Source organism: Bacillus sp. DNRA2, from assembly GCF_012843265.1.
GTDB lineage: Bacteria > Bacillota > Bacilli > Bacillales > Cytobacillaceae > Bacillus_BU.
Genome location: NZ_JABAIT010000002.1, coordinates 173,015 through 230,685 on the forward strand (window position 1 = coordinate 173,015; position 57,671 = coordinate 230,685).

48 protein-coding genes (1 of these 48 cut by a window edge) are annotated in these 57,671 nt (G+C 38.9%); 13 read left to right on the forward strand and 35 right to left on the reverse strand.

The window, feature by feature from the left end:
- Positions 1-110 precede the first annotated feature (110 nt).
- The 3 genes from HHO41_RS03290 (at position 111) to HHO41_RS03300 (ending at position 3,248) form a co-directional block, all read left to right on the forward strand.
- Entirely contained in the window at positions 111-851 is a 741-nt protein-coding gene (locus HHO41_RS03290) for a YqjF family protein (protein ID WP_169095430.1), read from the forward strand.
- 198 nt (positions 852-1,049) lie between these two features.
- Positions 1,050-2,768, forward strand: coding sequence for a sigma 54-interacting transcriptional regulator (locus HHO41_RS03295; RefSeq protein WP_169095432.1), 1,719 nt, complete (start codon positions 1,050-1,052; stop codon positions 2,766-2,768).
- 141 nt (positions 2,769-2,909) lie between these two features.
- Positions 2,910-3,248: a DUF5661 family protein gene (locus HHO41_RS03300; RefSeq protein WP_211171020.1), complete on the forward strand. Its 339-nt coding sequence runs from the start codon at positions 2,910-2,912 to the stop codon at positions 3,246-3,248.
- Between the two features lie 21 nt (positions 3,249-3,269).
- Here HHO41_RS03300 and HHO41_RS03305 read toward each other — a convergent pair whose 3' ends face one another.
- The 4 genes from HHO41_RS03305 to HHO41_RS03320 are packed head-to-tail and all read right to left on the reverse strand — an operon-like array spanning position 3,270 to position 6,569.
- The gene (locus HHO41_RS03305) at positions 3,270-4,178 is read right to left on the reverse strand and encodes a sensor histidine kinase (RefSeq protein ID WP_169095434.1); all 909 of its coding nucleotides are present in this window, start codon (positions 4,176-4,178) and stop codon (positions 3,270-3,272) included.
- A 16-nt stretch (positions 4,179-4,194) separates the two neighbouring features.
- Positions 4,195-4,869: a response regulator transcription factor gene (locus HHO41_RS03310; protein ID WP_169095436.1), complete on the reverse strand. Its 675-nt coding sequence runs from the start codon at positions 4,867-4,869 to the stop codon at positions 4,195-4,197.
- A 10-nt stretch (positions 4,870-4,879) separates the two neighbouring features.
- A complete protein-coding gene (locus tag HHO41_RS03315) occupies positions 4,880-5,659 on the reverse strand; it encodes an ABC transporter permease (protein ID WP_169095438.1) in 780 nt (259 codons plus the stop codon).
- Positions 5,652-6,569 (reverse strand): ATP-binding cassette domain-containing protein, encoded by a 918-nt coding sequence (locus HHO41_RS03320; protein WP_169095440.1) that lies wholly within the window; start codon positions 6,567-6,569, stop codon positions 5,652-5,654. The genes HHO41_RS03315 and HHO41_RS03320 overlap by 8 nt, the downstream gene beginning before the upstream one ends.
- A 209-nt stretch (positions 6,570-6,778) precedes the next feature.
- Between HHO41_RS03320 and HHO41_RS03325 the strand changes: the two genes are divergently transcribed.
- A complete protein-coding gene (locus tag HHO41_RS03325) occupies positions 6,779-7,387 on the forward strand; it encodes a DUF421 domain-containing protein (RefSeq protein WP_169095442.1) in 609 nt (202 codons plus the stop codon).
- 54 nt (positions 7,388-7,441) lie between these two features.
- On the opposite strand, the gene HHO41_RS03330 is transcribed toward HHO41_RS03325, so the two are convergent.
- On the reverse strand, positions 7,442-8,008 hold the full coding sequence (locus tag HHO41_RS03330; RefSeq protein WP_169095444.1) for a DUF4256 domain-containing protein: 567 nt from the start codon (positions 8,006-8,008) through the stop codon (positions 7,442-7,444).
- Between the two features lie 203 nt (positions 8,009-8,211).
- On the opposite strand from HHO41_RS03330, the gene HHO41_RS03335 reads away from it, so the two are divergent.
- The gene (locus HHO41_RS03335) at positions 8,212-8,679 is read left to right on the forward strand and encodes a hypothetical protein (protein WP_169095446.1); all 468 of its coding nucleotides are present in this window, start codon (positions 8,212-8,214) and stop codon (positions 8,677-8,679) included.
- 53 nt (positions 8,680-8,732) lie between these two features.
- On the opposite strand, the gene HHO41_RS03340 is transcribed toward HHO41_RS03335, so the two are convergent.
- From HHO41_RS03340 to HHO41_RS03385, 10 genes are all read right to left on the reverse strand, one after another.
- Positions 8,733-9,647: a VOC family protein gene (locus HHO41_RS03340; protein ID WP_169095448.1), complete on the reverse strand. Its 915-nt coding sequence runs from the start codon at positions 9,645-9,647 to the stop codon at positions 8,733-8,735.
- Between the two features lie 120 nt (positions 9,648-9,767).
- Positions 9,768-10,442 (reverse strand): fructose-6-phosphate aldolase, encoded by a 675-nt coding sequence (gene fsa / locus HHO41_RS03345; protein WP_169095450.1) that lies wholly within the window; start codon positions 10,440-10,442, stop codon positions 9,768-9,770.
- A 60-nt stretch (positions 10,443-10,502) separates the two neighbouring features.
- Entirely contained in the window at positions 10,503-12,524 is a 2,022-nt protein-coding gene (gene tkt, locus HHO41_RS03350; RefSeq protein ID WP_169095452.1) for a transketolase, read from the reverse strand.
- Between the two features lie 298 nt (positions 12,525-12,822).
- Positions 12,823-13,587 (reverse strand): DeoR/GlpR family DNA-binding transcription regulator, encoded by a 765-nt coding sequence (locus HHO41_RS03355; RefSeq protein ID WP_169095454.1) that lies wholly within the window; start codon positions 13,585-13,587, stop codon positions 12,823-12,825.
- Positions 13,588-13,907: 320 nt separating this feature from the next.
- Positions 13,908-14,603, reverse strand: a complete 696-nt coding sequence (araD, locus tag HHO41_RS03360; RefSeq protein ID WP_169095456.1) for an L-ribulose-5-phosphate 4-epimerase — start codon at positions 14,601-14,603, stop codon at positions 13,908-13,910.
- Positions 14,604-14,667: 64 nt separating this feature from the next.
- Entirely contained in the window at positions 14,668-15,726 is a 1,059-nt protein-coding gene (locus HHO41_RS03365) for a galactitol-1-phosphate 5-dehydrogenase (protein WP_169095458.1), read from the reverse strand.
- An 89-nt stretch (positions 15,727-15,815) separates the two neighbouring features.
- Positions 15,816-16,811, reverse strand: coding sequence for an ABC transporter permease (locus HHO41_RS03370; protein ID WP_169095459.1), 996 nt, complete (start codon positions 16,809-16,811; stop codon positions 15,816-15,818).
- A gap of 2 nt (positions 16,812-16,813) precedes the next feature.
- Positions 16,814-18,310: a sugar ABC transporter ATP-binding protein gene (locus tag HHO41_RS03375; RefSeq protein ID WP_169095460.1), complete on the reverse strand. Its 1,497-nt coding sequence runs from the start codon at positions 18,308-18,310 to the stop codon at positions 16,814-16,816.
- A gap of 77 nt (positions 18,311-18,387) precedes the next feature.
- Positions 18,388-19,359, reverse strand: a complete 972-nt coding sequence (locus tag HHO41_RS03380) for an ABC transporter substrate-binding protein (protein ID WP_169095461.1) — start codon at positions 19,357-19,359, stop codon at positions 18,388-18,390.
- Positions 19,360-19,732: 373 nt separating this feature from the next.
- Positions 19,733-20,320, reverse strand: a complete 588-nt coding sequence (locus HHO41_RS03385) for an ANTAR domain-containing response regulator (protein WP_169095462.1) — start codon at positions 20,318-20,320, stop codon at positions 19,733-19,735.
- Positions 20,321-20,679: 359 nt separating this feature from the next.
- On the opposite strand from HHO41_RS03385, the gene HHO41_RS03390 reads away from it, so the two are divergent.
- Positions 20,680-22,533, forward strand: coding sequence for a histidine kinase dimerization/phosphoacceptor domain -containing protein (locus HHO41_RS03390; RefSeq protein WP_169095463.1), 1,854 nt, complete (start codon positions 20,680-20,682; stop codon positions 22,531-22,533).
- An 82-nt stretch (positions 22,534-22,615) separates the two neighbouring features.
- Here the strand turns inward: HHO41_RS03390 and HHO41_RS03395 are convergent, their stop codons facing one another.
- A complete protein-coding gene (locus tag HHO41_RS03395; protein ID WP_169095464.1) occupies positions 22,616-23,713 on the reverse strand; it encodes a zinc-binding dehydrogenase in 1,098 nt (365 codons plus the stop codon).
- 370 nt (positions 23,714-24,083) lie between these two features.
- Between HHO41_RS03395 and HHO41_RS03400 the strand changes: the two genes are divergently transcribed.
- Positions 24,084-25,787, forward strand: coding sequence for a ribulokinase (locus HHO41_RS03400; protein ID WP_248278350.1), 1,704 nt, complete (start codon positions 24,084-24,086; stop codon positions 25,785-25,787).
- Between the two features lie 78 nt (positions 25,788-25,865).
- Here the strand turns inward: HHO41_RS03400 and HHO41_RS03405 are convergent, their stop codons facing one another.
- From HHO41_RS03405 to HHO41_RS03415, 3 genes are all read right to left on the reverse strand, one after another.
- Positions 25,866-28,091, reverse strand: a complete 2,226-nt coding sequence (locus tag HHO41_RS03405; RefSeq protein ID WP_169095465.1) for an AAA domain-containing protein — start codon at positions 28,089-28,091, stop codon at positions 25,866-25,868.
- Positions 28,092-28,247: 156 nt separating this feature from the next.
- On the reverse strand, positions 28,248-30,446 hold the full coding sequence (gene katG, locus HHO41_RS03410) for a catalase/peroxidase HPI (RefSeq protein ID WP_169095467.1): 2,199 nt from the start codon (positions 30,444-30,446) through the stop codon (positions 28,248-28,250).
- A gap of 243 nt (positions 30,447-30,689) precedes the next feature.
- A complete protein-coding gene (locus tag HHO41_RS03415; protein ID WP_248278351.1) occupies positions 30,690-31,181 on the reverse strand; it encodes a CBO0543 family protein in 492 nt (163 codons plus the stop codon).
- Positions 31,182-31,525: 344 nt separating this feature from the next.
- On the opposite strand from HHO41_RS03415, the gene HHO41_RS03420 reads away from it, so the two are divergent.
- The gene (locus tag HHO41_RS03420) at positions 31,526-31,756 is read left to right on the forward strand and encodes a hypothetical protein (RefSeq protein ID WP_169095469.1); all 231 of its coding nucleotides are present in this window, start codon (positions 31,526-31,528) and stop codon (positions 31,754-31,756) included.
- A gap of 223 nt (positions 31,757-31,979) precedes the next feature.
- On the opposite strand, the gene yppF (HHO41_RS03425) is transcribed toward HHO41_RS03420, so the two are convergent.
- On the reverse strand, positions 31,980-32,153 hold the full coding sequence (gene yppF, locus HHO41_RS03425; protein ID WP_169095471.1) for a YppF family protein: 174 nt from the start codon (positions 32,151-32,153) through the stop codon (positions 31,980-31,982).
- A 239-nt stretch (positions 32,154-32,392) separates the two neighbouring features.
- The gene (gene yppF, locus HHO41_RS03430; RefSeq protein WP_169095473.1) at positions 32,393-32,569 is read right to left on the reverse strand and encodes a YppF family protein; all 177 of its coding nucleotides are present in this window, start codon (positions 32,567-32,569) and stop codon (positions 32,393-32,395) included.
- A 555-nt stretch (positions 32,570-33,124) separates the two neighbouring features.
- On the opposite strand from yppF (HHO41_RS03430), the gene HHO41_RS03435 reads away from it, so the two are divergent.
- The 4 genes from HHO41_RS03435 (at position 33,125) to HHO41_RS03450 (ending at position 35,848) form a co-directional block, all read left to right on the forward strand.
- Entirely contained in the window at positions 33,125-33,814 is a 690-nt protein-coding gene (locus HHO41_RS03435) for an Rv1352/Rv1906c domain-containing protein (RefSeq protein WP_169095475.1), read from the forward strand.
- A 352-nt stretch (positions 33,815-34,166) separates the two neighbouring features.
- A complete protein-coding gene (locus HHO41_RS03440) occupies positions 34,167-34,694 on the forward strand; it encodes a CotY/CotZ family spore coat protein (RefSeq protein WP_169095477.1) in 528 nt (175 codons plus the stop codon).
- A 291-nt stretch (positions 34,695-34,985) separates the two neighbouring features.
- On the forward strand, positions 34,986-35,123 hold the full coding sequence (locus HHO41_RS03445; protein WP_169095479.1) for a hypothetical protein: 138 nt from the start codon (positions 34,986-34,988) through the stop codon (positions 35,121-35,123).
- A 65-nt stretch (positions 35,124-35,188) separates the two neighbouring features.
- Positions 35,189-35,848 (forward strand): hypothetical protein, encoded by a 660-nt coding sequence (locus HHO41_RS03450; RefSeq protein ID WP_169095481.1) that lies wholly within the window; start codon positions 35,189-35,191, stop codon positions 35,846-35,848.
- 79 nt (positions 35,849-35,927) lie between these two features.
- Here the strand turns inward: HHO41_RS03450 and HHO41_RS03455 are convergent, their stop codons facing one another.
- The 12 genes from HHO41_RS03455 to HHO41_RS03515 all read right to left on the reverse strand — a co-directional run bounded on the left by HHO41_RS03455 (position 35,928) and on the right by HHO41_RS03515 (position 51,320).
- A complete protein-coding gene (locus HHO41_RS03455; protein ID WP_169095483.1) occupies positions 35,928-36,419 on the reverse strand; it encodes a carbonic anhydrase in 492 nt (163 codons plus the stop codon).
- A gap of 19 nt (positions 36,420-36,438) precedes the next feature.
- On the reverse strand, positions 36,439-36,819 hold the full coding sequence (locus HHO41_RS03460) for a Na-translocating system protein MpsC family protein (protein ID WP_211171021.1): 381 nt from the start codon (positions 36,817-36,819) through the stop codon (positions 36,439-36,441).
- Positions 36,791-36,937 (reverse strand): hypothetical protein, encoded by a 147-nt coding sequence (locus HHO41_RS03465; RefSeq protein ID WP_169095267.1) that lies wholly within the window; start codon positions 36,935-36,937, stop codon positions 36,791-36,793. The genes HHO41_RS03460 and HHO41_RS03465 overlap by 29 nt, the downstream gene beginning before the upstream one ends.
- Before the next feature lie 99 nt (positions 36,938-37,036).
- Complete coding sequence (locus HHO41_RS03470) at positions 37,037-39,655, reverse strand: DUF2309 domain-containing protein (protein ID WP_169095485.1); 2,619 nt, start codon at positions 39,653-39,655, stop codon at positions 37,037-37,039.
- A 2-nt stretch (positions 39,656-39,657) separates the two neighbouring features.
- Positions 39,658-41,175, reverse strand: a complete 1,518-nt coding sequence (locus tag HHO41_RS03475; RefSeq protein ID WP_169095487.1) for an NADH dehydrogenase subunit 5 — start codon at positions 41,173-41,175, stop codon at positions 39,658-39,660.
- A 735-nt stretch (positions 41,176-41,910) separates the two neighbouring features.
- Complete coding sequence (locus HHO41_RS03480) at positions 41,911-42,297, reverse strand: DUF488 domain-containing protein (RefSeq protein ID WP_169095490.1); 387 nt, start codon at positions 42,295-42,297, stop codon at positions 41,911-41,913.
- Positions 42,298-42,421: 124 nt separating this feature from the next.
- Positions 42,422-42,982 (reverse strand): peroxiredoxin, encoded by a 561-nt coding sequence (locus HHO41_RS03485; RefSeq protein ID WP_248278352.1) that lies wholly within the window; start codon positions 42,980-42,982, stop codon positions 42,422-42,424.
- 120 nt (positions 42,983-43,102) lie between these two features.
- Positions 43,103-43,492 (reverse strand): globin domain-containing protein, encoded by a 390-nt coding sequence (locus HHO41_RS03495; protein WP_169095496.1) that lies wholly within the window; start codon positions 43,490-43,492, stop codon positions 43,103-43,105.
- A 180-nt stretch (positions 43,493-43,672) separates the two neighbouring features.
- Positions 43,673-48,085, reverse strand: a complete 4,413-nt coding sequence (locus HHO41_RS03500; protein ID WP_169095498.1) for a coiled-coil domain-containing protein — start codon at positions 48,083-48,085, stop codon at positions 43,673-43,675.
- Positions 48,069-48,812: a DUF6063 family protein gene (locus HHO41_RS03505; RefSeq protein ID WP_169095500.1), complete on the reverse strand. Its 744-nt coding sequence runs from the start codon at positions 48,810-48,812 to the stop codon at positions 48,069-48,071. Before HHO41_RS03505 ends, HHO41_RS03500 begins: the two co-directional genes overlap by 17 nt.
- Positions 48,799-50,313 (reverse strand): replicative DNA helicase, encoded by a 1,515-nt coding sequence (locus HHO41_RS03510; RefSeq protein WP_169095502.1) that lies wholly within the window; start codon positions 50,311-50,313, stop codon positions 48,799-48,801. Before HHO41_RS03510 ends, HHO41_RS03505 begins: the two co-directional genes overlap by 14 nt.
- The gene (locus tag HHO41_RS03515) at positions 50,286-51,320 is read right to left on the reverse strand and encodes a Wadjet anti-phage system protein JetD domain-containing protein (RefSeq protein ID WP_169095504.1); all 1,035 of its coding nucleotides are present in this window, start codon (positions 51,318-51,320) and stop codon (positions 50,286-50,288) included. The genes HHO41_RS03510 and HHO41_RS03515 overlap by 28 nt, the downstream gene beginning before the upstream one ends.
- Before the next feature lie 365 nt (positions 51,321-51,685).
- On the opposite strand from HHO41_RS03515, the gene HHO41_RS03520 reads away from it, so the two are divergent.
- Positions 51,686-52,573: an oxidoreductase gene (locus HHO41_RS03520; RefSeq protein ID WP_169095506.1), complete on the forward strand. Its 888-nt coding sequence runs from the start codon at positions 51,686-51,688 to the stop codon at positions 52,571-52,573.
- An 896-nt stretch (positions 52,574-53,469) separates the two neighbouring features.
- Here the strand turns inward: HHO41_RS03520 and HHO41_RS03525 are convergent.
- Entirely contained in the window at positions 53,470-56,721 is a 3,252-nt protein-coding gene (locus tag HHO41_RS03525; protein ID WP_169095508.1) for a UvrD-helicase domain-containing protein, read from the reverse strand.
- A protein-coding gene (locus HHO41_RS03530; RefSeq protein ID WP_169095511.1) for a PD-(D/E)XK nuclease family protein crosses the window boundary here: on the reverse strand, positions 56,718-57,671 show its 3' end. Its footprint extends 1,782 nt past the window's final position; the window shows 954 of its 2,736 coding nt (coding positions 1,783-2,736); its start codon lies beyond the right edge, outside the window — the gene reads right to left on this strand; it ends in the stop codon at positions 56,718-56,720. The genes HHO41_RS03525 and HHO41_RS03530 overlap by 4 nt, the downstream gene beginning before the upstream one ends.

Genomic DNA, 57,671 nt, shown 5'->3' on the forward strand with positions numbered 1-57,671 from the left:
TTATCCACACTTAATATTTCCAAAAAAATCAATATGATGTGATGTAGTAAGGTATTAAATTGTAAATTTTAACCAAACTATGGACATATAATATTAAGGGGCACAATATCATGGACTTAATGAACGACATGAGCCATCGACCTTGGCCGATACCTTCAAAAAATTGGATCATGAGGCAAACTTGGAGTCATTTAATCTTTGCACATTACCCGATACCAGCTGAATTACTTAGACCATATATTCCGAGTTCTTTAATAATTGATACATATAATGGAACTGCATGGTTAAGTATCGTAGCATTTCAGATGGAAGGCATCTATTTTAGAGGATTGAGAGGTTTATCCGTTACACCAAAATTTCCAGAAATTAACGTGAGGACATACGTCCAATTTAATGGGAAGCCTGGCGTCTATTTTTTATCTCTTGACGTCGGCGATTGGGCTTCATTAATAATCGCAAGCAGATGGTATCACCTACCTTATCAACCTGCACAGGTTTCTTTTATAAAAGAAAAACAAAGCTTCAAGGTTCGAAGTAGCCGTCGCGGAACATTGAAACATCCAATTGAATTCTACGGAGCATTTGAGCCGCTTTCCGATGTTTATTTTCCCGAAAAAGAAACACTTGACCATTGGGCAACAGAGCGCTATTGCCTGTTTAGCACGGATAAGCGGGCCAACCTCTATTGCGGAGAAATTCACCATATCGCATGGCCGATTCAAAAGGTAAAGACAGAAATCACTAAGAATAGCCTGTTTACTCCTTTTCAATTACAACCTTCTGAATCAGAGCCGATCGTTCATTATGCCAAGGGTTTAGATACGCTCTTTTGGAACATAAAACGATTATAGTTATTTTGAAATCATTAGGATGAACCTTGCCATATCAAACAATAACCATTGATGATAGGTACTTCGATTTGTCGTGTTTTTTGTTACCAATCGACCTTATTGGGATATTGAGGAAGAATTATTTTACAGAATATTTAGAAAATTGATTAACCCTTCAAATTTGCTTTGATATAATGAGCATGTAAGGGGTTGATCACTGTGCTCATATCTGATCTTATGTCAGCAAATATTATCTGCTGTACCAAGGACCAAACTCTTAGAGAAGTACTCCCGAAATTTTTTCAAACTACCTCCAATATTCTCTCAGTAGTTGATGACTCTAACAAATTAATTGGGATTATCACGAAAAATAAAATGTTTCAGCTCTTAATTAATCAACCCTCATTAGACCTGACGATTGACCATTTCTATAATAATAAGCCCATCTTCCTTCATCCAACTGATGGTCTTGAAGAAACTAGAAAACACTTACTGCAGCATAATGTGGGACATGCCCCTGTTGTAAATGATGAGTTGCATCCAATTGGTGTTGTCTCCACACAGCAATTACTGTGGTCTTATAATTTAGTTTATAGTCAATTGTCATCCGTGCTTGATTTTGCCTATGATGCGATTATTCTCGTGAATAAACAGGCAGTGGTGACTAAGGTGAATAAAGGCTTTACCGAATTATTTGGATTAACAAGTAAAGATGTTTTGAATAAATCGACAACAGATTTATTCCCAGACTTGGGTATTGAAACGGCGATGAAAACGGGAATTAGCATTCACAACACCCCACACATAATTGCTGGACAGCAATCGTTAATTTCAATTTTACCCATTAAAGAAAATGGCGAAACGATTAGTGCCATTTGTAAAGTGACATATCGTGGGCTAACGCATTTACATGAAGCTCTCACGAAAGTGAAAACGTTAGAAAAAAGGTTGACTTACTACCAAAATGAAATCAACGAAATGAAGGGAACAAAATATACATTATTTGATATTGCCGGGGAATCTGCGGCAATAAGGCAAGTAAAACACGAGGCTAACTTAGCTTCTAAAACGATGTCTACCGTTTTGATTATTGGCGAAAGCGGAACAGGAAAAGAGTTATTTGCCCAAGGCATTCATGCCGCCTCAAATCAACATGGACCTTTTGTTCAAGTGAATTGTGCTGCGATTCCTCCCGAATTACTTGAATCTGAATTTTTCGGATATGCAGATGGTGCATTTACTGGTGCCAAAAAAGGGGGAATGAAAGGGAAATTTGAACTTGCCCAAAACGGAACCATCTTTTTAGATGAGATTGGCGATATGTCCCTTCCGCTTCAAACGAAAATCTTACGCGTTCTGCAGGAAAAAGAATTCCAGCCCATCGGCAGCTCTAAAACGATTCATTTAAATACGAAAATCATCGCTGCCACCAACCAAAATATCGAAAATCTAGTCGCTGATGGAAAATTTAGAGCAGATTTATATTACCGATTAAATATCATGCGATTAGATATTCCGCCTTTAAGAGACAGAATTGAAGATTTACCAGATATCATTCAGACCATTATTCACAGGTTAAACCAAAGCGGATTCTACATTAAAGGCATCACCCATTCCGCCTTAACCCAACTAATGCAGCATTCATGGCCTGGAAACGTTCGAGAATTGCAAAACGTACTCGAAAGGGCCGCTAACCTCAAATCGGGTGATTACATTGATTCAGTAGATCTTCCCATTTTCAGCCAAACTAACGTGGAAAAAGTGCTCATCCAAAAGTCATCCTCAAGCTACAAAGATAAGCTCCATTCGACCGAAAAGGATATGATCATCTCTGCCTTAAAAGAAGCAAATGGAAATAAAACGAAAGCAAGTCAATTGCTTGGCATCAGCCGCCCTTGGCTATACTCAAAAATCAAACAATATCAAATCCAATACTAAAAACAGAGTGCCAGGTACCACCCGATTTTTGTCGAAAGAATTTCGACAAAAATCGGGTGGTGCCTGGCACTTTATTATTTGCACTTTTGGATTCACTTTTACGTACATTGTTGATAAATAAGTTCTAAGGGGAAATGTGCTTTGTATTACTATTATCATCCATATTTGAACCACTTCAATAACGGTTACAGTCACCACCGTCCTGGATTCAGGGTCACCTCTTTTTCTAAAGAAGAAGCAGCAGCTATTGCCTTACTTTTAGGAATTGATTTTACAAAAAGCAAGTTTGATTTAAACGAATTTTGGATGGGGGTAAATACAGAGCTTGAACACGGGAAAATATCCAGCCAAACGAATGTTACAAGCGACGATCCTATTAAAACAGGGAAAATTGCACTGGCTCATCTTAACGAGTTTCCTGATTATTACAAGCGATTAAAGAAACTAGAGGAAGAAGCAAAAGCCTACTGGAACAAATGACTTTTTGGATATAGCCTGGTATTAATTCGTACTTCTTTTACGAGGGAGATGAATGTTAAGGATAAACCATTGATCATTCAACTCTGCGTTCATTTCCCCGTTCATCTTTTCAACTAACTTTTTGGACAGGTACAGTCCTAACCCGCTTGCCTCAGGGTTTGAACGACTAGTATCTTCTGTATAAAATCGCATAAAAACCTTCTCCACTGCGACTTTACTATCCGATTTGATGTCATTCTTAACTATAAAGATTAAATGATTCTCTTCTTTCCTAAAGCTAATCACTGCTTTACTTTTTGCATAACGAAGAATATTTTGGACAATATTTTGGAGCACGCGCGTTAGCATTAATTTGTCAGCATTAATTTGACTGTCTGCGATTTCTTCGGGAAATTGAAGTTCAATTTTCTTTTCTTCCAATTGTTCATAAAAGGCCAAGAAGATTTCCTCAACTAAATTGGATAGCGACAGTGAAGCAATTTCCATTTCTTTTTGATTCGTTTCAATGCGAGCCAAATCATAAAAATGGTCAGTCATCTCAATTAACCGTTTAACAGAGTGCTCGATAATTCCAAGATAATGCAATCGCTTTTGTTCATCCGAAGTCGCATGCAAGAGTTGTACATAGCCATTAATGGACGTAAGTGGTGTCCGTAAATCATGAGAAAGCCCAGCAATGGACAGCTTTACATTCTCTTCCATCTGTTTCGCTTGGCGATTTTTTCCTTCAAAAGAATCAATCATTTGGTTTAGTTCATCGACCAGTTCCATTAATGACTTGATGCGAAAATCAAGAAATAATCTGCTACCAAAACTGGAGCGAGCTGGAATTCCTCTAACCTCTAATGTCAACTTCCGGATTTCCCGCTTTAAAAAATAAATATAAACAAGAAGCGCCAATGCTAGTAAAATAAAAATCCAACCCCACATCACATTCACGCTCCCGTCATTCATCAAATTTAAAGCCTATGCCCCAAATCGTTTTAATGTAGTTAGTCTCTTCAACGTTAAGCTTATTCCGTAAATTGCTGATATGCATATTGATTGTCTTATCACCATCAAAATAAGGTTCATGCCAAACACTTTCATAAATATTGGCACGGCTGAATACCTTTTGTGGATTTTCTAAAAATAGTAATAGGATTGCGAACTCACGCCCAGTAAGATGTAGAATTTGCTGATTAATGGTCACTTCACGGGTATCTAAATTAATTCTGATATTTTTATAATGAACTTCGTTTGGGGTACTAACAGACACCTTTGTTGCATGACGTAATTGAATCTGAATTCGCGCCAGTAATTCCTTTATATCAAAAGGTTTTATGATGTAGTCATCTGCTCCATTTGTTAAGAGCTCTAATTTCGAAATTTGGTCGTTCTTTGCTGAAATGACAATGACAGGTACGCTTGAGTTCTCCCGAAGTCCCTGAAGAAATTCTTCACCGTTCATGCCAGGCAACATCAAATCTAATAGGACCAAATCTATTTCGTTTTGCTGAAATAACAGTTTACCCTCAGTCCCGGAGTAGGCGCTGAGGGTTTGAAAATGATGTAAATCCAATGTTTCTTTGATTAATGAATGGATGGCCATATCGTCTTCAATGATTAATATCGTTGTCATCTAAATCGACCTACTTTATATCTGTTCTTTTGAATAAAAGAATTCCTACAATTGATGATATCACGATTGTAATAAGACTAACCAACACCATCTGAGGATATTTTGCGATATGTGCTGGATTGGCAAAATCATAGTAAAATAAAAACGTTTCCGTAAACCAGTTCGTGACATATTTAAAGTGGTCAGTGTGTTGGAATACCCCGGCACCAAAGCCTGTCCCAATCGTATAAATAAAACTCCAAACAAGTCCAATACTACTATTTTTTGCAAGAAAGCTAATCATAATGAAAATCGATATATTGGCTAAAATTAATATATACAGTGTACCAAACGATTTCACCGCAAACCAAAAGTAATCGTTAATTTTGGCAACTTCACCAAAGCCAAATACCGCTGAGAAGCTTATCATACCAATCATGGTCATCAAAATTATCCCTACAAGTGCCAAAAGGGCAGCTGTCACCCACTTTGACAAATAGAAATGCGTACGGCTACGTCCTAATGACAACGCATTTCGAATCGTTCCATTTTGAAATTCTTCCCCAATAAAGAAACTAATAAAAGCACTGACGACGAGTAAAATCGTTAATGAATTTTTCTCCATCATGAGAATTCCGCTCGCACCATTAATGACTGTATCTACGCTCTGGACAAGTTTCACACCATAATGCACGCTAATTTTACTGTTCACAGCTTGGTAGATAGGTAGCAAGGCTAAAATTGCCAGAACAATCCACAATTTTTTACTATGAAATAATTTTATTCTTTCCGCGGTTAATAGATTAAGCATGAGGTCTTCCTCCTGTTAATTGTAGGAAATATTCTTCGAGTTTTTGTCTTGTTGTGCCAATCCGCGAAACATTCACGTTTGCTAATACTAATGAACGGTTAATTTTGGCAACTTCATCTAATTGCTCGTAAATCTGTATATCAGTCCCATTGATAACTTCATAATCCTTGATCCCTAATTCGTCTAAAATAACCACTGCTTGTTGAACCTCTGTTGTTTCTAACTCGATATATTGACGAGATACTCTTGCTAATTCCTCCCGTGAAAGTTCATTAATGAGTTTTCCATCATGTAAGATCCCGTAATGAGTGGCAATTTGGGAGAGTTCATCAAGCAAATGGCTTGAGAGCAAGACGGTGATGCCACGTTCTGCCACTAACCGGTGAATGATTTCACGCATTTCAACAATTCCAGAAGGATCAAGACCATTTGTCGGCTCATCTAGGATCAGGAACTCAGGGTTTGTAATAAGGGTTGAGGCAATCGCTAAACGTTGACGCATCCCTAACGAGAAATTCTTCGCCTTCTTTTTCCCGGTGTTGGTCAGGTTCATCAAGCGAAGTAAATCATCAATCTCTCGTTCACTAACCCCACCGTTTGCCGCTTGTACCCGAAGATTCTCTCGAGCAGTTAGTTCAGGATAAAGCGCTGGTGTTTCAATAGATTGTCCCATTTTTCTTCGAGCCCGCTGCAAACCATTAACACCCGTTTCCCCGAACAGTTCAATTTCTCCTTCATCAATTGAGATTAAGCCCATAACCGTGCGCATGAACGTTGATTTCCCCGCTCCGTTCTCGCCAATTAAGCCGTAAATCATCCCTCGCTTAATTTCTATCGATACTTTATCAAGTGCTTTATGATTACCATATATTTTGGAAATATTGGTTGCTTTCAAAATCGTTTCCGGCATGATCCTCTTCCTTTCACTGTTGATAAATCTAGAATAAAGGGCAGATATAAATAATTAGACTAGGAAAGTGTAAAAAAAGTATAAAGAATTTTTTTGAACAATCGTCGTTAATGGGATTAACGGAAGAAGCAGATTAGCTGAGCAGTCTAACATATAAAGAGGCGAATTGGGAAATTTAACATAAAGTAAATAATTTGGAGGTTTAACATATGGACTTTTCGTTTATTTGGCAGTCATTTTTGTTAATTTTGGCTGGAATCATTCTTTTAAGAATTGCTGGGCGAAAATCAATCTCGCAAATGACTCTTGCGCAAACAATCGTGATGATTTCGATTGGAACCATCATCGTCCAACCCATTGTCGAAAAAAGTGTCACAAAGGCTATTATAGGTGCAGCCATTTTTGTCGTTGCCATAGTTATGATTGAATTTTTAGAGGTGAAATTCAATTTTTTCGAAAAATTTATTACGGGTAAATCGATTATTGTAATCGAAAATGGGAAGTTACATACTAAAAATCTGCGGAAACTGCGGTTAACCGTTGACCAACTAGAAATGAGGATGCGAAATCAAGGAATATCAAAATTCAGTGATATCAAAATGGCGACGATAGAACCAAATGGACTTCTTGGTTATGAGCTAAATGATCAAGCGAAGCCATTAACTGCTGGCGAGTTTAAGCAATTTTTTGATTTATATTTTCCACAACTACAAGCGATGGCACAGAATCCACCACAAACCACTTCTCAAGAAAACGGAAGTGTCTTTGCAGAATTAAAAGATCGTAAAAACCAAAATCATCCAGATTACTTGATGTAGCAGTGATCATAAAAAAATTAAGTGACGCCAAGCGACGTCACTCTTTTATCAAATTTATACCCTTAATGAGCCACGGAATCCTCTGGCTGCATAGTAAGAATCAGCACCGTTGTGATACACAAACGTATGACCAAAGCGGAAATCGCAAAAAAGAGCACCACCGAGTTTTCTAATCGCAGACGGTGTGATGACCCAACTCGATGTTTTCATATCGAAATTCCCAAGCATCTGCAACTCTCTGTATTGTGCTTCTGTTAAAAGCTCAATGCCAATCGCAGCCGCCATATCCATCGCACTATTTTCAGGTTTATTTTTTTTCCTAGATTCCCATGCTTCGCGGTCGTAACACAAACTTCTGCGCCCGACAGGACTTTCTTGTGAACAATCATAAAAAAGATACTCGTCCGCATTTTGATCATACCCCACAACATCAGGTTCACCGCCGGTTCTCTCCATTTCAGCGAGCGACCAGAGCTTTTCTTGATTAGCTTCAAGCTTCAGTTGAATTTTAGCCCACTCAATACCCTCATGGCGGTTCATATTTTTCTCAAACCGAGCTTTCAAAGTACTGAGTAATTCTTGAGATTGATCTAGTGACAATTCTTTATTACTTTCTATCATGTTTGGTTCCTCCTTCTGTTACTACCTTTATCGGATAACTCTATATAAATATTTAGATATGATAATGATTCCACCTTTTAAAGTATATTATAACTGTTTTTTGTCAAATAAAGTCAATGATTCCGACCGATTTCGACACTTTTCGTCATTCAGGATGGTTGAAAAATGGTAAATTTGTATACCATAGAATTAGAGGTGATATTATGAAAGGGTCTAAACTCTTTTATTTAATGGTGTTAATTTTACCTTGGTTAACGATACCTTTGTTGGGAAACAGGACGTTTAAAAGGTATGCTCCTGCTGCAGCATTTATTTGTGCCTTCACTAAAGTCATTGATATATATGGGGAAAAGAAAAAGTGGTGGAAATTCTATCGCGGAATTCCTCCATTTGATAGTATGAATTTTTTTAATCTAGGTCCTTATTTTGTTACAAGTCTATGGATACTAAAAATGACCTATGGCAAATTCACTATCTATTTATTTTCTAATATTATTCTACATATTTGCTTTATCTTTCTTGGTGGGTTAAAGCTTGTTAAGCATTTTAAGTTTTTTACTTTAGTGAAATTAACGAAATCGAAATACTTTGCCATTGATGTAACAAGAGCCTTGCTACTATATGGATTTCAATTTTTTTATGATTTATACACCAAAAAGAAATCAATGTAAATACAAAAAATGCTCACCGAAAATGGTGAGCATTATGCATGGTCAAACCAGTTTTACCCATTATAAGCTTTCTGTAACTCCGCAATATCAAATTTTTTCATTTGCAGAAATGCTCTAGTTACGCGCGCAAGCTGATCGGGTGTCCCGTTAGCCATCATCTTGTTCATTTCAGTCGGAACAATCTGCCACGATATGCCAAATTTGTCTTTAAGCCAACCGCATTGTTCCGCTTCAGGGACGTAAGAGAGCTTATCCCAAAAGTAATCAATCTCCTCTTGAGTGTTGCAGTTCACCACAAATGAGATCGCTTCATTAAAACCGAATTTATGCTCATGGGCGCTATCCATTGCTGAAAACCACTGATTTTCAATGCAAAAATCAGCAAACATAATCGTTCCTTCTTGATCAGGCTCCATACCCTTTGGGTACCTTGCGAAATGACCAAGCTTGGCGTTTTTAAATACCGATACATAAAAATTGATCGCCTCTTCTGCTTGACCGCACTTGTCACCGACAAACAAAAATGACGTCACAATTGGAGGTCGTTCTTCACCTTCGGGATTAGTCAGGATTAACTGCCAGGACAAACCAAACTTATCCTGAATCCAGCCATACCTTTTACTGAATGGATACTCATCCAGCGGCATTAACACGTTGCCACCTTCTGATAACTTGTTCCAAACCTCATCTAGTTTTTCTTTTGAATCTTTTTCCCGCGATGGATCAAAATTTACCATGAACGATATCGACGGATTCAGTTTGAAATGGGGCCCAGCACTGATGGCCATAAACTTCTGTCCCCAAACTTCAAAAGAGACGATATCAGAGTCACCAGAGGGGGTGTCATGGATGGTTGATACATTTGTAATTTTAGAGTCAGGGAAAATTGAAGTGTAAAATTCAGCTGCTTCTTTTGCATGTTTGTCATACCATAAATGTGGAACAAGGATTTGGTTTGTATTTGACATCGATTTTCCTCCTTAGTTTTGAGATGGATAATCTATCATTCATTATAACCACAAAAATGTAAAAACCGCACAAAGGGATACTTTGTGCGGCAACAAACATTTTTGAATCCAGCTTTACAATTAGATGGTTACAGTTTTAGTTTTTTCCCAGTCTGCAACAAACTTTGCAATTCCTTGATCTGTTAGTGGATGCTTCGTAAGTTGCTCAATAACGGAAAATGGAATCGTTGCAATATGTGCTCCAGCCAAAGCGACTCGGGTAACATGGTCTGGGTGTCGGACAGAAGCGGCAATAATTTGCGAATCTAAATTGTGAATGCGGAATACTTCGGCAATCTTTTCAACTAACTGTACCCCATCTTCAGAAATATCATCTAATCTTCCTAAAAATGGAGAAACATAAGTCGCCCCAGCTCGAGCTGCTAACAGTGCTTGATTCATAGTGAAGATTAACGTAACGTTGGTTTTAACACCTTTTTTAGTAAGATAGCGACAAGCCTCTAATCCTCCAAGAGTCATTGGAAGTTTGATCGTGATTTTTTCATCATTTCCATTAATTTTAATCAGCTCTTCTGCTTCTGCAATCATTTCTTCTGCTGTAACTGCATCTGGGCTGACTTCTGCTGAAACAGATTCACAATCAGGTACTGCTTGGCAAATTTCTGCAATGCGATCCTCAAATTTGACCCCTTCTTTCACAACTAGAGAAGGATTCGTGGTTACCCCAGCTAGAACGCCGATTTTATAAGCCTTTTTAATATCTTCAAGATTAGCTGTATCAATAAAAAACTTCATGTTTAATTCCTCCATTTTAGAAAGTTATCAATCTATTTATTTCATATATTGTGCAAGTTTTTAGTTGTTTTGCGCGATGAGATGTTTACATTTCTCGACGATGTTTTCAACCGTAAATCCATACTCTTCAAAAAGTTTGTTTGCTGGAGCAGAGGCGCCAAAATGATCAATCGTAATTTTATCACCATGATCGCCAATGTATTCTCTCCATCCAAGTGAAGCACCTGCTTCGATGGCAAGACGCGTTTTTACTGTTTTAGGAAGGATGGATTCTTTATATTCCACAGATTGTTTCTCAAATCTGTCCCAGCTTGGCATACTAACTACTGAGACAAAAATGCCTTCTTCCTCTAGTTTCTGCTGCGCACGCATCGCAAGAGAAACTTCAGATCCCGTTGCCAGAAGCAAACCAGCTACTTCTCCTTTTGCTTGTGAAACAATGTACGCGCCCTTTTTGACCATTTCATAAGCTTCGTTTTTATCTAAAGCTAAAGTAGGCAAATCCTGGCGGGTTAGCACTAATACTGTTGGAGTATCACTGCTTTCAAATGCGATGCGCCATGCAGCAGCTGTTTCAGTTGCATCAGCAGGACGAATAACAGACAAGCCCGGCATCGCGCGAAGGGATGCTAATTGCTCAATCGGTTCATGTGTTGGACCATCCTCACCGACAGCAATACTATCATGGGTAAATACATACGTAACGGGCAATTTCATGAGTGCCGCTAGACGAATCGCCGGACGTAAGTAATCGGAGAATACAAAGAATGTAGCACCAAACACTTTCACTCCACCATGAAGCGCCATCCCATTTAGAGCTGCTCCCATTGCGAACTCCCGTACTCCAAACCAAATATTACGGGAAGCATAGCTATCTAATCCGTAATTTTTTTCAAAAGTAAGCAGTGTTTTATTTGAACCAGCCAAGTCGGCCGAACCGCCGATTAATTGTGGAATAGCCTTCGCCGCTGCATTTAGCGTTTTTCCAGAAGCCTCTCTCGTTGCGATTTTTTCGCCAGCTTGGAATTCAGGTAACTGAGCTTCCCACTGATCTGGAAGTTTGTTTGTAAAGACGCTTGCAAATTGACTCGCTAACTCTGGATATGCTTTTTGATAACTTGCAAACAGTTCATTCCATGCTTCTTCCTTTTGTTGCCCCAAGGCAGATAACTGTTTAAAATGCGTTACCACTTCCTCAGGTACAAAGAACGGTTCCTCATATTCCCATTGGTAGGATTCTTTTGTTAATCTTGTTTCTTCTGCTCCAAGCGGTGAACCATGTGATGCTGATTTACCGGCTTTATTAGGAGAACCAAATCCGATTGTGGTCTTAATTTCTATTAAACTTGGACGCTCTAGATCTGCTTTTGCAGCTTGGATAGCAGCTTGAATCGCTTCAATATCGTTCCCATCTTCCACGCGGAGAACTTGCCAGCCGTATGCAGCAAATCGGTTTTCAACACTTTCTGAAAAAGAAAGATGTAAATCTCCATCTAAAGAAATATCATTTGAATCGTATAAAACAACTAGGCGTCCAAGCTTAAGGTGTCCTGCAAGTGAAGCTGCTTCTTGCGAAACACCCTCCATTAAATCTCCATCACCACATAAACTATATGTATAATGATCAACAATATTAAATCCTTCTTTATTATATGTTTCTGCCAAATGACGTTCTGCCATCGCCATACCAACAGCCATAGCCACACCTTGTCCAAGCGGTCCAGTTGTTGCTTCCACTCCAACAGTATGACCAAACTCTGGATGCCCAGGTGTTTTGCTACCCCATTGGCGGAAATTCTTCAAGTCGTCTATCGTCATACCATAATGAAACAAGTGTAACAAACTATACAATAGCATCGAGCCGTGTCCTGCTGATAAAACAAAACGATCACGATTGAACCAGTTTGGATTTTCCGGATTGTGACTCATCTCTTTAGCCCACAACGTATAGGCCATCGGGGCTGCCCCCATCGGCATACCTGGATGTCCGGATTTCGCTTTTTCGATTGCGTCAATTGACAATGTTCGAATCGTATGAATCGCTAATTGATCCATACTTGTAGGACTTAATACTGACTTCATCTGACACTCTCCTTATCTAGTACATTTAGTTTTGATACGAAGAAATTCTTTAAACAAGAACCTCCTTCTTTCAAAACAAAAACAAGCATACTTTTAATAATCAAACATAATGAATCGTATCATAGCCCTATATTAATGTCATTCGGCGAAAAAATCAAGCGCATTTTGCACATTTTCAAACAAATACGAGCAAAAATCATCATAAAAAAAGATTTCACATAGAGTCAGAAGGTCAGAAATAAAATTCAGCCTGTTGAAACTCTATTATGAAATCTTTGATTCATCTTCTGCATTTTACTTAAGCGGTATAAACACTGATTCCCATCTCTTCAAATTGGTGGATTTGCAGTTCTGTCGCTTCAATACCAGTCACCAGTTTGTGAATTCTGTTAGATGGCGCCACAGTATGTAGCGAAATTCCCCCTATTTTAAAATGATCTGCTACGACGATAACCTCTTGTGCGGCTTCAATCATCCCGATTTTTGCCGAGACAAGCTGTTCCTCAAAATGAGTCAGACCAAATTTAGGATGGATAGCAGGTGTAGCAACAAAAGCTTTATGTACATGTAATGTCTTGAGGACTTCATTGGTAAACATCCCGTTTAACATGAAGCTTTCTGGGTATAATATACCGCCTGTCACAATCACTTTAATATCTTTAGAATCTCTAAACTCTGCGGCAATATTAATATCATTGGTGACAACTGTAATATTTGATCGTTTTGAAAGATGTTTGGCAATTTGAAGCGTCGTTGTTCCGGAATCTAAAATAATATGCTCTCCTTCATTGACCAACTCTGCTGCCCTTTTACCAATGCGCTGTTTTTCTTCAACCCTTTCGGTAACACGAACGGTAAAGGACGGCTCTGAATGTACTCCCTCAGCTAGAACCACACCGCCATGAGTTCTTCTTAACAGACCTTCTTCTCTTTCTATTTCTGATAAATCTCTGCGGATTGTAGCTTCATGGACATTAAATTCTTCGGAAAGTTGAGCGACTGAAGCCACATTATTTTTTTTAACATACTCGATGATTTTTAATTTTCGTTCAGCAGCAAGCATTTGAATCACTCCTTAACTAAAAGCGCTCTTAACTTTTATACAGATAATGTTTATTTTTGTTAGTTTATATTAAGATTATGTTTAAATCAGGAGAATTGTCAAGCCTGTAATATATTTAAATAAACGTTGTGTAAAACATGAATGTTGATTTCCACTTCAGGCACTTCGCCTTCCGCTCCAATCAACTTGCTTAAAATAAATATTTAACTTTAACACTCCCATTTTACAAAAAAAGGCTGTCGGCAAATTCGATTGGACGAATTTGCCGACAGCCTCATTTCACTCAAAACTACATTTCTAGCTATTTATCATTTCACTGCTTACTTTTGCCCGTAATAGGCAAATGCGCCATGTTTTCTAAGGTAATGCTTATCTAATAGGTTTTGATCCATTGACGGAATGGATGAGTTTAGACTAATGGTATGATGAGCCATTTTACATACTTCTTCTAAAATGACTGCGTTATGAAGTGCATCTTCGGCATTTTTCCCCCAAGCAAATGGACCATGACTATATACTAATACAGCTGGCACTTCATTTGGGTTGATCCCACGCTGATTAAAGGTTTCGACAATGACATTTCCGGTTTCTAACTCGTAGTCCCCTTTAATTTCAGCTTCAGTTAAACTGCGCGTGCACGGAACTGAACCATAAAATGTGTCAGCTTGAGTGGTACCAAGGGCTGGTAAATCTTTTGTTGCTTGTGACCAGATTGTTGCCCATGTTGAATGTGTATGAACGACTCCGCCAATATCCGGAAAGTTTTTGTACAACACTAAATGAGTGCTTGTGTCAGAAGAAGGCTTTAAACTTCCTTCAACGACATTTCCGTCCAAGTCAACGACGACTAAGTCTTCAACTTTTAGCTTTGAATATTCAATTCCACTTGGTTTAATGACCACAAGACCTGATTCTCGATCAATTCCACTTACATTTCCCCATGTAAATGTCACTAAATCATATTTTGGTAATCCTAAGTTTGCTTCTAACACTTCTTGTTTTAACTTTTCAAGCATCGCGCATCACCTTCCCTATAAGCATTTTTGATATGATTGTCAGAGCTAGATAACTAGCAATCTACTATTTTTCGTCAAATGAGATTAACACTTTGTTGAACTGTAATGTTCGATCAGCCATACCTTTTAAATACTCGCCCACTTCATTAACCTGGATTTTATGAGAAATCATTGGCTTGAACTTAAGATCACCTTTTGCCATAAAATCTAAAGTGGCTTTCCAAGAAATCCCTGGATACGGAGCGGTGTATGAATTCCATGTACCTTGAATCTTAACTTCACCGCGAAGAATATGTTCTGTTGTTTCTTCTGTTAATGGAAGATCTGAATGCGAGATGCCTATGAATACGACACGACCTTTTTTCTTTGCAGCTAAAATTGATTGCTGTTGCGTAATTTTGCTTCCTGCCGTTTCCGCAACAACATCTGCTCCACCATTCGTTAATTCGCGAATTCGTTGGACTACATTTTCTACTTTTGCATTAATCGTGATGTCTGCACCTAGTTCTTTTGCCAATTCTAGCTTTTCTTCAAAAATGTCTACGGCAATAACAGTAGTCGCTCCAAATATTTTTGCCCATTGAACTGTTAATTGGCCGATTGGACCACAACCCATGACAACCACTGATTCTCCCGGTTGAATATCAGCTTTTTGTAAGCCATGATATCCAATCGTTGCCGGCTCAATACCAGCAGCCGTTTCAAAATCAAGACGGTCATCTATGCGGAGAACATGTTGTTTTGGTGCTTTTACATACTCCGCAAAAGCGCCATTACTGCCAGTGCCAATAATGTTATAGTCTTCACATAAACCGTAATCGCTCGCTTTACAATATTGACATTCCCCACAAGGTACAAGCGGAGCAACGACAATTCGATCGCCAACCTTAACATTACTCACATTTGCGCCGATTTCCGCAACGACACCAGTGAATTCATGCCCTAAAATAAGCGGATATTTCCGAGCACCACTAATCATGGCACGCGGTACATCCGAACCACATATTCCGCAATAAACAACCTTAATTAACACTTCATTTTCATCGATTTGAGGTATATCAACTAACTCAGTTTCAAAATTTCCTAGTGAGTGTAGCACTGCTGCTTTCATTTTCCCTTCCATAACAAACCTCTCCCATCTATGCTGAGTATGAATAAGTCAGCATGAAAACTTCTCATGCTGACTAGATTATTTCTTCATTTCTAGACAACTTAATCTTTTTGGCTTCTACTGCTGTAGTAAATTGCGCCAACAATGATGACACCTTTTAATACCCGTTGAACGTGTGGAGAAACACCCATTAAGTTCAATCCATTACTTAAGACACCCATTAATAAAGCACCTAGTAAAGTACCAAAAATATGTCCACGACCACCGGCAATACTTGTTCCACCTAATACAACTGCCGCAATCGCGTCTAATTCATAGCCTTCACCAGCCATCGGTTGACCAGAAGAAAGTCTTGCTGTCATGATCAAACCACTGATGCTCGCAGTGATTCCACTTATTAAATAAACCAAAGTTTTAATTCTTTTTACCTTAACACCAGATAGACGAACCGCTTCTTCATTTCCACCAATCGCATAAATATGTCTGCCGAATGGTAAATGATTAAGAATAATATAAGCAACAATAAACACTAAAATCATGATAACTGCTGGCATTGGAATAACCTCAAACAGGTATCCTCTTCCAATAAAAGCAAATGAACTAGGTAGTCCTGATAAAGGATATCCACCTGTATACAATAGTGCTACACCACGTGCAGCCTCCATCATCGCTAAAGTAACAATGATCGCTGGAATTCTTGCATATGATACAAAAATACCGTTTATGTATCCAAGCAAGGCACCAAGCAAAATTCCGATTAATACAGCTAAGATTGGAGGTAGCCCAACATTGATCATCAAACCAGCCATAATCGTTCCAGTTAAAGCCAACACTGACCCAACTGATAAATCAATTCCACCCGTTAAGATGACAAAGGTCATACCAACAGCCAAGATTCCGTTAATTGAAACTTGTCTGATGATATTGGAAATGTTTGTTCCTGTGAAAAATTCCTCAGTGAACAAGCTAAAAAATATACATAGTACAAAAAATCCGATTAAGGTTAGAATTTCTGGATTTTTAAAGGTTTCTTTTAAATCAAACGGTTTTGCCTTATTTAACTTGATTGTCTTTGCTTCATTTTGGATTCCATTCATACTTAAACACCACCCACTGCATAGTGCATTACATTTTCTGACGTTGCTTCTTTTGCATCCAATTCTTTTAGGATTTTCCCTTTATGCATGACAAGCACTCTATCACTCATTCCTAAAATCTCAGGTAATTCCGATGAAATCATAATAATCGAAATTCCTTTATCAGCTAAATTTCTCATTAGCTTGTATATTTCTTCCTTAGCCCCAATGTCAATTCCGCGGGTAGGTTCATCAAAAATTAAAATATTACATTCGGTATTAAGCCACTTAGCTAATACAACTTTTTGTTGATTTCCCCCACTTAAATGTTTGACCTTTTGCTTTGAACTTGGGGTTTTAATCAGCAAATCTTTAATCGATTGCAAAACAAGCTCTTCTTCTTTCTTTTTATCAATAAGACCAATACCTTTTGAAAGTTTCTTAAGAATAGGCAAGGTGATATTGTTTTTGACTGTCATATCGAGAACTAATCCGTGTGTCTTTCTGCTTTCCGGCAATAAACAAATACCATGATTTAAGGCGTCGGTAGGGTTTTTGATATTGACCTTTTTCCCATTGAGAAAGACTTCCTTGTCTTTCGCATCATCAGCACCAATGAGCGCGCGAACGGTTTCTGTTCTCCCAGATCCTACTAAGCCTGCAATCCCAATAATTTCGCCTTTTTTTAATGAAAAGCTTACTTCTTTAACATGTTGATTATTGATTCTTACCACTTCTAAGAGGTTTTCAGCGTCTCTTCCTTTGGGAGCTGGTCGCTCTGGAAAAGCATTTACAATCTCTCTTCCCACCATCATTTTGACAATATCTTGTTTTGTGCAATCAGCGACTTCTCTTGTTCCGACGAATTCACCATCTCTTAAGCAAGTAAGGCGATCACACATTTGCAAGATTTCTTCCAAGTGATGAGAAATATATATAATGGTTACACCATTTGCTTTCAACGTTTCAATTAGCTCAAATAATTTATCAATTTCTTTCCCAGTTAAACTCGCAGTAGGCTCATCAAAGATTAACACTTTCGTATCAATGGCAATCGCTTTAGCAATTTCAATAAATTGCTGATTCGCAATGCTTAATCTTGCTACTGGTTTATTGAGATCAATTTTGGCATTTAACCTTTGCAGAACTTCCTCTGCGTGTTTTTTCATTTTTCTTTTGTCCAATAGACCATTTACTTTCTTCATCTCACGACCCAGAAAAATATTATCAACACCATTTAAATATGGAATTAAGCTAAACTCTTGATGGATAATGCTAATTCCTAGCTTTTGTGCTTCCTTTGGATCTCTAAATGTAACTTCATTTCCATCTAAGCGAATTTTACCTTTAGTAGGACTGTATACACCCGAAAGGATTTTCATTAATGTTGACTTGCCTGCACCGTTTTCCCCTACTAAAGCATGAACTTCACCGCGTTTTATGTTAAAACTAACGCCATTCAGTGCTTTTACCCCGGGGAATTCCTTTGTTATATTTTCTATTTCTAATATATAATCCAATGAAATCACCTTCCCCCTACTGTTATGAATGAGAGCGCTTTAAGGAAATTTCCTTAAAGCGCTCTTTTGTTGATTGATTACCAGCTAAAGCCTTTTGCATTTTCTTTAGTTTGTAATTTAACATCGATTGGAACTTCTGTTGGTACTACTTTTGCACCCCAATATTTAGCTAAAGCCATTCCAAGTCCGATTCTTACTTGGTCTCTTGGGAATTGAGCAGTAGTCGCTTTAAAGGCACCGCCTTTTAAGATTGCTTCGATTGCTTCTGGATGACCATCAACAGAGTAAAGGAATACATCACGGCCAGACGCCTCGATTGCACCAAGTGAACCTAGAGCACCCTCATCATTTACACTGAAGATTGCATTAAGATCTGGATTTGCTTGTAACATATTTTCTGTAACGCTCATTGCTTTTTCACGGTTTTGCTTACCATTTTGAGTATCTACTAATTCAATACCAGGATGTTTCGCAATAGCCGCTTTGAAACCTTCAACACGCTCTAGAATAGGCACTACAGGAATACCATCTAAGATAGCTACTTTACCTTTTCCATTTAGGTCTTTTGCCATTTGTTCACCAGCAAGTAAACCTGCATCATAGTTTTTTGAACCTACGAAAGAATCAATTGGGCCAGATGCTTGAGCGTCAACTGCTACAACAATAACGCCAGCTTTATTAGCTGCGATAACTGCACTTTCTACACCCTTACTATCAGTTGGGTTGATTAATAAAATATCTACACCTTTTTGAATCATATCTTCAATATCACTAATTTGTTTGCTAACATCATGTTGTGCATCGGCAATAATTGTTTTTGCGCCAACTGCTTTTGCTGCATCTTCAAAGGCTTCATTCATTGAAATAAAGTAAGGATTGTTCATCTCTTGGAATGACATACCAATTAATAACTCTTCGTCACTAGCTGCTTTACCTTCTGATTCTTTTTTCTCCCCACTGCTGCTGCTTTTATCAGAAGAACAACCTACTGCAACAAACATCACTGAAAAAACTAAAGCAATTAAAAATGCCAATGATTTCTTTTTCATTAGTAACCCCCGAAATGATTATTATTTTTTAATAAAGAATACCCATCAGAATTTCCTGGTTAATCCCCCCCTTCAAGTTATGAATACGTTTACATAATGATTGAAAAAAAAACAAAAAGTGCCTTATTTAACAAACCTATTATGTCAATAAAAATAAACATAATAAGTTTAATAAACAAGGCACCCATAGCCTTTATAAATTTCATACCAGCCGTAAGTATAAAATTTATAAAATATTTTATTTTCAGTCATTTACTTTAGAATATTAGTAGTTAATTAGTTTTTTAAGTTAACTAAATTATATTAACAGCACTTCCAATAGTCAAGATTATTTTTAAATTTTAGTTTAAAAATGTTCGAAAATGTTCATTTTTTACTCATTATAAAATAATGACTCTGCTTGAATAAGCTCTTTTGCGACAACAACTAATTTTTTATTGTGATCTCTACTCATTTTCTGTAGTCGTTTCATCGCTTCTGGTTCTGGTAAATTCATTCTTGTCATAAGAATGCCTTTTGCTTTTTCAACAAATTTACGTGCTTCTAGCGCCATCTTTGTGTCATTCAACTCATCTTGCAGTTTTTGTAACTCTTCAAACTTCGCCATACTAATATTGATCGCAATTTTTAATTCCTTAATATCGATCGGTTTTAGCAAATAATAGAGGACGCCTTCTTCTGTCGCTCTTTGAATTAATTTTTCATCAGAATAACCGCTTACAATGATACTCGGAATATATAATGTTTCATTTATCTTTTTAATGGCTTCGATTCCATCAAGATTTGGCATATTTATATCCATGATGACTAAATCCGGCTTTTTTTCTAGCGCGATTTCTACCGCTTTCTTTCCGTCATTAGCCTCTCCAACCACTTCATGGCCTAAATTTTCTACGTATGATTTCAACGACATTAAAATCAAGAATTCATCTTCAGCAAGAACAATTCGTAATTTTCTCATGTAATCTTCCCCACCCAAGTTAGCAATTAATTATCGAAAAATAGTTTCGTTGTAGGATTCTCTCTGTATGTATTTTTTGGTAATATAGCGTTAACCTGAAATTTACTGTCGGAATCATTTGGAGCGATACGTTCGGAATGTGTTTCCTTTTGATTAGTATAACATACATGGTTTCGTTTGATGATTGTTGTGATAATTTTTTTCTATTATGATATAAAATAGCAACAATAGTATGACACATTCATTATTATACCAAAACAAAATTCACTCTCACTTTTTATTTTAGTCTAAAATCCTACAAAAACGAACCCATCTCAAATTTTTATTTGAATAAGAAAATTACCATACGGAGGTTTAAATTGTCAAAATATTTGTTTGAAATTCAGAACTTGTCTTATCGCAGTCCTGACGGAAATATGAAAAACGTTAGTTTAAATCTTGGGTACGGAGAAATTCACGCATTGATCATTAAAAGCAGCTCCGAACAAAATGTTTTTATTAATTCCTTAATGGCTGCACAAGAAAAACATGCTGAAAAAGGAGTATTTAAATTTAAAGGTCAAATCCTTGCTAACCATAAACTCAGAAAAAATAAAATACTCATTATGCAACAAAAACCATTACTGTTTAATCACTTTTCAGTAGCCGAAAACCTTAATTATTCGGCTTTACCCACTCGAAAATTTCTCCCGTTAATCAATTGGTGGAAAGTGAGAAAAAGAGCGGAATATATCTTGAATAAATTAGATTTCCCAATTAATTATCAAACAAAATTAAATAAATTATCTGAGGAAAACAAAAGAATTGTCTATATTGCCGGGATATTCATGGAACAACCTGAAGTGATTATCATGCAAGAACCAATGGAAGGGCTTTCGGCCAATTATGCTGCCAAATTATATAATGTCCTAAAACAGTTCAAAGAAGATGGAGGCAGTATCATTTATGTTACGAAACAATGGGAGGAAGCCATCAAAGTAGCTGATCGGATTTCTATCCTATCAAAAGGAAAGATAAGAAATGAACTATCTGCAGACATCGCCAAAAGGGACCCGCAAAAATTGCTCAAAGCCATTGAAGATTACAAATATAAAGAAAACAATATCTATAAAGATGACGATACCCAAAATGTTCTTGAAGCCATTTTTAAGGCTGCTGAATTCTTAACATCTGAATATGAGCTAAAAGATGTACTGTTATTATTGGCTAAAGAAGGAATGAATGTCATGAATGCGGATGGTTGTTCGATCAAGTTAATTGACGAGCAAACATCGAGTATTATTGATGAATTTGGGATTAATGAGAAAAATTTAAAAGCCCAATTAAATAAAGAGGCGATCATGAATATCGCTAAAGGAAACGGTATATTTTATCTGAATGAAAATGATAAAGAATTTAACTTACTGTTTGAGAAAATCGAGAAGGTTAAAACCTTTATTTGCATTCCCGTCTTAATTAGGAACCAAGTGACCGGCATCATCCAGTTTTATTATGAAAACTTATATGTTTATTCAAATGAGGAGGCTAAATACTTATCGACTTTGGCCCGTCATGCTGCCATAGCGATTGAAGACACAAGATTAATCGGAAGGTCCGCCTTCTTACAGGAGAGTCATCACCGCATCAAAAATAATCTTCAATCGATTGTTGGACTCATCTATTTACAAAAAACATTTGTGAAAAACAACCCTGAAATGTCAATCGATGATGCCTTAGATAGCATTATTTCCAGAGTAAAAAGCATTGCCTCTGTCCATAATCTTTTGTCAAAAGACAAATTAGGTCGAAGTATTATTAACGTGAAAGAAATCATCGAGGCAGTGATTGACCTGATCAATACAGACCCTAACATTACCATCACGTTTGAATTAGATGATATATTAATTCCCTATAACAAAGCGACATCGATAGCACTTATCATCAATGAATTGGTGATTAATTGTTTTAAGCATGCTTTTAAAAATATGGATTTAGGTAAAATTGAGATAAAATGCAAACGAAATGATGAATTTATTTTTTTAGAAGTTAGTGATAACGGGGTAGGACTTCCGGAGAGTTTTTATTCCAAGCAAGGCGAAAGCCTCGGATTAACTATTTTACAAGGAATCGTAACCAGTGATTTAGGTGGAACGATCAATTTTGTCAGCGAGGAGACAGGCACGACCGTCGAAGTGGTCGTTCCGAACGACAGAATTTTCCACAACCTAAAATAGCCTATGACATCCATTTGTAACGGTAAAAAAGAGCCTATCTTCCCAAAAACACGGAAGATAGGCTTTTTTAAATTCATTTAAATTACCACTTAAAGTCCAAAATAACACGTTCCCAGCTTCGATGCTCGCCAGCATAATCCATTGCTTTCATAAAGTCATCGGCATTATGAATCGCATTGAATTCGGTTGGAAGAATCGCTCTCAATGTCTTTTGATAATCAACATTTTCCATTGCCGTGATAACCGCATGAAAGTCTCTGCAAGCACTGCGGCTGCTTCCTAGTAACGTTAATCCTTTTTCAAGTACATCTCGAGTATTAATTGGTACTCTTTCTTCAGATACTCCCATTAGAACTAAAGTGCCACCACGTGCTAACAGGTCAATACCTTGGTTTACAGCACTTTCGCTAAATTTTCCACCCGTACATTCTACAACTACATCCACTCTTTTTCCTGCTTTAAAATCATATTCTTGAACTAAAGCACAGTCTGCAAAGCCAAATTGGGCCAACTTCTCTGGAATCGCTCCAAACACTTTTAATCTTGAAGCATCAAGGCCATAAACATGATGAATCATCGCTGCTGTTAAATAACCAACAGGTCCATCGCCAAAAAGTGCCACTGTAGAATTTGGTGAAGTTAATTGTTCTTTAATGCGGCTCAAGGCTTGATAAGAAACGGTGCATAATTCAGATAGGACAGCAATTTCATCTGGTACAGATTCACCGATAGGAATCGCACATTCTGCTGGTACAACTAAACGGTTTTGGGCAATACCATCATAGCCACTGCCCAAAAATTTATTTTTTTCACTATAATTATCAATAAAATCTTTATCACGAAGAGGACTACATTCTTCTGTGTCTCCCTCACCTAATAAATTACCCGGTATATTAGGGACAATGACCACTTTTTGGCCGACTTTTACCTTATCTGACTTACTTTCTACCACTCTAGCAATTCCTTCATGAATCAGAGCCATCGGTAATTTCTTAGCCATTACTTCTGGACTTCTTAGCCCCATGTAATAACGCAAATCTGCATGACAAATGCTCGCTAGAATTGGTTCAACAACCACTTCTCCCTCGCGGACATTACGTTCAATAAGAACTTCCTCAACTTTACCTGGACTTAAAAGTCGAAATGTACGTGATTGAACTGCTGTCTTAGTACTATTCATTATTTCTCCCCCTAATGATAAACACGATAAGATGAAATGCGATTGTTTTTTATCATCTAAACCACGATCACTCATCTTCGTGTTTGTTTCTGCTCTTTATTGTTCATATTCACTCGATATTTATAATATACGAAGAGTTTTTTTGAGTGTCAAGTCAATAGCAAGTAAAAACAAATAAATTCAAACATATTTTTTTATAAAACAATCAGATTGCTAGAATTTACCGCTCACTTACGTTTAAAATTCTGCTCACGCTCAAAGATGTTCGTTAATACGCTCTTTTTAGACAAAAGGATTGCTCAATATTGCTCGATTCTGTTAAAATGATACAAAGCAATGTAAAGGTTTTCATGCGGGAGGGACAAGACAGATGGAAATGAAGAAGTACTCAATTGGAATTGATTATGGCTCCGAATCAGGAAGGGTTCTGGTTGTAGACATAGCAACAGGAGAAATCAAAGGGATGCAAGTCATTCCTTACAGACACGGAGTCATTACAGAAACTCTACCAAACTCAGAAATTAATATTCCAAAGGGAAGTGCTCTACAACATCCCAATGATTATATTGAAGTTTTAGAAGAAGGAGTTCCTGCGGCAATCTCAAAAGCGGGAATCAATCCAGAGCAAATAATCGGGTTAGGTATTGACGTGACGTCTTCTACATTAATACCAGTCGATCAAAACTTAATACCATTATGCTTTCACAAAGAATGGCAAGATTCACATCATGCATGGTTAAAACTTTGGAAACACCATCACACCAAAACTCAAACAGAAAAAATATATAAATTAGCAACTCAGCGAAAAGAAAAGTGGATGCGTCGGTTAGGCTACAATATCTCAGAAGAATGGGCGTTCCCTAAATTACTCGAAGTATTTGAGGAAGGAAAAGCTGTATATGACGCTACTACTTATTTTATCGAAGCAGTAGATTGGCTTGTCTCTCAGCTTACTTCAACCTTAATTAGAAACAACTGCTCATTAGGATTCAAAACTTTTTGGAATGACGAAGATGGATTTCCTGAAGAGTTCCTAAAAGAACTAGATCGTGAATTTGGTTCTACCATCCTTGACAAATTGGCTGGAGAAGTCAAAAACATTGGTTCACGTGCAGGGTATCTTTCGAAAGATTGGGCGGAGAAACTTTCACTTCCCGAAGGGTTACCAATCGCGACTGGAATTATTGATGCACATTCAGCCATACTGGGCACCGGTGTCTATCAACCTGAAACCTTCCTTATGGTCATGGGTACTTCTACTTGTCATATGATGATGCACTCTGAACTAAAAGAGGTTCCTGGAATTTCAGGGGTTATTAAGGATGGGGTTTTACCTGGCCTATATGCCTATGAAGCTGGTCAATCTGCAGTCGGTGATCTATTCGGCAGTTATGTTAAAAACCATGTTCCTAATTCTTATTACGAACAAGCTCAAGAATTAGGAGTATCTGTGTTCAACCTTTTAGAAGAGAAAGCAAGCAAGCTTATACCTGGGGAAAACGGCATGTTTGCGCTCGATTGGCATAACGGTAATCGTTCCATCTTATCTGATGCTGATTTGTCGGGCGTTTTAATTGGGCTAACCCTTCATACAAAACCTGAAGAAATTTATCGTGCCTATATGGAAAGTACGGCATTCGGTGCTAAAATCATCATCGAAACGTTCCGCGAATGGGGTATGAACGTAGCAAAAGTCGTAGCTTGTGGTGGCTTACCACAGCGTAATGCGCTGTTAATGCAAATTTATGCTGATATTCTCAATATCCCTATTCAAATTTCTCAGTCCGAATATGCACCAGCAATTGGCGCAGCAGTATTAGGAGCTGTTGCCGCTGGTGCGGAAAATGGTGGATATAGCGACATAAAAGTAGCGATTCAGCATATTGCACCGCCGTTTGAAAAGACCTACTATCCAAATGAAGAAAGTGTCGCCATTTATGAAACGCTCTTTACTCACTATAAAGATATGCATGATTATTTTGGTGTAAAACACATCAATTTAATGAGATCGCTTAAAAAGCTTCGCAATTGTTCAGCACAAACATCAAAATTAGCTTTCATTGAAAATAAATAGAATGTAAATAAAGAGCCTGACAACTGCTTTGCGGATTGACAGGCTCTTTATTTTTATTGATGATTTTTAAAAAATTACTTAAATTTGCTTTAGTAGGTATTCACAAATCTTGCTTGAACTCAATCTCACTGCGACGTAAGGGGGTTTGGTCCCTTTGGCGCCTTCAAGCGGTAGTCCGAGCCACAAAACCTTCTCGTCCAACATTACAAAGGTAAACGGAAAGCTCTGGTTTTGCCAAACATCAGCTTCGCTCCACCTGGACTCTGATATCAACGTCAATTGGCATCGTTTATCCCTGATTTGCAATTGCTGTTTCCACTCTTCTGTTAACACGGTGCCCTCCGGTAAGGAGATGAATATTGATGACTTAGCCATTTTCAAATCACGAAAAACAGGTTCCACTTTCCGCGCATGAAACCACCTGACATTTGGGTGTTGATTTTTGATCCATGAACCAATCTCTTTTGTGGTGACTGTATGATTTTCCTTAACTTGATGATCAACGAGCTGGCGTAGCGTTTTACCTTGATGGATATACTTTTCAATAAAATGTCTGTTGCTAACGTGCAGAAATTTCCCCTTCGTTCTTGTAATCGCTACATTTATCAGCCGTTCACTGTCCTTGCCTGTTAACAACATACCAGCTCTTGTTTGCGGTGCGCTATCTACCGTATCAAAAATCATGACATCGCGTTCACTTCCTTGAAATCGGTGCACAGTCGCGGCAATGATATCGATTTTACTTCGCTCTTTTTCCAACAATTCTTCTAAAAGCCATTCCATCAAATTTGCTTGAGCCCGGTATGGTGTCACATATCCAATTGATTTTGCTCCGCCAAGATAGGCCTCCTGAATTAATTGGAACGACAGCAAAAGCTGCCATAAGTTAAACCTAGAATTTGTCGCTTTATCACTGACACAATGGAAACCGGTAAAGCTCGTGTCTAAAAGCACAGCGGCTTGACCTTGAAACGGAGTGAGGTTAGCGATTGTGTGTCTACTTTTATAAACACTTTCGTGGTTTCCTACTAACGAATGGTATATGTAGCGATTTGTAAACTCCGCAATATCTGGGTGCATCCTCCGTTGTTCTTTTAACAAAAACAATTGTGGATGAAGCTTTCCTTCATGTAACGAATCCACCACGCCAGCATGATGGAACACATCCTCCTTCAGCCATTTGGCGACAAGTGGTGCCCGACTCGATGCGATTGGGGGCAATTGCTTGAAGTCACCGCAAATAATCACCCGCTTTCCTAATGAGGCAGCAAAAGCAGCATGTGGTACGTATGCCATACTCGCTTCATCGAGAATGACGACATCATAATCGGATTCATAAATCGCACTGTCACTGGCCGCCTTTGCCAGCGTCGCCCCAACAACAAACGCCTCTTTAACTAATTGAACCTCTTTTCTCCGGACCTTTTCTAAGAGTTTTGCAATTTCTATTTCTAGTTCGAGCAACTTGTCCGAATCTCGTTTGCTAAATGAATGGGTCAGATCTTGCTTGAGCGATCGCCTTTCTTCAATTAATTTTTCTCGATTATGTGCAAGTCGCGGATCCTGCTTTTCAATCAGTACATTTGTGGTGATTTCGTGATCTTGGGTCGCATCCCCCGTATTTCCCCCGTAGCGAATGACATCACCTAATCGGAATACTTTTTTCTTTTTAATAAAATCAGTCAGTTCACGCATTAATACATCAACCGCTTGATTGCTATGTGATAAAATCAAAACTTTCTTACGGCGAAAATATTTGTTTGCTGCGGTTCTTGCGAGTGTGTAGGTTTTTCCAGTACCCGGAGGTCCCCAAACAAACGTGACCGGATTGTATTTAGAGCGCAAAACGAGTTCGTGGATATTGCTGGTAATCTTTCCTGCCGGATGCTTTGTTTCTTGGGACGGATTCATCAAGCGCTTGACTCTCAGCCGCTTCTGTTTACTTTTTTTGATTTCATCCAAGCGTTGTATCAGCTGCTCAAGCAATTCCCACGGGTCATGCACGAGATACGCCTCCGACACTTGTTCACCAAGATTCTTTTCCAATCCCAGAATCATTCCCCGACCTTCTGATGAAAGCACGATACCGCTTGTTGTCACCGTACCCCATTCCAATTTTACCGTTGAGCCAATCGGTATCCTCAATGAGAATGATGTATCAAAATAATAGCTATATTGGTCGCCAACTGCTAACTGTCTTCCATTTGTAAGGGAGTACCGGCTCCCGCCAAATTTTTTCAAATGATTGATTTCCTGCTGCAATGCTTCTTGCCATTCGTTTATGTAGATTTTAAATGTGGTCATTGGTCTCCCTTTTCCGTTGGAAATTCCTTAACTAGTTTCTAGTGCCCGGTATTTCCCATTGAAGTGATGACTATTATCATATCATTTTTTTGATTGCATATCACAAATACAAAAACGGCCACGTAGGCAGATTCTACGTGACCGATATTGTTCAGCTTATTTAGATGCGTCGTTTAGCTTTAAATCAAAGCGATCAGCATTCATGACTTTTACCCAAGCGGCAATAAAATCTTGGACAAACTTCTCTTTGTTATCATCTTGGGCATAAACTTCAGAAATGGCACGGAGAACCGAGTTGGATCCGAAGACAAGATCCACTCTCGTTGCGGTCCGCACCACTTTCCCTGTTTTGCGGTCGCGCCCTTCATAGATTCCAGCTTCTGCTGGCCTCCACTCAATTCCCATATCAAGCAAGTGGACAAAGAAATCGTTAGTGAGTGTGCCTATCCGATCAGTGAATACCCCATGCTTAGTGCCTCGATAGTTTGTACCAAGCACACGCATACCGCCTATGAGCACCGTCATTTCTGGTGCAGTAAGGTTTAATAGCTGGGCTTTGTCTAAGAGGAGCTCTTCTGAACTAATCCTGTATTGCTTTTTCTGATAGTTTCGGAATCCGTCAGCAATAGGCTCGAGAACGGCAAAGCTGTCTGCATCGGTTTGCGCTTCAGTCGCATCACCACGTCCAGGCGAAAATGGTACTTTTACTTCAAAGCCGGCATTTCGAGCGGCCTTTTCAACTGCTGTACTACCACCTAGTACGATTAAATCAGCAAGACTTACTTTCTTTGTTAAAGTGCTTTGAAGGTCTTCCAATACACGAATCACTTTTTCTAGTAATTCCGGCTGATTTACTTCCCAATTTTTCTGAGGAGCGAGTCGAATCCGGGCACCATTCGCACCGCCTCGATGATCTGTGCCACGATAGGTGCTGGCGGAAGACCATGCCGTTGTAATGAGCTCACTAATGGTAAGGCCTGAGTTTAAGATTTTTTCTTTCAGCTCTTCTATTTCAGTGTTGGTTAATTCGTAATCAACAGTTGGAATAGGGTCTTGCCAAACAAGATCTTCTTCGGGAACTTCCGGACCTAAATATCTCGCTTTTGGACCCATATCCCGGTGGAGAAGTTTAAACCAAGCACGGGCAAATACATCCGCAAACTCATCTGGATTTTTATGAAAACGACGAGAAATCTTTTCGTATTCTGGGTCAAACCGCAAGGCTAAGTCAGTCGTAAACATCACCGTTTGCACCTTTACAGAAGGGTCGGCAGCATCTGGTGCCAGATCCTTCTCGTCTGGATTTACCGCAAGCCACTGAAACGCACCGGCGGGACTCTTGGTAAGCCACCATTCGTACCCAAATAATTGATCAAAATAACCATTATCCCACTGTGTCGGATTAGCTGTCCAAGAACCTTCAAGACCGCTGGTAATGGTGTCTCGGCCTATGCCACTGCCGTGCGAACTTATCCAACCTAAGCCCATCGCTTCAAGCGGTGCAGCTTCCGGTTCCGGACCAACTTTTGCAGCATCACCAGCACCATGAGCCTTACCGAAAGTATGACCACCGGCAATAAGCGCCACTGTTTCTTCATCATTCATTCCCATCCGGGCGAAAGTTTCCCGAATGTCACGGGCACTGGCAAGTGGGTCTGGTTTTCCATTTGGACCTTCAGGGTTCACATAAATAAGACCCATTTGCACAGCAGCAAGTGGATTTTCTAAATCTCGATCACCGGAATAGCGATTATCACCTAACCACTCCGACTCGGTCCCCCAGTAAATATCTTCCTCGGGATGCCAAATGTCAGCTCGTCCGGCTCCAAAACCAAATGTTTTACCACCCATCGCTTCAATCGCCACGTTACCAGCTAAAACGAGCAAGTCGGCCCAAGAAATCTTGTTACCATACTTTTGCTTTATTGGCCATAGGAGCCTGCGGGCCTTATCAAGGTTTCCATTATCGGGCCAACTGTTAAGCGGAGCAAATCGCTGTGCCCCAGTTCCGGCACCACCACGGCCATCACCAATCCGATACGTTCCGGCAGCGTGCCATGACATCCGAATAAATAAAGGTCCGTAATGTCCATAATCAGCAGGCCACCAATCTTGGCTCTTTGTCATTAAAATGCGCAGGTCTTCCTTAAGGGCAGCGTAGTCTAATTTCTTAAATTCCTCGGCATAATCAAAATCTTCTCCCAGAGGGTTCGCTTTTCTGTCATGCTGATGTAGAATGTTCAAATTCAATTGATTTGGCCACCAGTCTCGATTTGAGGTACCACTACCACTGTTACTTGTTGTCCCACCGTGAAACGGGCACTTTTCAATATTCGCATTTTCTTTAGCATCCATACGTATTTCTCCTTTCTGTTGTGAAAACCAATTAGTAGATAGTTATGCTTCTTAAGTAAGAATAAGCCCAAAAATTGCGGTTGAAATAATGAAAGTTGTTTCATTCTATTAATCTATTACGTAAAACATAAAAAATAACCCCAATTATAAGGGGTTTTAAAACTTAATATCGTGAAATCATTCGTGTTGATATTTAAATTCCGTTCCATTAATGCTTGAAAAGACGCAATCAAATAACGTATTTCAATTGATTTTTTTCTCACTCCACCTTAACAGATCAATAAACATCCTTGTAGTAAATGATTTGATGATGATGCTTAAAAACGAGTAATACCATTTCCACTTTTTTGTCCATTTAATTAATTCTGTTTTCCGCTCAGCACATAATTCGATAAGAAATGGTGGTATTGTGATAAGAAGCAGTTTGTACATTTTAGGAAATAGTTTATCTTTATAAGTTATTTGGTTATAAAAAATTGTAAAAGTAGGATATATGAATAAATCAAATAAAATGTGTGTTTTGAATACTTTTGGAAATAGCCGGATTGGATATTTTACAACCCGATACCTTAAAACGATTTTATCAATAATTTCGTTTGTAACAGCATTAAATAAATAAACAATAATCCAGTCTTTTATTGGCTTTTTTCTAAAAATCAAAGGAATTAAAATCACAAAATTAATAAGAAATGCAACCTTCAATAATTTATATTGTGTTTTATTACTAATCATCATGAACATCCTTTCCTTTTTAGAATGCTCAATATACAAATTACTTATGTGGTTTAAAAAGGAAAATGGCATCTTTGCTTCATTTTTGATCCTATTCTTTTACATTATTCAAACGATTGTTTGAATGTTTGTTAAAAGAGTGCAACAAAGTTCTTATTTTTAATAAAAAAAGCAAGGTATCTGTGTGAAAATAGTAAATGAAGCTTTTACAGAATAATACTTCTTCATATTCTAAAGGTCATTCTTGTTAATTTTTCAGATTATTAGGAATATTTAGAACTAAAATGTATACGCTTTCAAAAAAATCTTATATAATAAAAACAACTTATATTTCAGGAGGTGATTCAATGATTATTCCAAAAGAGGACATCCATTTTCTGGTAGATGGTATAAGGGAAAAAGATACCCATCTGGTGTACCAGCTTATTAGTCACATTATTCAAAAAGGCACTCTAGAGGAAATTGGGTTAGATGTGGATTTTTATCCATTACCAGAAAGAGAAAAAGCACTGCTAAATCAGGCAAAAATGAAAACTGAAATAGATGAGCTGATCATCTGGTATGATCAGCATATTTAAATAGTAAGAACTGGTGGGAACAAAGATATTTCAACTTCTGTTCCCCTTTAAGCCTTCAAAACAGGTAACTAAATTTCATCCCCACTCATTTTCCACAAAACCTCGCCTTAATTATCAAAAATAAAAAAACAGAGAATCATTGAATTCTCTGCTCCATACCATATCAATTCGTATTTTAAGTCTCTATATTACAGCATTTTATTTTACCAAAAAAAGAAAAATTTTAAGCAGACTTAGGAATAAGTTTGTCTATTTCGGATAAAAGCTTTTTGTATTCGACAATACTTAATTCTCCTAGTATATAAGATTTTTTAATATAATTATGCAACTCGGCAACATGTAATGGATTATGATTTTGATCTGAGTTAAATCGCTGAATAATATCTTCTAACAACATTGAAATCAGCCCCTCTTCCTAATCCTTTATGTTTTATTACTGTAATATAATTATATCACGTGTTATATATCACGGTTAATTTTTTAATAATTCAAACTTATGATCAAGAAGCTTCGCTACACAAATAGAAGAAGCAGAGGGAGTAATTCCTCTGCTTTTCTACCGCTTATTTCATCTATTATTTTGGGGAAATATTAGATATCTTTTTTAGACCTAGAGAGTATAATGACATCGATTAATTAGGCAGACAATTCTGGGTTATGTTTGTCTAGTTCAAAGAAGAGTTTTTTATATTCAACAATACATAATTCACCAAGAATATATCCTTTTTTAATATAATTATGTAACTCAGTAACATGAAATGGATTTCGCTTTTTCTCAGATACAAAACGTTGAATTAAGTCTTCTAATAACATAGAACTCAGCCCCTCTTCCTAATCCTAAAGTGTTTTACCGCTATAAAAAGTATAGCATGTGATTTACATCACACCGAATTTTTTAATAATTCAAACTTACGACATTTTTCTACAATAATTTTGTCGATTTTCATTTTCCGACAAAGGTTTTAGAATTGATTTTCGTATTGGTATGAAAATTCCTAAGCGGAGTATTTAACCGGAATTTGTCCGAGTGAGAATTAATTTGGTGGTGTTTACATGCATTTTTCTCGTACTCAGCTATTCTTTTTGCTCATCCTTTTTATCGGTATTTTCAATCATGTACTCCATCCGATTGGAAAAAGCTAAAAACCCAAGCTTCCTTACTCCAACAAGATAGTTTAAACTCAATCGAAGCTCACATTACCCTGAAGCATTCAGGATCATTTAAAAATCGAAAAATCAGGATAAAGGAATAGCTATGACGATGTAAATGATTGAAAATACGAATACCTAGAATGAAGACATCTCTTGCTGCACAAGCTATTAAAGACTTGTTATTTATACAAATAAATTCAAGAGGGGGTCTTGGATATGAAGAAACCATTTTATAAAAAGTGGTGGGTCTGGGTATTAGCGATCATTATTATCGGGTTTATCGGTTCACTTGGTGATGATGACAGTGATAAAACATCAACGACAACGAAAGAAGAAACAAAAACAGATACAACCAAGACTGAAACTACAAAGGAAGTAGAAAAGACTGAACCTACTGAACCTGCAAAACAAGAAGAACCTAAAAAAGCTGAAGGCAAAATTAAATCTGGAGTCTATAAGGTCGGAACTGACCTCACTGCTGGAGAATATTTAGTTTTCGCCAAAAGTATAGCATATATTGAAGCTGCAAGTGATTCTACGGGAAAATTAGAAAGCATCATTTTCAACGACAACTTACCTTCTGGATCCCATTCTTACGTTACATTGAATGATGGTGATTATTTTAAATTACAAGGTGCTGAAATGTACCCGGTAGCATCAGCTCCTTCGGTGATACCGAAAAATGGATTGTACAAGGAAGGAATGTATAAAGTTGGGCCAGATATTCCTGCAGGTGAATATAAGGTGACACTCGGTTCGTCCGGTATGGGATACATTGAGGTAAATACCGGTAGCAGACATCAACTTGATGGAATCGTTACAAACGAAAATGTCCAAGCTGATATGTATATTACCGTTGCCGACGGTCAGTATTTAACTTTAAGGGGCGTATCGATTCAAAAATAGTATCGAGGTATTCGTGTTTGAATTAGGAAATGATTTTTAATGAAAATTATTCTTACTGATTTAACAATTTGTTAATATTTTTTTGGTAAAATAAAAATTGGTTTTTATTCGCCTTAAATGGCATTGCGCCCTTCCGTTTGGATGGGTGTTTTTTGTCGTAAAAACTTCACTCAATGATGTGTGATAGATTTTTTGCGACATAAGGAATGCTGTTTTGAAAAAATTCTTTTTACTGAACCGTTTTCCTGTTTCGTTCTAAAAAATTGACAGATGAATACCCACTCCAAAGATGTTTAGTTTCCATAATATAAGTTTATAAGGACAGGAGACTCAACATAAGGAGCGTTATTTTATGGAAAAACAACATCAAGACAGTAAGTATTTTCAGCTGAATAAAAAGAACTCTCAACAACATGGAAATTGTTTGAAAAAAACTTTAGAGAAAATAATAAATGAACAAAAAAAAGTAAACAAAAAGGAAATAGAAAAAAAGTCCTTCGGGTGTTTAGAATCATTAGGAATGCCTATTACCAATACAATCCCATTCATTCTATATGGTAATTTAGAGCCATTTAAAGTTGAAGGTGTAACTAAATTCTTCAATAAGGAATTAAACAAAGAAAAGTTTGTTTGTTTTACAACATTTATTTTTCGAATCATTGATCTTGATGGAGATTGTGCCGTTTTGGAACTGCTAAAATTCAATGATCAAAATACGTGTATATTAGACATCAAAAGTGATGCATGTTCTCCCAGTTGTCAATTAAATAGTAAAGATGTTAATGATTTGATTGCAGCATGTGTATATATCCAAGTGGAACTTTCATATTTTAGTGCTATTCAATGTTTACCTGCAGTGTTTATCAAAGTTTCAGACTAAAAAGCGGATATCATTCGAATACCTATTTTTTCTATGTTAAATATAAGTCCATTCCTTATTGATTCCAATACATATTATGTATTAACCAAAGGGTACAAGCTTTGAATCAGAAATTTTATCCTTTGGAAATAAAATAAGGAGTGAAAAAAGTGACATTTCCCCACCCCAAAAAGTGGAACGGTAACCATTTAAAGCATGAAAATGTCCCTTTTGATTGTTGTCAAAAACAGATGGATCATAGGTACCATTATGTTTCCAAATTCAACTGTAACAATCGGCGGGAGGAAAATTATGGGCATCACAGCCATCACAACTGCAACTGCAACTGCAATCGCAACTGCAACTGTAAATGTAACAATTGTCAACAGAATAATTGCGGGTGTCAGTGCCCTTGTCAGTGCAATTCATTTGGAGAAGACGGACCAATAATAATTCAAGTGTTTGGTTTTTCTGCAGGAGGTTTTACTTACACTACTTCTCGCAATGGAGCACTTGTGAATGCTGCGGTTTCTTTTAATGTAAGTGGTGTTAGCACTATACCTACCCCCCCATATTTTGGCCCGCGATCAATAGGTGGTTCCATCGATGGAGATGGAACTATTCTTGGTGGGACTGGCGACTTTGCTGTTAGCCATCCTGCAGTTGGAACATATTTAGTAACATTTTCTCCACCTTTTAGTTTGATTATGGAGGACCAACCTCCAATAGTACGACCATTACCAATTAATTCAAGTGTTGTTACATCTAATCAACAAGCTGATGGGTATATTGTTAAGAATTTTTATGGTGTAATAAATCCGAATGGTACTATACTCGAGGATCAAAGTAGCTCAGGCTTTAGAGTTACTCATGATAACAACTTAAAAAATGGAGTTTACAAAGTAATATTTGATCAACCTGTTGTATATGCTGGACCACCGAAACCCTTAGAAGTAGTTGTTCTTACATCGAATCCAGTAAGTTGTTGCCCTTGTTGTGGCGATTTCCATCATGTAGGAGACGGGCTTATCACTGAAGAAAGTGTTGATCTCATTGGCGTGGATGCAACAGGATTTTCGTACAAGACATGGGTTATTGAAGGAGGCGTCAAGAAATATAGAGATTTAGCGGCAGATGGTGTGCATTTCTTCATCCAGACACTTGTAAATCCATAAGCGAAACAGGGCTACGAATCTTACAGGGACAATTCGAAGCTTTGCACGGATAAAAGCCCAACTAGTGGTAGTCGGGCTTTTATTCTATTGAAAAGATTTTTTTGTCCTCTCTTTGGATTAATAGTTCGGTCACTTTTACATTGGACGGCATCAAAGGATGCTTTCGAAGCATATCAATCCTTTCAGCACTCGTTAACGTTTTACCTCCTTCAAGCCACTGTTTTAGATTACGATTAGGAAACTCTGGCGTACAATTTTTAAAAAGATAATCTAAGGTTTGCATATCCTTTTCGGAACCGATTTTTTCATAGATTTGATTTAGGATGCCTCCATCGTCTTTCTTTTTATCAACATGTGAGGAAACTAAATAGATTTCCTCAATATTTTCCATATAAACGGCGACAATAATTTCCCTCATTAAATGGCCAAAAGGCTCTAAAGCATCCGGTCGGTAACCGTGAATTAATAAAATACTCTCCGGATTGATTTTCATATTCTGTCTAATGATGTTCTCTAATTTGTGTTCCATCCCAATCACAATTAGCACTTTTTTATGTTCTTCTTGATTCATCGTTCACCGCCTCCTTGATTTATAGTTCGCCAAGGGTTAACTTACTTTGCAAATCGCTTGAAAGCTTAAAAACCATGATCCGTTCTCCAGTCTGAGTACTAAGATCAGTGAAAAAACTAACTACTTCTTGACCTGTAAGGTTCAAAATGATGTCCTTTAATTCCGCTAATCCTGATTCCACCAAGCTATTTCGATTCAATTTAACCGATAGTAATCCTTCTTTATCCTGACAAAGTGAATACTCAGCTGGGGTTAAGATCCCGCGTAATACAATTATAATCATGTCGCGTAATATATCTGATTTAACAGATACCGAACCACGCCCAAGATAATGCTTCTCCCAATGCGTTAATGCTTTGCTTATTTCAGCTTCAAGAGTTCCTTTTGATTTTACAATCATCCTTAAATCCCTCTCCTTTTTTTCTAATATAGTTGTTGATTTCCGCTGCAGGCACTTCGCTTTCCGCAGGGCTAGTTGGGAGCCTCCTCGGCGCATTCGCGCCTGCGGGGTCTCCCATACCAGCTACTCCTGCAGGAGTCTTCGTGCCTTCCGCTCCAATCAACATGGTAATAATCAATACTAGGGGTTAACACAATCTTTTGTAAAAATACCCCTGTTAGCTCCAACTTATCCAATTTCCGTCTGCATCAATCGAAGCGAGACGGAGCCAGCCGTTTTGAATTTTCCGCTTCAAGTCTGGGACTTGATCAAATACCCGTACAATGTATTCTTTTGGCGCCTGAATCACGACCAACAAGCGTAAAGGAGCATGGTAGCTTTCTTGATCCGACTTCATGACAGATTGCCACGGAAGTCCGGATAATAAATCACTTCCATTACCTTGCATCACACCAATGCCGCTTGTCACGGTTTGCGTTACTTTATTCCCGCTGCCATAATAATGTGGCGCTACTGTTGATGCATAATATTGCAGATTAATCCATTGGGCTACCGTTGTCGGGCCTGTTATGATTTTTTCAAGAATAGCTCCGTTCTTATCCTTTTGCCAATTGTAATTGTGGAGAAAAGCTCTTCCATCTAAATGGCAGTCTTTCGTAAGCTTGCGATCACCAATAATGAATGAGGCATTTCGGGCTAGCCCCCATTCCGGACGTACCTCGCTCCAATCTGAAGCAAGGCGCTCGGCTTCCAAGATTGGATCTATTTTATCAGCACAGACTTTAGGTAACATAGCGATTCGCTCAGTATTCGCTTCTTTTCTGACATAAGGCAATGTCGCTTTGATTAGCTCTAAAGAATCCTTAGCTTTATTCGATAATGGTGGTACATAAAGCCAACGCAATTCATCTAAAGATGTGATATGTTCTGCTGCAGCAAAAACCGTTTCTTGCGGAATTGAAATTCCCACTCTTTCAAGAGATCGTCTTACCGCATGCAAATTACACAATGACGCAAGTACCCGCGCATTAAAGCCGCTAGATGCTCCACCACATGCTCCGCAGTCCAGAGCAGATGAATAGGGATTATTTTTACTGTGACTACCGTGACCACAAATAACCACTAATGGAGCGAAATGCTCGGTGAGCCCCATCATCGTTAACGCCTGTTGAACATATTGTACTTTCTGTTCTTCGGTAAAACCAATCGGGAGCTCAGCTTCCACTGTGTGATTATGCTCAAGCGAAAGTTCAGTACTTGGTTTGTTAAGGTATTTTTCACGAATCTTACGGGACAGGTGCCCCGCGCTTCGTGGCGTAAAGCTTCTTGCTAAGGTTTGAATGCTCTGCCAAGGGCCACTTATCTCTGGGAGCAGCATACTGGAAAGCAAATTCTGTTTCATCGTTTTAAAAGTATTTCTTAAAGCATGGCCAGCTTGCTTCCGTTGTTGATATCGTTTTACCTCCGGCTCAGTTGATGATTCGATTACTTTTAATTGCGGTTTGAACATAACCGGCAACGAATGATGGGTATGTTTGCTGCCAAGCTTACTCGTTTCAATCGGCAAGCCGAAAAAGCCAGCTGTTCCTAAAGTCTCAAATGGACCAGCTGCTTCAAGTTTTCGGCGAAAAACCTCTGAACGAACGTCTATACAAAATACAAGTTGTGCTTTTACCTGTTTCTCATTTTCTATCTTTGAGTGTTTGGCTGAGTTAATCGTCTGCATGAGCTGATTCTCGTATGTTTTCTCCCAAGCCTCTAGCCATAGACGATTGCGGAGAACTTGATCAAATCGATCAGCTAGTGTTAAGCGGGCCTTGATTTCTATGGCGGATAACTCCACCCAAGCTCTGATGGGCAAGTTCCCCCAATCTTCCCATGATAAAATCAATGATTCTAAGTTTACGCTTTGTTCTCTTGAAGGCTTAGGCATTGGAAGATGAGGTTGCACCAAAAGCTTCTCTAGCGTAATCCGAACAGCTAAATAATCCATGAGTAGGGAATTTTCTTGCAATGATTCCATGGAGCGCCAAAGCATCGTTCCTGCCCAACCTGGCAACGCAAGTAAATGTGCTTCCAAGTATTCCTGTATTTCCGAATTTGGAATTTCAAGTGCCTGCAATGCTTCTTTTAACGCATCTGATGCCTCCTGTTGAAGATTCTTGAGTTGATTTCGCTGCTTTTTATTAAGCGATGGATCGTATTGAACAAGTCTCCGCCATGCTTGATAGAAGCCTTCTTCCCGACCCGGCATCGACCAGGCAGCATGTGATTGATCTAAAAACAATTTACACCACTTGATTACGTGACTATTGAGCTCCTTAGTCGTCATTTCAACGTTCATGTTTTCAAGACGCTGACTGTATGTCTGTACGGGTTGCTTTTTGGTGATTTGGGATTGAAATCTACTTAGTTTTTTTACAATAGCCTTCAAGTCTGGACTGGTTTTTATTTTGGCTGACTGATTTTCTAGATTCAATCCTGCTCTGCAAAATCGTTCAGCATCCGCTCTTGGTAATTCTAATTTTTGAAAATCAAGCCATTGTTGAAGGCTCATTTCCAGAAATTCTTGATGAATCTCACCGTTTTTCCATGCTGCCAACAAAACCGAATCATTTGGCAATAGGTCCACATCACAAGTGGATTTAAATCGGCATGCTACTTGTTCAAATGGTGTTTCTTCTAAACCCACCCACGGATTACGCGCTGCGAATTTGTTAATGGGACCGAGGGGGACAATCACTTTGCTGGCCCTTTTTACTAAGTCATAAATATCATTATTTTGTTCTACAGGCTCTTTTTCCCATTTTAAAACTTTTGCTAAGCTTGTATTCATCGTTATTTACCTCCTCGATACATGATTTGTGTCAAATATTTCGGATGGCTTTCAACCAAATTCTGATGAGGCTCACCCATTCGTACAAACCAAAGATAAATGACGGCGAATGCTGGTGATGTACGATGCTGGGTTAACCAAGCACCCAACGAACTAATCATCAACAAGACTAGCACGAGCATAATAGCCGTCCAGGCGGGAGCATGCTTCCCTGTCGGAATGGTACCTTCTAACAATTTATAAAAAGCGGAATGAATGAACATGTATACAATGGCCGCTCCTGCAAAGATAGACATTCCCGCCATTCTTGCGAGACGCCCGCTGCCATTAGCCACCAATTGCATCCAGGCTAAGAACACCGACCAACCCAAAGCCACTGCACTTACCATTTGATAAGCCTCAATCGGTGCTTGAAGCCAATACCCTACACCCACCAAGACACTGAAGACAACTCCCATGATTGACCATATGTATGAGGTGGTCTTGTTTTTTTCAATTGGCTGGTGCTGGCGAATCGCCGAGCCCGATTGGAGGAATAAGGTTGATTTGAACAGCCCATGCAATATTGCATGAATGATTGCTGCCAAATAGGCACCTAATGCACATTGGATAAGCATGAACCCCATTTGCGCTATCGTTGACCCAACCAATTGCCGTTTATAGTCAACTTGGACTAACATCATTCCCGTTCCGATTAATACAGAAAGACTAGCTATGATGAGTAAAACAATTTGGGCTGGATCGCCGCTAAAAAATGGTGCGAACCTGGTCAACATGATTCCTCCAGCATTTACAATACCTGCATGCATCACAGCTGATATTGGCGTCGGCGCCACGACTGAATCTAACAACCATCGTTGAAACGGCCATTGTGCCGCTGGAATCATGACACTTAGTATGAACAGTAAGTTGATACAGGTTTTCTCCCATGTGCCGAATTGTGCTAAGCTATTTTCCGTTAAGATTTCAGATAGCCTCCAGTGCCCAGCTGTCTGCGTTACCCAGATGATGACGATGAATAAAATAAACCAACTAAGCGCAAACATCTTTCCTGTATACGCGGCAGCACGTCTTGCCACTTGCCACTCCTTTTTTAAACCAATCAGCAATGTAAGCCCAAGAAGTGTTACACCCCAACAGGTCAAAAGAAAGCGAAGATCATTGCTAAGCCAGGCAAGCGCATCAGCAGAAGTTGTCATGGTGAGCAGTGCAAAATATTTTCGATAATGGTGGTCACCAAGTAAATAACGAACTGAATAACGCTGAACAATTAAGCCAATTGTAAGAACGAACAACGCTAAAAGCCATGATAAATGATCAAATCGCCAAGGTCCGACGATTAAGCTCCTCCCCTCTTGATTTATAATCAGCGCTACCAAGGCGACCAATGGGGGCAGCGAATGAAAAGCGATATGAAGTCGGACAAAATGCAAGGGAACCTTTGGGTTTAATAACAATAATGCGCTCAGCACAGAAACTGCAATGGATATAAAAAATACAATTGGGATGGAAATTAACATGTAGCATTCCCCCAACACATTAACGGGATGGAAGCGGCCGAAATCCCGAAAACATCGTTATTTGATATTTGTTTCATTTTGATCCTTCCTCTCTACTGATTTGCAGACAAACAAAAAAACCGACAATTATATGAGTTCAACGGTTATTGAAAACCATTAAACTGATAAATTGTCGGTTTACTATTAACTAGCCAAAATATTGGTTTTTTACATAGTCTACCTTTATATACTATTTTTAAAGGGAAATTGTTCCGATGTCTAAAACAACTGTATCAATAGGATTACTTTTTCATCTAGTCAAAATTTAACTTTATGCTAAAGCAATCTTTATTTTACCGGTTGATTTACACTATGATTATAGTGGATATATTACTACTGTTCCAAAATTCTGTCAAGTTAAAACTTAAACTTGGGGGTTTTCGCGTTTTGGGTACAATTCGCTGGGGATTTTCGCTGAAAATGTTGCATAGACTTGCTCTAGGATACATTTCGTTGACTGTTTTCGTTGAAAGTGTTGCATAAACCCTCTCTAGGGCACATTTCGTTGGCTGTTTTCGTTGAAAGTGTTGCGTAGACTTGCTCTAGGATACATTTCATAGACATTTTCAGTTGAAAGTGTTGCATAGACCTTCTCTATGATACATTTCATTGGCTGTTTTCGTTGAAAGTGTTGCATAGACCACCTCTAGGGCACATTTCACGGTCATTTTCCGTTGAAATTGTCTTGTAGACTACTTACTTATAAGGATTTTGTTTCAATGAAATCCTTCTTAGCAGTTCTTCTTTTAAAACAACCGCATTATTGTGTGAATGGTTTTTAGCTGCATAAAGAAGTGTTGCTTTTTCACGGAGCACTATTTGAACAAGTTCATCTACTCGGTTTGACTTCATTTCGTCTTTGGTGAGCTCAATAAAGTATTTCAAACGGAACTCTTCAAATCGCTCTGGAATATGGGCAAACCACTTTCGAAGTTCAGCGCTTGGTGCCAACTCCTTATACCAGTAATCAATTCCCGCATCTTCTTTCTTTATACCCCGCGGCCATAATCTGTCGACTAAAATTCGTAAACCATCACTTTCGTCCTTTGGATCATAAATTCTTTTCATTAAAATTTCCGCCATAATCTTAACTCCTAATGATCTTCTTAATTTTGCTTAATTTAGAAGAAACCGCACAAGCTAAATCACTGTGCGGTTAAAAAGTATTAATAACATCTAATTTCTACCCCAATTATTTGGATTCTAATCACTCTGGTTTCACTGGTACCCAATTTGCCGGAACGCGCTTCCCTGTTATTCGATTATGTTGAATGGCCTGAACAATCCTTAAGATTTCATAAATGTTTCGACCAACTTCTAGAGGATTGACGAATTTGCTAACAATCGTTCCTTCAGGATCAATAATAATTGTTACTCGAAATGCAGCACCTGTTTTTTCATTTAAGGTCCTGTATGATTTGCTTATTTTATGAGTTCGATCACTTAACATGGGAAACGTCACTTGAGCAGCAGCTGGGGAAACTTCTGTAAAAACCTTATGGGAATATACACTGTCCGTACTAATTGCAAGAATCTCGGTGTTTAGAGCCAAGAGTTGAGGATGAATAGCAGCGACCGCTGCCAACTCTGTCTGTCAAACAAATGTAAAATCACTTGGATAAAAAAATAAAACCACCCATTTACTGCGATAGCTTTCGAGGTTAATATCTTTTATTTTCTTTGCAACATTGTCGTAAGCTTCTGCCACAAACAGGGGTGCTTTATCAGTTGTTTGCGCACAAAATGGTTGTTGTCGGTCCTCATACATATGACAATGTCCTCCTTATCAAAAGATGAACTTATTTATCCATATGCATCAGACAAACGATTAGTGATTTCAAACATGTATTGTCAAGGCTGGGTGGGTATAAACCACACCCGAACTACCTTAATTTTCATCAGGGCTATTTACCATAATCCCAGCAACTTGTATTAACTTGTCATAAAAGCGGGGCCCTATCGGATGAGAATCAAGACCAACCTCTACAAATGCTTCTTTCATACAGCGAAGCCAACATGTTGCTCTCTTTGGAGTGATCTCAAAAGGAAGATGTCTTTCCCTCATCGCTGGAGGTCCAAATTCTTGACTATACAATGCCGGTCCACCAAGAAATTGCGGTAAAAACAAGCGCTGCTTCCGCTTGATTTCTTCCATATCTCCTTCAAAAAGTGGTCTTAACTCCGGGTCTTTATAGACACGTGGATAAAAGGCATCAACAAGTTTATCGATTGTATCCTGACCGCCAATTTGCGTAAATAGTGAATTGTTGTTTTCCAAAACCCCATCCCCATCCTAAAGTACTTTTCCTTTTTTACTTATTATAGAAGGGAAGGAGGTTGGAATTTATGATATAAATCACACTATTAAAGTTTTATTGAAAATTATTATTATCGTAGAAAAATACCAACTTAAGAATTATTAAGGGAAACACCGCAGTTTGTGTTTCCCTCACTTTTATTAAAATAACCCCAATTGCTCCGTTTCCCCTAGGCGTTCAATGGTTTTTGGTTCATGATCCTGAAAATAGGCGTAATGGAGCCATTTTTCTTTTGTCATTACTTTTTTGCTGGAATCAGCTGATGCTCTTAGTCGGCAACTATAGATGATTGGAAAATAGTCTTGAAGGAATTTCCCTTCCGTATGAGCTGTCAAAGCAATAATTTGAAATCCGAGCTGCTCGGCGACAAAAAATACAGGGCTTAACACATGTTCACTGGAAGCTTTTCCAAAAGGATTATCGAGTATCACGGCTCGGTGATGCTTGGCGTTCGATTGGATGTGCTTCTTTTTCTCGGCCACATAATTTAAAATCCCGAGGAAAAGCGTCATGTTCTTGCTCCATTTTTCTCCGCCGGACCAGACATTACTTTGTTCCCATGAGTAAGAACGCGTCGTAACTTTATTATCATTAGTCACTTTGCGGCAGCTTACTTTCATGACTTCATTATTCATGACGATTTGCAAAAGTTGCTTGGATTGGAGCCACATTTCGATTTCTTTGCGAACTTTTCCGTTATCCTGAGTGCCTTGGTCGTTTAGGAAGCGTTCGGACTCCAATTGACCAAGGATCCATTCAATGTAATCACGTATGCGCATTTTCCCAACGGCTTCTTCCCATTCTGGGATGCTAAACGAAAATATTTGTTTCCAATCATCGAGAACTTTGACTTTCGTTTTTTTCGGGATTTGTTTCAGTTCTTCGACCAGTGTAAGCAGATGAGAATGGATTTGATTGATGAATAGCTGCATTTCTTCATCACTTTTTCGAATATGTTCATTAGCATAAAGAGTACTATTTTCAATACTTTTTAGCATATTCCTTTTAAAATCAATGATATCTGCATAGTTTTGTTTCATTTCAACACCATTAATGGCCATCTGTTGCAGTTTGATATTAGTAATTTTGTTCAAACAAAACTCTCTAAATCTTCGCTTCGCCCGTTCAATTTCTTTTTGTTCCTCTGAAACCTGTAGTTTATGTTCATTTAACTGAGTTGTTATCAATTGGACAAAAGGTAACCGGTTATAGGTAAAATTCCGTACTTCGTCTGAGCTCAAAGGAATTGCTTCAATATCCGGTGCATTAAAATGGTGGCTTTCATCAAAACGGTCCAGCCCATTCCTCGCATCACTAATGTCTTTTATTTCTTTCTCAATTCTGTTTAACTCTCGATCAATATATGTTTTTCGGTCTACTAAGCTCTGATTTTCAGAATTTAGTTCCACGGCAATTTCATCCAAGGATTGTTCGAAAGTAAGAATTCCTTTGGAAGGAAAATCCTGGTTGAATTGCTCTATTTTTGATTTCCATTTTCCTTCTTGTTTATCCTGTTTGGACTTTTTCCGCTCAGTTTCTTTGTAAAGTTGGTCCACCTTGTCTTTCAGATTGGTGATTTGCGACAACAATATTTGCAACAATTGCTTCCCATCACTTGGAAATTCCTTCATTTCATCTACATCGGCATGTTCAGTTCGTAATTCTTCCATGCGTGATTTCAATGAATCAATTGAAGCAACTGCTCCATCTTTTTTGGCTATCCATTCACCTTGGGCAACAGTGATTGCGCGGATTTTCATTTCCAGTGTACGCATTCTCTCATTAATGATGCTTTTGCTTTCATTTGTGTACTTTGGTGAATAGGTTTGCAATGTAATGTACTCTTCATTTTCGTTAAACAAGCGCAACTCTGCAGTCAAATTACTAATTCGCTCCTGAAGATGATCTCTTTCATCAGTAAAACCAGCTATTTGCACCTTTAAGCCTTGAAGCTTTTTTAAGACTTGTTCAAGCTCAATATTTGCTACTTTTTCTTTTTTCCTTGCCTCTTCAATTTCTTTTTCAAATTGGAAATATTCGATTGCCTTTTCGATTTTTCGTCCAAGACCATTTAATTCGTCACGATACAAAGTAATCGTATCGCGATTGGCTTTAATCTTTCCCTGTAATTCGGCTAAGCAGCTTTTTTCCTGTTGAATTTTTCCTAAAAGATCATTTAGTAGGTTGTTTAACTTAGTGAGCTCCTCATTTAAGCTGGTTGATTTTTCATATGGATATTCATAAAGAAACTGATTAAATCGATTCAATCCATCTTCCCATCGCTTGATTTCCTGTTCCTTTTGTTCACGCAGAAGAGTTGCTTCTTTAGCGAAATCTGCAATTTGTTTCTTCCATTGCTTAAATGTATCAGGGTCTATATTTTGCTGCCAATGATTCGGCGAGATCCAATTTTCAATTGACTCTCGTTCATGTATTGTTAAAGCTTCTTCAGTGGTGAGAACGGTAATTGGAAATAACAATTGCTCCGTTACTGCTTTCAGCTTTGCGATAACTTTAGGCTTGGAGCGATTGGTTGTCACCAAAGTAATCGGCCATAATGGATAACCGCTACGCTTTTCTCTTTCTGCTTCATCCATTGCTTGCATGTATTCGACCCCTGTGACCAAGTAATCGAACTGACTTTTCCATGAGGAAAGTTGCTCGTTCAAGAAAGAATCACCAAAGAAATCCGACTGGTTTTCATAATCATCACAAAATCGATGTGCCACTCGTTCCTTATATAAAAGGGTGTTTCTGTCATTCTTATATTTTTCAATCGTCTCAATGAGCCTTTTTTGAATCGTATCTTGGGATAAATAAACATTTTCCAGCGTAACCCATTGGGGTCTTAGCAAAGCTAGCTGCTTGATTAATCTTGTTTGCCCGTTCTTGATTGCTGCAAGCTCAAAACTTAATCTACTTTTCTTTTCATTAGTATCTGATTGAGTCCTTTTTAGCTGTTCTAAACTGTTTTCTGTAACCTCAAACTCCTGTATTTGCTGTTTTATTTGGCTGCCTAAATGGATGATTTCTTCATCAAGAAATTGCTCCCTCGTAACCCATTTTCCATATTCCTCTTTTACTTGTTCCTGCTCCGGATTAGCGAGCAATTGCTGTTCTAGCTTTTTCAAATCACCAGTACGCGCTTCTATGATAGTAGTGTTTTTCGATAAAATCATTCGCAGGCTTGTCTCGTTTGTTTCGAGTCTTTTCGTGTTTTCCTCTGCTTCATGAATGTGGTTTAAGATGGGCTTTAATTGGAACTCAAGCTTCTGTTTGTCCTTTTCTAACTCTTCCATTTTTGTCAAAAACCAACCAAGTAACGCTTGCTTTGTTTCATCTAATTTAGTCTGGAAATCCTCAACTTCTTCAGTCTGGTCAAATTTTGCCAATTCTGCTTCAATCTGCTTTAATAAATCCTCTTGCTCTTTCATATCCCGTTTTAATTCGGCAAGTTTTAAAGAGTAATAATCTTGATTGTTCTGTTGCAATCTTTCTTCATGATCGACTTTTCTTGCCAATGCTTCTTTATAATCAGTTTCTAGTTTTTTATATTCCGTTTCCTCCCGAAAAATTTCGAAGGATGCTGATTTTACCTTATAATTGGTGCTGCTTGTTTTCCATTCCTCCAACTTTTCCAGGATGTCTGTGCGATCAGCCGTGAAAGTCTGAATCTCTTTAATGATTTCATTCCAGGTCCCTTTTGCTTTTTGCTTGATTTTTTCATAATCAAGCTGAAGTTGATGAAAATGTTCATACGTACTGACATACTGAGTGAGTTGCTGCTCTATGCGTTTATTTTCTTGAATAGTTTCTTTAAGCTTTTTGTAATTTTTTAAACTCGCATGCTGTGTCTCAAACATATCTGCAAATATTTCCGCATCATGGCCGACAATTGAATTTTCAACAACAGGAATCAAAAGCCGGTCAAATAACTGGTTCGTGCTTTTGCAATCATCAAAAAACGCTTCAACTCCACCTTCTGAGCTATTGATTTTCGCAATACTTTCCCATTCATCCGCAATAATATGGTACTGTTCTTCGAGATAGTACTTATAGTCTTTAATCGTGTTAAACGTGCGTGCGCTAAAGGTTTTATCGCGCATGTGACTGTAGTAGTCCTGCATTTCCCCACGATCAGCCGTTCGTTTGCCGTCTTTTCCTTCCCGCACAAATGGAATCCCTTCAATTCCATTGGCATCATTGGCATCATATTCGTACACATATCTTAATGAATCCAATCCTTGTTTGGTCGTAAAAAGCGACACAGCGGTGACGACATAACGCCGCGGGACGTCATTGGCAATCCATTCAATCGCAATGTGTGCAGGAGCATTTTCAAGTACTAGGGTATGTTTAATTTTCCGGTCAGCCAAGTCAGCATGCGGTAGGATGGCTTGAATAGCAGCTTGGATAAAGACCGTTTTTCCACCGCCGTTTTCTATCAGGACCGCACCATTATGACCGTCAAACAGGAAAATTTCGTCATTGTACCGTTTGTTTCCCTCTTCGTACACAACATTTGTTAAACGAATTTTACTGATTGCCGGCATACTCATCCTCCCTTTCAAAACCGTAAATAAATTCAAAAATCCCTTTGTTGTACTCTACTTCCATAAAATAACGCTGGATAATCGTTTTGGCTTTTTCAGTTAAGGTGACTTCATCATTGCCAATTTCCTGGATCAACTCTTGATCGACCATAAATCTTTTGACGGTGTCCATAAAACTAAATCGACTAATCGTGTTACCGCTTTGCTTTTTAGCCGTCTCCTTGATATCGTCCATGTCTTCCCATTTTTCAATGATTAAACTCCAATTGTAAGAGAATTCTTTTTCCAATTGCTTAAGCTCCTCTTCATCATGGGTCTTTAATTGGTCGATTCGTTCTCCGATAAACCTCACCCATTCATCAATCCGCAAGAATTGCCTAGTCGGCTCCTGACTTTGATACGAATCATAAAAGCTACCAAACAGAATGATGGTTGAAAAATAAAGAAGATAAATGTCGCCGTTCGTGGCACCCGACCGTAAATAATTGCGTTTAATCCAATCATTGCTGACATGAAACGGTGACAACTTTGTTTCCGGAATTAAAAACAACTGCTCACTTGTACCAATCACAACACAATCAACTTCCCGGCTAAAGGCATCAAGAAGGCCGCGAATTTCATCATCGGCCCGATACAGCTGCACCGCATCCTTGTTGGCAACACCATCACGAGCAAGTTTCGTATATATTTGAAAAGCCCTTAGGACTGTTTGCTCAGAGTAATTCATCGTCTTCTCCCTCCAAGGTAATGATTAGCTCCTGAATCGAAAATCTTTTCACTCGGCTCACGATTCCTTTGCCCTCTTGAACCGTTAGACTTCGATTTTCCAGGAGTGCAAGTGCCTCCCCGAGCAGAGTTTTTCCTTCTTCTTCGTTGACTTCCCCTTTGATGATAGGCGAGCGCTGATGGAGAATCAGCCAAAAATCATAAAAATAGCGTTGCTCAAACATCGCTGAATGCTCTATTTGGTCAAGATAATTCATAAAATCAGAAAGTGTATTCGCTTGGTTTGACTCATAAGCTTCTAAAAAATATTCCATTAGCTCTTTGTATTTTGAGATTAATACCTTTCGATATGGATCATTCAGGTTATCATCTTTTGCTTCAATAAAGCCATGCTCAACTCGCTCTTGTCGCTCTTCGGTAATATTTTGTTCCGCAAGGACCGTGAGCGGTGACCAAAACCGATTTTCTTCTACTTTTAATAGCGGATGAAGGACACCAGACAAGGCCTCGAGCGGCAATGGGGTTGAAATCATATTTGAGACAAGATCCTGATCAAAGTTAAATGCCTGGATACCGGTGTAATAAAGGGATTCCTGAGCAGTGACTAGAGTCGTATTTTTTAAGGCAAATGTTTGCTCTAGCAATCGTGAATGATGATAGTGAACAGATTCAAGTTCTCTAGTAATCGTCAAAATTAATTCGTACGTCTTTTGTTCTTTTTTATGAACATCCTTGGAGTAGAGTCGTTCTCGTGTTTCTTTTACAAATTGGCGAAGTTCCTTAAATTCCTCATCTTCTCGCGTCAGGCGCCCAAAAATATCCTCAAGCAGTTGTTTATACCGTTCAAAAGTTTCTTCGGACACAATACTCCTTTGAATTTCGTGCTTGAGCTTTTTCATTCGTTCTTCCAAGCTTTCTACATCAATCCGCATCTCATTGATTTGCCTAAGTGCGCCTTTGAATTCACCCTTATCCAATTGTTTTCGTAACATCAGTTGATTGATTGAAAGCTGGAATTCACTATAAAATTCTTTTGTTGCAAAAACCAACTCTAAGCCGTCTTCATCAAGTGTGTAGTATTGTGTATTCGTTTTGAGCTCAAAGTTGTTCGCTTTTAAAATCGAGTACTCGATTATCCCATCCTGTTTCTCTTCCCAGTCAAAAAATGAATAGTTTCGTTTGCGGCCTGTTGTTGGCCGGAACGTTTGAATGATGGTTCTTGCAATTCGTTCATAATCTTCTAAATCAAGGCGATATTGCGATTCTGTTAATCTTCGCAAAAATGAAGCTAGTTCGTTGGTGCCCGTCTTATACTGCCGCATAATTTTTTGTTCAAAAAAGAACAGTAGCGTGAGGAGCCCCAGCCCCTTCATATCTACGATTTTTTCGGTTTGGTCCTGCTCCCGTTTCCGATCCAGTTCATATAACGGGTCAAACAGTGCTAAGCGGCGCATCCGTTCACGGTATCCGGTGGTTATTTCCTTAACATCAAGCTCGTCCAATCGGATTCCCTCCATATCTGTTGCAATTCCTTTGTCTTCAATGTTTCCTGGGGATGATATTTCCCTTCAGCCAACATCGAACGGATCTGTCCTTGCAGTTCTATTGTTGGAAAAAAAGCAAGAAATTGTTCAAGCGCCATGAGGTGTTCTTTTTGATAATCCTTTCCCCTTGATGCCTCTTTTTCCAAACATTTCAAGTAAAAAGGAAGCGCTAGCATTGCAGATTGTTTGTTATTGAAGGAATACCAGATTAGGATCCCTTCCCGATCAAGATCGCCGAAATATAAAAACTGATGGTTTGCTTTAATCGGATATTGCATGGGGAACTGTTCAATACTTTTTACAACCGCTTTACCCGCCCCATAAATCAAGGTTGAAAAGATCGTTTCGGTTAAAACTGGGAGTAATCCCTGATAGGTTGTTTTATTTTCAACTATTAAGTGAAGCTGGGTATTTTCATTGATTTTGTTGGGATTAATTGCAAACATCAATGGCTCTGAAACAGGAATAATTTTCAAAGAAGAAAACAATCCGACTCGGTCGAGGATTTCCTTCCCGCCATTTTCAACAATCCATTTCTCGTCTCCTACCAATTCAAAGCTTCGTTCTGGTGCGGGAACCTGATCTTCTGGAAAGGAAAATTGCTTCAAATATTGATCGATATTGAGCAAGAATGGGAGGTCATTTTTCCAAAGTGACGGGTCCATCCGGTAATACTCATCCAAATTAATTGATGGATGCAGGATGCTCCGATAATGCTGTAATTCTTTATGGTAATCGCCGATTAATTCGCTTTTATTGATCCGATACTGGAACGCTAAAGATGGAGAGCGATTTGTTCGCCCTTTTGCTTTTACCATTACAAGAATTTCTTCCTGTTCTAACTGCAAAATGGTTTGGGCAAATTCTTCATATGTATGGATATAAGGTTTCAACATCACTTCAAGTTCTGTTAACGCAATCGTTTTTTTCTTAAAAGTCGTGAACATCTTTTTGATTTGATCCAATCGAGACTCACTCCTAATTTTTAACATGTTTCTATAAACTATTGTACTAAAGTATCTGTCTTTCCGCAGTGAACATTTTGGGGATTGAATATGGTTAGGAGGAGGTCGTAGGAAAATTTTTTTCTCTTTTTATTTGATTATTAACAATTTTTAACTATTTAAACAAAATAACAGAACATGTTTTTTTCCTTCCGAACATTTATAACCCCACTAAACTCACCTTCACACTGGGTATCTAAACATTAAAGTTTTATTAAAAATAATTATTATCGTAGAAAAATTTTAACGTAAGATGTATTCTATTAACCTAATAATATAAAATTTACCTCGTTGGAGCCAACGGGATTTAGGATAGTAAGGGGTGTATGATCATTTCTGAAAAAATCGTTGTCATAACCGGTGCAAATAGTGGATTAGGATTTGAAACAACAAAGTATTTTGTAAGCATAGGAAATACCGTAGTCATGGCTGTCCGAGATGTAAAAAAAGGAGAAGCAGCAAAAACAGAGGTACTCCAGTTATTTCCTCAAGCAAAGATTGATGTTTTTTATCTTGATTTATCTAAATTAACTACTGTACGTCAGTTTGTAGAAGCTTTTTCCCGAAAATACGATTTCTTAGATTTATTAATTAATAACGCCGGGGTGATGATTCCTCCTTTTTCTAGGACGGAAGAAGGCTTTGAACTTCAGTTTGGCTGCAATCATTTAGGGCATTTTGCATTGACTGGATTACTGCTTCCATTTTTGGAAAAAGCAAAACAGCCTCGTGTTGTCACGCTAAGTTCCATTGCTCATCGAAATGGCAGCATAGATTTTGATAATTTGGATGGTTCAAAGGGGTATCGTGCCATGAAGTTTTATAGTCAAAGCAAGCTGGCGAACCTTCTATTTGCAAAAGAATTCGACGAACGCTTAAAACGAAACGGATACAAAACAATCAGCTTGGCAGCCCATCCCGGCATTTCCTCTACGAATCTATTTAGAATTGGCAAAGAAAAGGCACCTTGGTATGTCAAGCCTATCATCAAGCTCATTGCGCAACCAGCTGAAAAAGGGGCATTGCCTACGATCATGGCAGCCACAGACGAGAAACTAGTTGGTGGCGAATACATCGGCCCTGACGGTGCAGGCAATCGCAAAGGCAACCCTGCCATCGAAATACCTCGAGCGCATGTCTATAACAAAGCAACCATGGTGAAACTATGGACTGTTTCAGAACAATTAACGTCAGTGAAATTTAATCTGAATTAATAGATGAGGACGTTGGAGCGGAGATGAGAGATGATTCATGCGTTATCGTTCCCATTCTTTCGAATCTATGAATTTTTGGGCACGATTCTCCTACTATCGTGCCCATTTTTTCGAAATTACAAATTTTTGGGCACGATTCTTGCGTTATCGTTCCCTTTTTTTCAAATCTACGAATTTTTGGGCACGATACCCGCGTTATCGTTCCCTTTTTTTCGAATCTACGAATTTTTGGGCACGATTCTTGCGTTATCGTTCCCTTTTTTTCAAATCTACGAATTTTTGGGCACGATTCTTGCGTTATCGTTCCCTTTTTTTCGAATCTACGAATTTTCGGGCACGATACCCGACCTATCGTTCCCGTTTTTCCGAAATCACAAATTTTCGGCAACAATTCTCCCGCTATCGTGCCCATTTTTCGAAACTAAGGCAAATCTACGCAGCACTTTACATCGAAACTGCCAATGAAATGTATCATAAAGCGGGTCTATGCAACACTTTCAACGAAAACTGCTAATGAAATGTATCATAGAGCAAATCTATGCAACACTTTCAATCAAAATCGCCAATAAAATGTATCCTAGAGCGGGTCTACGCAACACTTTCAACGAAAACCTCCAATGAAATGTATCCTAGAGCGGGTCTACGCAACACTTTCAATCAAAACAGCCAACGAAATGTATCCTAGAGCAAGTCTATGCAACTCTGCCAATCAAAACAGCCAACGAAATGTATCCTAGAGTGGGTCTACGCAACACTTTCAATGAAAACCGGCAATGAAATATAGCGAATCTACGAATTTTTGGGCACGATACTCGCGTTATCGTTCCCATTTTTTCAAAACCATACAAAAAAATAGCCTGCATGCCAAGCAACACTTGGCAGACAGGCAATTCCCTCTATAATTCATCACTAGCAAAATGAATCATCGCTCCGACGACAGGCATATGAATCCATGCTTCACAAACTGGCCGGCCTGTAGCGACAGTCAGTGCCTCAGCGTATATCCGGAGCTGCGGCAGGTAACTCATACTCTTAGACAGCCAATCGGCTTCTTTACCTGGGAACGATTTATGGTCAATGATCACCCAGCCACTCGGCGTTTCAAGCAATAAATCAATCCAGCCTGACGCCTTCTGTAAACCTTTCCGAATATGGATCGGCCACTCGGAATGTTTCGAAATTAAATCGGGATACTGTTCAAAAATAAACTGCTGTAACCGGTCGGAAGCCTCAAGCATCGACTCTGTTGTTAAAGCATATATACCATGACGGTCACTGATCGCTTGTGCCAGTGCCAGTCTCTCTTGTTTCGGCTTTGTTCGGTCATCGGCAGCTAAAAATGCATGTACCATATCCCCAAGCAAGGCCATTTCCGGATTGCCTGTTAGTGGAAGACGTGTGCCAATGCGATGAATTCTTGAAACATCATCAAACACTTCCGATACTTCGCTGCTACTATCCACCACAGTTTGATCATTCTTGATCCCACTCGGGTTAAATCTCGCCGGAACAAACGGTACTGCTTCAATTGATTTCCCCACATAAACAGGTTCTTCCTCAGATGAACTCGGATTGGTTAGTTCTGAATCAGCCTCAACAGAAAGCAATCTGACTTTGCAATGAAAACTGTTTCCCTTCACCACTATTTTTCCAGTTTGATTATCTGGTGGAAACTCCCCTTCTACTTCACCGGCAGCACCAAGATTTCCAATAACAGGTATGCCCATATCATCCGTCAATTCACTCAGCCAGCCCACTTTTGAAAAATCCCTTGCTGTGAAAACAAGATAATCCCTAGCTCGCGTCATACCTACGTACATGAGCCGTTGATTTTCGTCTAAAAGCTGGCGTTGCCTGTGCTTGAGCTCAGGTGCATCTAGGACATGGGTATCGAGTCCTACCTTGGTTGCTTGCTTTCCATATGGCCAAGGCCAATAATAAAGGCGGCGTCCGTAGAGCGGATCCTCTACATTAAAGCCTTGCGTACTGACTGCGGTTACTTGGTCAAATACAGGTAAATTGCCTCGGTCTGAAGATTTGTCTAAAGAATTTAAAATAACAAACGGCCACTCTAACCCTTTTGCCTTGTGGTAGGTCAAGACTCGAACCGCATTGTCATTGGTGGATTCTGCTACCAAATTTAATTCTTTATCCCTTTTCACATCATTACTTAAGAATAAAATAAAACCAGTCGTTGTTGCAGCGTTTCCATTCGTACCGGCAACATCTTCATATTTGATTGCCAATTTGCGAAGCGCATCTAAGTTCGCAAGTCGCTGTTCCTGCTGTCCCCAGCTTAAGGCGATTTCATCTGCACTTGATACAACAAGCGCCATGTCCACCACTTCACTCGGGCTCATTTGAACAATTTTTGCACGGGCCTTGTCCAAATCATGGATGACTGGCTCAGTTTCAATAATGTTTACTCGCTTCTCGGCATCAAGCCAATCAGAGAGCCAGCGTCCTTCACCCCATTCAGCAGATGAAAAATGGATTAATTCCGCCAACGCCAGCGTATCCCGAGGATCCACCAGGTATCTAATCGCTGCGACCGCGAAAACAACTTCTGGCGTATCTAATAAACCACTTTCGCCAACTGTTGCAGGAATTCCTAGATTTGAGAGTGCTTCGGCAATTCTAACGCATTCATCATTTGACCTGCAGAGAATGGCGACGTCGCCTCCTTTAAGTGAACGAAGCTCTCGGGTTATTTTATCAATAATTTGGTAGTGGTCTGTTTGACTCAATACCTTCTTCACACCAAGAGCAATATGAGCTGCGTCAGTTTTTACATTCTTTGAATGAGGGTAGAACCAGGTTTCGACCGCTAGCGCTTGTTCGGGCTTATCCTCCCGCATTGGATCGAGTGCAGTCCGTTCCGCCGCCATTCCTCTTGCTTCAAAAACCGGAACAAAAATCGCGTTAACAAAATCAACCAACGACTTACGCGAACGATAAGAAGCATCTAAAATTTCAATATCTAAATCATCGATACTAGTCATAGCCGTTTGCATCAATTCCGGATCCGTTCCCCTAAAACCATAGATTGCCTGCTTGACATCCCCAACCCACGTGGCACTTTCAGCGATTTCGCGAAGCTGCATGTTTAAAGCAATCTGCAAAGGACTTGAATCTTGGAATTCATCGATAAACACTGCCGAAATCCGATCGATAAGCACTTCTCGATTTTGTTGATCCTTCAGCAACTTAAGCGCCAATGCCTCTTGGTCGGTAAAGTCGATTAAGCCACGCTTCCTTTTTTCCTCCGCGTAAAGTTCCATAGCCTCCGATGCACAATGGAATACAGCAAACATGGCGTTTTTCATATCCTCATGTAACCTTGGGTGTCGGTCATGAACTGATGCAGCGGCATGAATCGGGGAAACGGCATCCATGCTTTTTTTGGCAGGGGCAAGCTTGCTTAGCTTCGCCCATTGCTGCCAGGTGAGAACGCCGTTTCGGTCCCATTCTCGAATTACTTCGTCTAACACTTCCATCGCTTTTGCTGTCGTTTTAGTTGTATCAGCACCAGGCAGTTCAGATTTTGCCACCTGTAAAGCAGATCTTAATGTTTCATCTAGTTGGTCTGGATTTGGTAAAGCTTCAGGCAGCCATTTTGTCATATTATCCCATGAGAATTCGGCACATGCCTGCACTTCAGCTGGACTCATTCCATTCTCACGAGCAAGCTCTAGCACTTGCAGTACTTTCTTCCGCCAGTTATTGTTTTCATCTAAATTGTCCAATCCGAGCCGAAGGAATACTTCGCGATAATCTCGGTAAAATTTCATAATCACTTCATCGGCAATCGCATGAAACAAAGCGGAAGCTTCGGTATCGGCCAACACTTTTTGCACCGGTGACAAGCCCATTTCAAGGGCGAATTCTCGTAAAAGTCTTCCAAAGACGCTATTCATCGTTCCGACATACCCGTCCAAAATACGGGCTGCTGCCTCGGCATCCCCTGATTCTAGCAATCTAAGCCGAACACGTTCGATGAGTTCTTCAGCAGCTTTTGTCGTAAAGGTGGTTGCCATAATATTTTCCGGTGGCACGCCATTTTGAATTGATTTTAATATCTCACCGGAAAGGCGATACGTTTTTCCAGCTCCCGCTCCGGCACTCAACATGGTTAACTTTCCGGTCATACTTGCACCCTCCTAAGCCCACATAGATTCTGATATTCACAAAATTTGCATGGAGGGTCAATTAATGATACAAATGGCTCCTCTTCTGCAATATCATCCGAAGTTTGCGTTGATTTTTCTGGCACACCTGGGGCAATCGCTGTCCCCTTTGCCAGTTGTGTCCAAACGTCAGCTACTGATTTTTTTATGATTTGATGTGTTTCAATGAGCGACGGCCCCTGTACATGGTAGTCCGATGGAAATTCCTCATGCGGAACGCTGTAGAAATGACCAGTTCTCAGCATAAAATAAGCAACGGGTAGCTCTTCATCTTCATGGTCTGCTAATAACCAATGGTAAAGTGATAATTGCACGGACAATTTCTCTAGACGTTCTTTATAATTCGCCGGTCGTTTTGACCATTTCGCATCAAAGAGAATCTTTTTACCTGTGGTGGTTTCCCCAACAAGGTCTAAGCGACCCTTGAATTCTACTCCTTCATTCCAAGGTTTTTGCACTTCCAATTCGGTATGTTGAATCTTAATTCCGGCTCGGTTCAACACTTTAAAAAAGTGCCTAATCGATGTTTGCAGTTTGTAGCGAGTTTCGTTTCGAACAATTCCGTTTTGCGGCTCCAAGAGCGGTGCGGCAAGCATTGGTGTCAATCCATCAAATAATTCGCCGACCCGAATTCTTGCCTCGTCTTCGTTCCAGTTTGATTTTTCCGTAATTAACGTTTCCAAAATGACATGTCCGAGATTTCCAAGCATGACTGATTCGTTTGGCGTGGATAAAATATTGCCAGGTTTTACGTTGGCAGCATATTTAAATGTCCACTTTACCGGACAGCTGATTAACCCCTCAAAACTAGTCGCTGATTCTTCCTTCCGAGGCAGAACCACTTGTTCTGGAATCCGCCAGGTTCGGATCGGCTCTGGGATCATCCGTCTTGGTAAAGGTGACCTTTCAAA

Coding starts and splice junctions, on each gene's coding strand:
- HHO41_RS03290 (WP_169095430.1), top strand. CDS start 111: ATGGACTTAATGAACGACATGAGCCATCGACCTTGGCCGATACCTTCA.
- HHO41_RS03305 (WP_169095434.1), bottom strand. CDS start 4,178: ATGTGGGGTTGGATTTTTATTTTACTAGCATTGGCGCTTCTTGTTTAT.
- HHO41_RS03310 (WP_169095436.1), bottom strand. CDS start 4,869: ATGACAACGATATTAATCATTGAAGACGATATGGCCATCCATTCATTA.
- HHO41_RS03315 (WP_169095438.1), bottom strand. CDS start 5,659: ATGCTTAATCTATTAACCGCGGAAAGAATAAAATTATTTCATAGTAAA.
- HHO41_RS03320 (WP_169095440.1), bottom strand. CDS start 6,569: ATGCCGGAAACGATTTTGAAAGCAACCAATATTTCCAAAATATATGGT.
- HHO41_RS03325 (WP_169095442.1), top strand. CDS start 6,779: ATGGACTTTTCGTTTATTTGGCAGTCATTTTTGTTAATTTTGGCTGGA.
- HHO41_RS03330 (WP_169095444.1), bottom strand. CDS start 8,008: ATGATAGAAAGTAATAAAGAATTGTCACTAGATCAATCTCAAGAATTA.
- HHO41_RS03335 (WP_169095446.1), top strand. CDS start 8,212: ATGAAAGGGTCTAAACTCTTTTATTTAATGGTGTTAATTTTACCTTGG.
- HHO41_RS03340 (WP_169095448.1), bottom strand. CDS start 9,647: ATGTCAAATACAAACCAAATCCTTGTTCCACATTTATGGTATGACAAA.
- fsa (WP_169095450.1), bottom strand. CDS start 10,442: ATGAAGTTTTTTATTGATACAGCTAATCTTGAAGATATTAAAAAGGCT.
- tkt (WP_169095452.1), bottom strand. CDS start 12,524: ATGAAGTCAGTATTAAGTCCTACAAGTATGGATCAATTAGCGATTCAT.
- HHO41_RS03355 (WP_169095454.1), bottom strand. CDS start 13,587: ATGCTTGCTGCTGAACGAAAATTAAAAATCATCGAGTATGTTAAAAAA.
- araD (WP_169095456.1), bottom strand. CDS start 14,603: ATGCTTGAAAAGTTAAAACAAGAAGTGTTAGAAGCAAACTTAGGATTA.
- HHO41_RS03365 (WP_169095458.1), bottom strand. CDS start 15,726: ATGGAAGGGAAAATGAAAGCAGCAGTGCTACACTCACTAGGAAATTTT.
- HHO41_RS03370 (WP_169095459.1), bottom strand. CDS start 16,811: ATGAATGGAATCCAAAATGAAGCAAAGACAATCAAGTTAAATAAGGCA.
- HHO41_RS03380 (WP_169095461.1), bottom strand. CDS start 19,359: ATGAAAAAGAAATCATTGGCATTTTTAATTGCTTTAGTTTTTTCAGTG.
- HHO41_RS03385 (WP_169095462.1), bottom strand. CDS start 20,320: ATGAGAAAATTACGAATTGTTCTTGCTGAAGATGAATTCTTGATTTTA.
- HHO41_RS03395 (WP_169095464.1), bottom strand. CDS start 23,713: ATGAATAGTACTAAGACAGCAGTTCAATCACGTACATTTCGACTTTTA.
- HHO41_RS03400 (WP_248278350.1), top strand. CDS start 24,084: ATGGAAATGAAGAAGTACTCAATTGGAATTGATTATGGCTCCGAATCA.
- HHO41_RS03405 (WP_169095465.1), bottom strand. CDS start 28,091: ATGACCACATTTAAAATCTACATAAACGAATGGCAAGAAGCATTGCAG.
- katG (WP_169095467.1), bottom strand. CDS start 30,446: ATGGATGCTAAAGAAAATGCGAATATTGAAAAGTGCCCGTTTCACGGT.
- HHO41_RS03415 (WP_248278351.1), bottom strand. CDS start 31,181: ATGATGATTAGTAATAAAACACAATATAAATTATTGAAGGTTGCATTT.
- HHO41_RS03420 (WP_169095469.1), top strand. CDS start 31,526: ATGATTATTCCAAAAGAGGACATCCATTTTCTGGTAGATGGTATAAGG.
- yppF (WP_169095471.1), bottom strand. CDS start 32,153: ATGTTGTTAGAAGATATTATTCAGCGATTTAACTCAGATCAAAATCAT.
- yppF (WP_169095473.1), bottom strand. CDS start 32,569: ATGTTATTAGAAGACTTAATTCAACGTTTTGTATCTGAGAAAAAGCGA.
- HHO41_RS03435 (WP_169095475.1), top strand. CDS start 33,125: ATGAAGAAACCATTTTATAAAAAGTGGTGGGTCTGGGTATTAGCGATC.
- HHO41_RS03440 (WP_169095477.1), top strand. CDS start 34,167: ATGGAAAAACAACATCAAGACAGTAAGTATTTTCAGCTGAATAAAAAG.
- HHO41_RS03445 (WP_169095479.1), top strand. CDS start 34,986: ATGGGCATCACAGCCATCACAACTGCAACTGCAACTGCAATCGCAACT.
- HHO41_RS03455 (WP_169095483.1), bottom strand. CDS start 36,419: ATGAATCAAGAAGAACATAAAAAAGTGCTAATTGTGATTGGGATGGAA.
- HHO41_RS03460 (WP_211171021.1), bottom strand. CDS start 36,819: ATGATTGTAAAATCAAAAGGAACTCTTGAAGCTGAAATAAGCAAAGCA.
- HHO41_RS03465 (WP_169095267.1), bottom strand. CDS start 36,937: ATGGGAGACCCCGCAGGCGCGAATGCGCCGAGGAGGCTCCCAACTAGC.
- HHO41_RS03470 (WP_169095485.1), bottom strand. CDS start 39,655: ATGAATACAAGCTTAGCAAAAGTTTTAAAATGGGAAAAAGAGCCTGTA.
- HHO41_RS03475 (WP_169095487.1), bottom strand. CDS start 41,175: ATGTTAATTTCCATCCCAATTGTATTTTTTATATCCATTGCAGTTTCT.
- HHO41_RS03480 (WP_169095490.1), bottom strand. CDS start 42,297: ATGGCGGAAATTTTAATGAAAAGAATTTATGATCCAAAGGACGAAAGT.
- HHO41_RS03500 (WP_169095498.1), bottom strand. CDS start 48,085: ATGCCGGCAATCAGTAAAATTCGTTTAACAAATGTTGTGTACGAAGAG.
- HHO41_RS03505 (WP_169095500.1), bottom strand. CDS start 48,812: ATGAATTACTCTGAGCAAACAGTCCTAAGGGCTTTTCAAATATATACG.
- HHO41_RS03520 (WP_169095506.1), top strand. CDS start 51,686: ATGATCATTTCTGAAAAAATCGTTGTCATAACCGGTGCAAATAGTGGA.
- HHO41_RS03525 (WP_169095508.1), bottom strand. CDS start 56,721: ATGACCGGAAAGTTAACCATGTTGAGTGCCGGAGCGGGAGCTGGAAAA.